We start from the raw sequence: 56,004 nt of genomic DNA on the forward strand, positions 1-56,004 counted from the left end.
CATTGATAAAAATCCTATAACCAATAATTTTGCAGTTGCTTATTATAAGAATACAAATGCCTCTACACAAAGGTGGACGTATCATAATGAGACTCCTACCTTAGAGAACCAAGAAACGTTAACTAATTTTGAAAATGGATTGGGGTATTCAATGAAAAGAAAATCTGCAGGTTTTTATGTTTTTAAAGGAGCTGTTGCGACAGCAAACCAAGCCGTTTTAATGAATTTAATAACAGGTTCAGGCACTCATTTTGTAGCTTCTTTAGGAAACCCATATCCCTCTTTTCTTTCAGCGAATAACCAGACTAGAAGCATACTAAAGCAAAATGAAGCCATTTTAGATGATGATTTTATTGCGCTTTATACTTGGAATAAGGTCAGTAAAGAGTACGACGTATTAAATTACACTACAGGAGATGTATATTTATCACCAAATCAAGGTTTTATAGTCATTTCAAAAACGGCCAATCAAAATTTTATCTTTTCAAAGAATCTACAAAGCACTCAAGGTAATGCGGGTATTTTTAGAAAACAAGCTATAGCCCCAAATATTATTTTAAGTTTAAGTAAAGGTGTTGAAACAAAAACAACTACTTTAAAGTTTTTATCTACAGCAACTGAAGGTTTAGATAAGGGTTATGATGCAGCTGCTTATCAAGATGGCATGCCAAGTTTTTCAATTAATTCACATTTAATAGCAGATAGTAAGGGCGTAGATTTTACGCTACAATGCCTACCAAATTCAGATTATGAAAGTTATTACATTCCTCTATCTGTGCATGCAAATGCAAATGAAACACTTCGTTTTAGTGCAGAAACATTCAATTTACCAGAGGGGCTTAGCATTTACTTAGAAGATACCTTAAAGAATACGCTAGAGAAAATTAACCAAAAACCTTACAAAGTAATTTTAGAAACTAACACGAAAGGTGTTGGTCGTTTTTATCTGCGTACATCTTCAACGGTATTAAGTGTTAAAAATAATAACGTATCTAAAACTCTAGATGTATATAAAACAGCTAATAACACACTTCGAGTGATCGGTTTTCAAGAGGTAGAAGAAGCATCTTTAAAAATCTTTTCTATAACGGGAAAAGAGGTGTTTGTTAAAAGTTTTTCTACTGAAAGCGAAAATAATATTGATATACCAAGACTTTCTGTAGGTGTCTATTTGGTTCAAGTTCTTTCAGAAAAAAACAACTTCACTAAAAAAATTGTGATAGAGTAAGTACCTACTTAATTTTTTAAATGTATACAAGCGCATCAAATTTTTGATGCGTTTTTTAATACTATTTTGCAAAAGAATGGATTAATTTTAGGATTTTTAAAATTTCTTAAAGATTGTAATTGTTTATCTTTTATAATACCTTTACAAAAAAAATAAAACATGAAAAAATTTTTACTTTGTACTGTATTAATGGCAACCAGCTTTTTAAGTTTTGCACAAGCGACAATTAAAGGAGTTTATTTTGCACAAACGCACGTTGTTGCACCAGACTATAAAATACCAGGTGTAAACGAAAGTTTAAAATTAATTAGCAATAGAGAAGCACTTGTAAAAGTGAACATAATATCTGCAAGCGGTGAAGTTTCACCTGTGGTAAAAGCAAATTTAGACTTAAATGGCACTTTGTTATCTGTTATCTTAACAGGTCCTGCTAATTTGCCAACTTCTTTCAATGATCAAATAGGACAAGTTGTTCATAGTTTTGATGATAGTTTTACGGGTGTTATTCCTAAAGAATGGCTTCAACCTAACTTAAAGGTTTCTATTGAAACACCTACAGAAACAAAAAACTATAATGACTTATTGATTAGCGCACCTAATAAAATGTTGATGACCAATTTTGAAGTAAATGTATTTACAGAGCAAAATAGCGAATATCCTTCAGGTTGGGAAGAAGAGTTTGCGGAAAAGTTGCCAGCATCAGAACTTAACGTACAAAATGTACGTGTTTTATTTAAAGAAACGTCTGTACTTCCAACAGGAGGAAGAATCGCGGCTAGGATTACAAATGCTGCAGACTACCAAACACTTACTGGTTTTTCTGGATTTGGCGGAAATGGTGGTCCTCAAAACTTAATAGCAACAGAGTGGAAAGCTGCGCTTAGAAATGCTGCAGGTAAATTTTATGGGAATATGAAGTACACACATGTTTCATGGAAATTTGAAAACAGAGCAAATAAAGGTGTTGGTGGTGGTTATTCTTCAGTAGGTAGAAGAGGTCCAAATAGTCTTGGTATACTGCTACATGAAATGGGTCATGCACTATCGCTTCCTCACTGGGACGGTCCTGCGTACCCTTACAAAGGTGATATGAATGGAATTGTAGCGTCAACAGTTGCAGGAGGAATACATTCTGGTCCTACATGGATGTATGATGTAAGAAGTGAAAAATTTATTCCACCATTTCAAGATGATGTTACTCCTTTAACTTATAAAAATGATCCAATGAGTGGTGGAGGTAATAATAGAAAAGAACCAGGTTTTTTAACAAATCATTTTTCTGATTATTCTGTAAATCAAATGAGAAATATGTTAGAAGGACATCTTGTAGTTTATAATGAGGCTCTTGGAAAATATGCAAAATGGAATACTACAGATATGGAGTATACAAGAGTTCAAACAAATACAAATAGTTTGAATTATCCAATACAGAGAGATGTAGATGTAATAAGCATAATGGCAGCTGTTAGTAGTAAAACACCGCAAGCAAATATTGTATATGAACCCGTTGGTCCTTATAAAAGTGGTTTGATTAGAGTTTTTGATCCAAGAGAAGCAACAGATCGAACAGATGCGGTTTCTAATTCTTTTTGCCCATCCAATGGTTGTGATACTACGTTAAAAATTGTTCAAGGAAGTACAACTAAATACATTATGCTTTCAATGGGGTTAGATGCAACTCTAGAAGCTACAGATGCAGCAAGTTTTATAACTAGAGCAGTAAACCTACCTGCAAGTGACGGTCAAATTGTTTCTGTTGAATTATTATCTACGCCCAATGTTGAAGTAGATGGTTTACCTAGTTCTCCAACTGTTATAGAATCTTGGACAAACCCAAGTTTATCAAATGGAGTAACTATTGATGCGTTAAAAGAGATACATATATACCAAACAAGCAAAAATGAACTTAGAGTTACTGGTTTTCAAAATATAGAAAAAGCATCTTTAAAAATTGTTTCAATAACAGGAAAAGAAGTCTTTATTAAAAGTTTTGTTGCTCAAAATACAAACGATATTGTAATACCAAATATTTCAAGAGGTATTTATGTTGTTCAAGTTGTTTCAGATAAAAAGAACTATACAAAGAAAATAATTATAGAATAGTTTAAACCTATTTTTAAAATTAAAAAACGCATCATTTTTTTTGATGCGTTTTTTTGTACAACTTATTTTAAAAAGTAATCTTTGCAGAAAGTGTGTGTTTTTTATGATTTTGATTTCTCTTTTTTTCTTCGGATTTTTTGCTGCTTTCATAGGCTCAATAACACCAAGCATGTTAAATATGACAGCGCTTAAAATTAGCCTAGAAAAAGGAAGAACAGCTTCTAATAAGTATGCGTTAGGTGTTTCTTTGGTGGTGATTTTACAAGTGATTATTGCCGTTATCTTAACAAAATACGTAGCTGAAAATCCAGCAATTTTAGAAACTTTAGAAAAAGCAGGAATCGTAATATTTATTTTTTTATCCTACTTTTTTTATAGCAAATCTAAGAAAGAGAAATCAAAGATAGAAACAAGTAAAATCAAGAAAGAAAATCTTTTTTTAAAAGGAGTAACGCTATCACTTTTAAACATGTTTGGCATTCCTTTTTTTTGTGGAGTGGCAACAACTTTAGATTATTTCAACCTTTTTAGTTTTGATATTATTTCTATTGTATTTTTCACTTTAAGTGCAGGGATAGGTACATTTTTTATTCTTTCTTTGTACGGTAAATTTGCCAAAATAATTCAGAAAAAAACAGGAAAACTTACAAAGGATATCAATTTAATACTTGCTATTTTAACAGGATTAGTTGCTGTGCTTTCAATCTTAAAATTGCTTTTTTAAATTACAAAAAAGATAAAGTAAAAATTTTTGAGAGAACTTTTTTGTATCTTTTTATTGATTCTTACACTTTAATAACTAAATGCGTTAACACTTAACCTTCTTTTATCGTTTATTTGTTGCTTAAAAGTAAATATGAATTTTATAATTTACATACTTTTTGGTTTTGGAATTGCTGTTGCGGGCAGTATAACACCTAGTTTTTTAAATTTAACGGTCGTAAAGTTTAGTTTAAAAAATGGTAAAAAGTCGGCATTTTACTTAATTGGCGGTTATGCTACCGTACTTTTTTTTCAGGCAAATATTGGAGCATATTTATCTAGTATTCTCATGGAAAATTCAGAATATATTACATTAATTCAAAAGATAGGAACAGGAATTCTTTTTTTGTTGGCGATTAACTTTTTTAGGCTGTATTTTACATCTAAAGAAAAGCCTAAAAAAGAAGAAATACCAAAATCTAAAGCTTATTTATACGGAATTGGCATGTCTCTTTTAAACACCATTGCGATTCCTTTTTATTTTACTTCAATTTCAGTTTTAATAAGTATAGAATATTTTGAATATTCTTTTTTAAATGCTTTTTATTTCTCAATTGGTTCAACGTTAGGTTCTTTTTCCTTATATTCAGTGTATGCAATTGTTGCAAAAAAAATAGAACACAAGTTAACCTATATAGCAACTAAAATAGATCTTATTTTAGCATGTTTAACAGGAGTTGTAGCCATCGGAAATTTAATTTATTTGCTATAAACTGTACCTTAATATAAAAGAATGAATATCATAAAGAATTTAACTGTAGAAGGAAAACATCAAAAACCAATTGTAACAGATGTTTTTTACAACGAAACACAGCAACCCAAAAAAGTAGTTATTTTTTGCCATGGTTACAAAGGTTTTAAAGATTGGGGCGCATGGAATTTAATGGCACAACAGTTTGCAAAAGCAGGTTTTTTCTTTATAAAATTCAATTTTTCTCATAATGGAGGAACTGCAGAAAATCCAATTGATTTTCCAGATTTAGAGGCGTTCGGGAATAACAATTATACCAAAGAATTAGACGATTTAGAAAGCATTTTAGATTGGATTTCATCCGAAGAAAAATTTAAAAATGAAGTACATATTGCTGATATTTCTGTCATAGGACACAGCAGAGGTGGCGGAATTGTATTGCTAAAAGCCAACGAAGATGCAAGAATAAAAAAGGTGATTTCTCTAGCGGCAGTGGCTGATATTGGGTCAAGAAGTTCTACTACTGGCGATTTAGAAAACTGGAAAAAAGACGGTGTTAAGTATGTTATAAACGGAAGAACAAAACAGCAAATGCCGCACTTTTATCAGTTTTATGAAGACTTTAAAACAAATGAAGAACGTTTAAATATTCAGAAAGCAGTAGAAAAAATCGGGATTCCGCAGTTAGTAATTCACGGAGATAAAGACACTTCGGTTTCAGTTGATGAAGCGCATAAAATTCATTCTTGGAATTCCAACAGTATTCTAAAGATCATCGAAAATGCTGATCATGTTTTTAATGTTTCGCATCCGTGGGAAAAAGAAAAGGTATCAAAAGAGCTAGAAGAGGTTACAACGATTTGTATTGAATTTTTAAAGTAAGTTTTTTTTGATGATTAATTTTATTGCTGTCCGATAAAAGAGACAAGACCGCTACGCTTTTAGAACCATGAACCAAGACTAAAATGTAACTAATTGATAAATAGAGGTAAACCAAAGGGACAAAATTTTTGTTTATCATCTTAAAATTAATTCTAAAAAATAAGGTGTCTTTTGAAAAGGATTAGAAAACTCTTTATTTATAAAGGGTTCACGATATTAAACTATTTTTAATCGGACACTAATGAATTAATTTATAAAAATTGAATTCCAGAAATTAGTAAAATTCGGGTCGCTCTTCGTAAATTAGTGGTGTGGAATTACAACCTCCTTTCAGAAAAATTATTCATGTAGATATGGATGCATATTATGCATCTGTAGCGGAATTAGACAACCCCGAATTAAGAGGAAAAGCAATTGCCGTTGGCGGTGGTGGAGATAGAGGTGTGGTGTCTGCAGCGAGTTATGAAGCTCGCAAGTTTGGTGTAAAATCTGCAATGAGCGGAGTTTTGGCCAAACAAAAATGTCCGCATTTAATTTTTGTAAAAACAGATTTTGAGCGCTACAAAGAAATATCAACCAAAATAAGAGCAATTTTTTATGAATATACAGATTTGGTGGAGCCACTTTCTTTAGATGAGGCTTATTTAGATGTTACCGAAAATAAAAAAGGAAATCCTTCTGCAAACGCAATTGCTAGAGAAATTAGAGAACGTATTTATCAAGAAACAGGTTTGCGGGCTTCGGCAGGAATTTCTATCAATAAATTCATTGCAAAAGTTGCTTCAGATATTAACAAACCAAACGGACAAAAAACAGTGCACCCAAATGAGGTGATTCCTTTTTTAGAAGAATTGGCAGTCAATAAATTTTATGGAGTTGGTAAGGTTACTGCCGCTAAAATGTATAATTTAGGTATTTTTATTGGGAACGATTTAAAGAAAAAATCACTTGAAGAATTAGTTCAGCTTTTTGGTAAAGCAGGAGCTCATTATTACAATATTGTTCGCGGAATTCATAACAGCGCCGTAAAACCCAATAGAATCAGAAAATCTGTTGGCGCAGAAACCACCTTTAACGAAAATATTTCTTCAGAAATTTATATGCTTGAGCGTTTAGAAGATATTGCTGATGAGATAGAAAAACGGATGAAAAAGGCAAATACCAAAGGAAAAACGATTACCTTAAAAATTAAATATTCAGATTTTACACAACAAACAAGAAGTAAAACGAAAGCATCTTTTATGCAGACTAAAAAAGAGTTTTTTCCGACGATTAAAGAATTGTTATACCAAGATAAATTAGTAAATTCTGTTCGGTTATTAGGAATTTCTTTCGGGAATTTAAACACCGAAATAAAGGAACCTGTTTGGGTACAGTTACGGTTTGAATTCTGATGCGCGCTAATAATAATAATAATGAATGTAATAAAGACCTCACAGGTTTTAAAAACCTGTGAGGTCTGAAACACGAAAAATGAACATAATCAGAACAAATTCTAAAAATAAAGACTTCATCAAATTAGTAAAACAATTAGATGCATATTTAAAGATTACGGATGGAGATGAACATGAGTTTTACAATCAGTTTAATACTATTGCTATTTTAAAAGAGGTGGTTGTTTTGTACGAAGGTGAAAATGCAGTTGGTTGTGGAGCGATTAAAAAGTTTGATGCTGACTTACTGAAAATAAAATCAGCACACGCAAGTTCAGTAAAAGTTAAAAACGCAGCAGAGATTAAACGAATGTTTGTTTTATCAGAAAAAAGAGGTGTAGGAATCGCACAGAAAATTCTGATTGAATTAGAAGTTTGGGCAAAAGAATTAGGATATAAAAAATGTGTTTTAGAAACAGGAATAAGACAAGTTGAAGCCGTAAAATTTTACAAAAAATGTGATTATAAAATAATTCCGAATTATGGTCAGTACAAGAACATGGAAAACAGTATTTGCTTTGAAAAACAACTATAAATGAATTACAGTTATTGGGAATTAAAAGAGTGGTTTACAAACATCGATTTTACAATTGTGGGCAGTGGAATAGTGGGTTTAAACTGCGCTTTAGAATTGAAGAAAAAACATCCAAAAGCGAAGATTTTAGTCCTTGAAAAAGGGATGTTGCCGCAAGGAGCGAGTACAAAAAATGCAGGTTTTGCTTGTTTTGGAAGCTTGTCAGAAATTATCGACGATTTAAATACGCACACAGAAGAAGAGGTTTTTAATTTGGTTGATAATCGTTGGAAAGGCTTACAATTATTACGTAAAAATTTAGGAGATAAAAATATCGATTTTCAACATCATAAAGGCTTTGAATTGTGCGATTCTGAAGACTTTTTTGAAGAGTGTTTGGCAAGAAAACAAGAAATAAATAACTTGTTAACACCTATTTTTAAAGAAGATGTTTTTTCTGTTTCTGATAATATGTTCAACTTTAAAAAAGTACATCATTCATACATTGTGAATAATTTTGAAGGTCAGATTGACACCGGAAAAATGGCAACGAAATTGCTTGTGAAAGCTCAAAAAAACGGAATTAAGATATTGAATAATATTTTCGTAGAAAGCTTTGTTGAAAACGAAGATAATATAAACATAAAAACCAATAGACTAGATTTTTATACTAAAAAATTATGTATAGCAACCAATGGTTTTGCAAATAAATTACTCAATGAAAATGTGCAACCTGCAAGAGCGCAAGTGTTAATTACAAAGCCAATTAAAAATTTAAAAATTAAAGGTACTTTTCATTTAGATAAGGGGTATTATTATTTTAGAAACATAGACAATAGAATTTTATTTGGAGGTGGTAGAAACCTCGATTTTAAAACTGAAGAAACTGCCGAATTTGGTGAAACGACCATCATACAAAATGAACTGGAAAAAATTTTAAAAGAAACTATTTTACCAAACACAAATTTCGAAGTGGAGCATCGTTGGAGTGGGATTATGGGTGTGGGAAATCAGAAAAATGCCATTGTAAAACAACTCTCTAATCATGTTTTTTGCGGAGTTCGGTTAGGAGGAATGGGTATTGCTATTGGCAGCTTGGTAGGTAAAGAATTGGCAGAATTAATAGATTAGAAGAATAAACCTCTCGACTGGGTCCGAGTAGACATTAACATACATGAAAAACGAATTCGAAATTATAATTATTGGTGGCGGTTTAGCAGGATTGTGCAACGCAATTCATTTATCAAAATTTGGTAAAAATGTGATACTGATTGAGAAGAATTCATACCCAAAACACAAAGTTTGTGGCGAGTATATTTCTAACGAAGTGTTGCCTTATTTACAATTTTTAGATATGAATCCGTTCGATTTTGGTGCGGTAAAAATTGATCAATTTAAATTATCAACCACAAATAATAAACTCATTTCAGCAAAATTACCTTTGGGTGGTTTCGGGATTTCGCGGTATACGCTAGATTTGGAACTCGCAAAAAAAGCAACAGAAAACGGTGTTACCATATTGCAAGATGAAGTTATAAACGTTGATTTTAAGAACGATATTTTTTATGTTGAAACCAAAGAAAATAATGGTTTTTCCTCAAAATTTGCGATTGGTTCTTTTGGCAAACGTTCTTTGCTAGATGTAAAAATGGAGCGTGAGTTTATCCAAAAAAAATCGCCTTATTTAGGCGTTAAAATTCATGTAAAAGGAGATTTTCCAGAAAATTTGGTAGCACTTCATAATTTTAAAGGGGGGTATTGTGGTGTTTCTAAAGTAGAAAATGATGCCATTAATTTATGTTATATCACGAGTTTTTCAGCATTTAAAAAGTATAAAAATATTGATGATTTTCAAGAAAACGTTGTTTTTAAAAATGATTTTTTAAAGAAAATTTATCAAGAAACAAAACCTGTTTTTGACAAACCGTTATCGATTAGTCAGATTTCTTTTGAAACCAAAAAACCAATTGAAAATCATTTGATGATGTGTGGCGATTCTGCCGGAATGATTCATCCGTTATGCGGAAACGGAATGAGTATGGCAATGCAGTCTGCACAAATTGCATCTAAACTGATTCTAAATTATTATGATGGTAAAATAGCATCTAGAAGTGAGTTGGAAAAGCAGTACCTTAGATTGTGGAACAAACAGTTTAAATGGCGTTTAAAATCAGGACATTTTATAGCAATGTTGTTCAGAAATGATCAAATAGCAAATGTTTTATTACAAATTTTAAGAAGAATGCCTTTTTTATTACCCGTAATTATTAAGCAAACGCATGGTAAATCAATAAAATTATAATGGATTTTTTCATCAGTACAAAACAAAGAACAGACAAAGAAGAATTGATGGATGATTTTTCTATCGGCGGTGATTTTTTAAGAGATACGTTAGATAAATTAGAAAATATAAACCGTTGGTTAGGAGGGAATAAAGTAACCGTAAATGGCTTAAAAGTCATTTTAGAAAATCACCCAAAAGACAAAGAAATTACGATTGTAGATGTGGGTTGTGGTCATGGAGATATTTTGCGAGATGTGGCTAAATTCGGAAGAAAAAATAACTATAAATTCAAATTGATTGGGATTGATGCAAATCCTACAGCAATTGAATATGCAGATGAATTATCAACAGATTTTCCGGAATTGAGTTTTGAAACCCAAGATATTTTTTCAGAAGAATTTAAAAATAGAAAGTTTGATGTAGTTTTAGCGACTTTATTTTTACATCATTTTAAAGAGCCAGAACTAGTTTCTTATTTGAAGAATACCCTAAAACAAACTAAAATAGGAATCGTTGTAAACGACTTGCACAGAAATAAAGTAGCCTATTATTTGTTCATGTTGTTGTCAATATTTATAAGTAATAAAATGATTATTGAAGACGGATTAACATCTGTTTTAAGAGGATTTAAAAGAACCGATTTACAAGAAATGTCGGCGAAAATAAAAGTTAAATCCGAGATTTCATGGAAATGGGCATTCCGTTTTTTGTGGATTTTAAAGAATTAAAAAGTTGAAAGTTTTTAAAGTTGAAAAGTAGATACATTGTCGTCACAATTATCAGTAAAAATCTGTGAAATGCGTGTCAAATAAATATAGATAAAATACTCCGTGAATCTCCGAGAAACCCCCGTGAATCGCTGTGTAACCAAAAAATATGAAAGTAAAAATAACCTCAGTTGCAAAACAACTCCCCAAATATTACAGAGAAACAAAAGATATTATTCCGTTTGTACAACTTTGGATGCAAGATCAAGATACTCGCTTTCAAAGAAAAGTAATCAAGCTTTTTGAAGGTGCAGGTGTTGATAAACGCTATTCAATTATGGATCCTGAAGAAGTTTTTATAGCTACCTCTTTTGAAGAAAAAAATAATATTTATGCAAGAGAAGTAGTCATATTAGCAGAACAATCTCTTAAAAAATCTTTAGATAAAGCCAATTTAAAAGCAACAGATTTAGACTATATTATAACGGTAAGTTGTACCGGAATTATGATTCCTTCTATGGACGCGTATTTGATAAATTCTCTGGGAATGAAGCAAGATATCGTACGTTTACCCGTTACAGAAATGGGCTGTGCAGCCGGAGTTTCTGGCATTATTTATGCAAAGAATTTTTTAAAATCGAATCCTAATAAAAGGGCTGCCGTGGTTGCGGTAGAAGCACCAACAGCTACTTTTCAATTAGAAGATTATTCGATGACAAACATTGTAAGTGCCGCTATTTTTGGTGATGGCGCATCGGCCGTTATTTTGTCTTCTTATGAAGAAGATAAAGGTCCAGAAATTATAGACGAAGCGATGTATCATTTTTATGATGCAACACATATGATGGGATTTAATTTGGTAAATTCTGGTTTACAAATGATTTTAGACAAAGAGGTTCCGCAAAAAATATCCGATCATTTTCCTGCGATTATTCATCCATTTTTAGAGAAAAATAATTTGACAATTGAGGATATTAATCATTTGATTTTTCATCCTGGAGGAAAGAAAATTGTACAAACGGTAGAAGATTTATTCGGCGTTTTAGGTAAAAATATCGATGATACCAAAGAGGTTTTACGTTTGTATGGCAACATGTCTAGCGCAACTGTTTTGTATGTTTTAGAACGATTTATGGATAGAAATCCTGCCAAAGGAGAACGTGGAATTATGTTGAGTTTTGGTCCTGGGTTTTCTGCGCAGCGGATTTTGTTAGAGTGGTAAAAGAATTCAAGACCTCACAGGTTTTTATACTGAATCAAGTTCAGCACAAGAACCTGTGAGGTCTGATAGAAATAACAAATTAGTATGAAATATGAAGTTTTAATAGAAGATTCTTTTTATCATCTTTATAACTGTGGAAACAATAAAGAGAACATTTTTATTGAAGAACAGAATTATATGTATTTTCTAAAGTTATCAAAAAAGCATCTTTCTAAAACTTTGGATATTTTAGCGTATTGTTTATTAAAAAACCACTTTCACCTTTTGATCAAAACGAAAGAAAATAGTACTACCAAAGAACTATCTCAATCATTTTCAAATCTATTTAACGCATATTCAAAAAGTATTAATAAAAAATATGGAAGGAGTGGAAGTTTATTCAAAGACAGGTTTTCACGAATAAAGTTAGATAATGAAGCGTATCTAAAAAATTTAATTTTATATATTCATTTGAATCCAACGCATCATGAATTTGTTAATGACTTTAGACTTTATAAACATTCTTCCTTTAATTCAATAGTATCTAATAAGCCAACAAGTTTGTTAAGGGAGTATGTTTTAAGTATTTTTGAAAACAGACAAAATTTTATTGACGCTCATCAAATAAGGGAAGTACATATTTTAGAATCTATAACTTTAGAGTAATAAATAAAGACCTCACAGGTTTTTAAAACCTGTGAGGTCTGTTAAACATAACAAATGAATCAAACAGAAATCATAAAAAACCTTCCTTACCAAAAGCCATTTTTGTTTGTTGATGAACTCACAGAAATTTCGGAAAACGGAATTACAGGAACTTATACATTTCAAAAAGAAGAGTTTTTTTATGAAGGTCATTTTAAAGATAATCCGATTACGCCAGGGGTTATTTTAACCGAAACCATGGCGCAAATAGGGGTTGTTTGTTTAGGGATTTATTTATTAAAAGATAAAATATCAGCAGCAATAAAACCACAAATTGCACTCACATCAAACCAAATTGATTTTTTTTTACCTGTTTTACCCAACGAAAAAGTAACAGTAATTTCAGAAACAGTGTATTTTAGATTTAACAAATTAAAGTGTAAAGTGAAGATGTTAAATGCCAAAAATGAACTGGTTTGTAGAGGTACAATTTCTGGAATGATCGTAATTTAGTAAGCAGGCCTCACAGGTTTTTAAAACCTGTGAGGTCTATGAAAATAACTAGATGTATATCAGTGAAAATCCGTGTCAAAAATTTAGCATAAATGAAAAACAGAGTCGTAATTACAGGGTTAGGTGTCGTTGCTCCAAACGGAGTAGGATTAGATGCGTTTACAAAAGCAATTAAGTTGGGCACATCAGGAATTACATTTCATCAAGAATTAAAAGACAAAGGCTTTTCTTGCTGTATTGGCGGAATTCCAGAAATATCCGAAGAAAAAAAAGCAGAATATCTAACCCCTTTGCAACTGCGAGGATTTAATAGTACAAGTATTTTATATGGTTGTATGGCAGGAATTGATGCTTGGAAAGATGCTGGTTTTTCTGTGGATGAAAACTCAAAGTTGGATTATGATTCGGGACTAATTTTTGGAACAGGAACATCAGGAATTGAAAAATTTAGAGAAGCGATTTATAAGATTGACGACCAAAATGTGAGACGTTTAGGAAGTACATCTGTAGTACAAACCATGGCAAGTGGTATTTCTGCATATTTAGGTGGCATTTTAGGATTAGGTAATCAAGTAACCACAAATTCGTCTGCTTGCACAACAGGAACTGAAGCTTTGTTGTTGGGTTTTGAAAGAATCAAAAACTGCAAAGCAAAACGAATGTTAGTAGGCAGCTCTAGCGATAGTAGCTTATATACTTGGGGCGGTTTTGATGCCATGCGTGTGATGTCTTATAAACACAATGAAACTCCAGAAAAAGGTTCTAGACCTATGAGCGAAACGGCATCAGGATTTGTTCCAGGAAGTGGATCAGGAGCACTCGTTTTAGAATCTTTAGAAAGTGCTTTAGAACGAAAAGCTACGATTTATGCGGAGATTTTAGGAGGGAATATTAATTCTGGCGGACAAAGAAATGGCGGAACATTAACGGCACCAAATGCAGAGGCGGTTCAGAAATGTATTACGGACGCCATTTTAGATGCAGGAATAACATCCACAGAAATTGATGCGATTAATGGGCATTTAACAGCGACATCAAAAGATAGTTTAGAGATCGAAAATTGGACGAAAGCGTTACAAAGAAAAGGTGCAGATTTTCCTTATATCAATTCATTAAAATCTCAAGTTGGGCATTGTTTGGCTGCTGCTGGTGCCATTGAATCTGTGGCTTCTGTGTTGCAAATTAAAGATCAATTTGTGTTTCCGAATATCAATTGCGAAGATGTGCATCCAGAAATTTCTGATTTGATTTCTTTAGCTAAAATTCCGACTCAAATGATTGAAAAACCTATTAATATTGTAATCAAAGCGAGTTTTGGTTTTGGAGATGTAAATGGGTGTGTTATCTTTAAGAAATATAATTAATACAAAGACCTCACAGGTTTTTAAAACCTGTGAGGTCTGAAAACTTTAATATTAAAATGACAAAAGAAGAAATAATAAATAAATTAACAACGATTGTAAAACCTTATGTGCAAAATGAAGAAGGGTTTAAAAACATATCTGAAGACACAGACTTTATCAAAGATTTAGAGATAAACTCTGCAAATTTGGTAGATATTATTCTAGATGTAGAAGACGAATTTAAGATAGAAATAGACAATGATTCTATGGAAAAAATGTTGTCTGTAAAAGCTACTGTAGAAGTTATTCAGGATAAAATGAACGCATAATGGTTGGCAATGATATTGTTGATTTAAATTTAGCAAAAATTCAAAGCAATTGGCAGCGTAAAGGTTTTTTAGAAAAACTATTTACGGATGCGGAGCAAAATGAAATTGTAAATTCAGAGAATCCTTTTTTACAAGTTTGGTTGTTTTGGTCTATGAAAGAAGCTGCTTATAAATGCTATACTCAAGAATGGCAGCGCAGATTTTTTGGGCCGAAAAAATTTGTTTGTGAAACAATAACAAAGTCAGAAGGTGTTGTAGAATTTGATCATCAAAAATATAGTGTAAATTATCAAATATCAGATAATTATGTTCATTCTATAGCTTTTAAAAAGGAATCAAAAGAAATGGTTTCTGAATTATTTTTGATTGATAAAAATGATTGTAAAACTAAAATAACCAATCAAAATTTATTGGCTTATTTCGGTTTTAAAACTGAACTATATAAAAATGAATTTGGAATTCCTTATTTGTATCAAAATAACCAAAAACTACCGGTTTCTATTTCTACTTCTCATCATGGAAATTACGGCGGATTTGCATTTACTTTAAAAAATGAATAGACTTATAACATTAAATAGTACGCTTTTTGTATTGCTTTTTTTTACGTTGACAGGTTTTTCGCAAGAGTCAACTAAAAATAAGAATAAATCAGCAATTACTTTTATAATAAAGAACTTTGGTTTTAATGTAGATGGCAATTTTAAAACGTTTAGCGTTTCAAGTAATTTTGACGCACAACGGTTAAAAGAGTCTTTTTTTAATGCGGAAATTCAGGTAAATTCAATTTTTACAGACAGTAAAAGTAGAGATGCACATTTATTAGAGGAGGATTATTTTGATGTTAAAAAATACCCGAAAATGATATTTCAATCTACAGCAATTGAAGAAATAGCAAATTTTAAATATATTCTAAAAGGTTTTATCACCATTAAGGGAATTAAAAAACGTGTAGAAACACCGTTAGCAATTACAACGTTAAAAGAAAGCACAGTTTTTAAAGCTAATTTTGAGCTAGATAGAAAAGATTTTAATGTTGGAGGCAGCAGTTTAGTTCTTTCTAATACAGTGGATATTAAGATGATTTATGTTGCAGATAGAAATTAAAGAAGCCCTTTTTAAACAATGTGAATTGTTTGTGAATAAACGTGCAGAAACAGTTCACGAAATAATTTCATCGAACCAAAAAGCGTTGCAATCAGAAACCAAAAGTTCTGCTGGTGACAAGCATGAAACAGGACGTGCAATGTTGCAGTTAGAAATGGAAAAAGCAAGTCAGCAATTAGAGGGAGTTGCTATTATGAATCAGATTTTATCAAAAATAGATAGTACTGATACTACTTCTGAAGCTGCGCATTTAGGAAGCATTATCATCACCGACAAAACAACTTATTTTTTAAGTATTTCTGCAGGACAACTTATAGTGGATCATAAAAATTATTTTGCTATTTCTGTTTCTTCGCCAATAGGAAAATTGTTGTTAGGAAAGAAACAAAAGGAGGAGGTTTTCTTTAATGGAACTCAAATAAAAATCAATCAGATCTTATAATTGAAATAGAAGTTGTTGTTAATTTTTCTACATCACAAAAATGATTTAAAAATAGAGTTTGCTCTTCGAATTCTACCTCAATTAACCAATAATAACCCTTAAAATAAGAATTTAAAACAGTTGCCGTTATAGTAACAAAGTCTCTGATAACTTTAGAGTTCTCTACAATTTTGAGTTGATGAGGGTACAGTAAATACTCTTTATTGTTGATGGTAATTTCATTTACATCATCAAACAAAGCAGCAACATATTTTTTAGTAGGATTTTGGTATATTTTCTTCGGATTATCATTTGCTAAAATTTTATGATCTTTGATGATAAGTAAGGAGTCAGCAAAAGAGAGTGCATCATTTTTATCGTGCGTAGCAACAACACAAGCAATGTTTTTTTCTTTTAAGTAACGGAATAGATTTCTACGAAGCGCATTCTTTTTAAAGTTATCTATTTGTCCGAAGGGTTCATCAAGTAAAATTAACTCTGGCTCATTTGCCAAAGCTCTGGCAATGGCAACACGTTGTTTTTGACCACCACTTAAATTTTTTACTTTAGTGTTTGCAAAAGCGCTCATTTCTATAACCTGAAGCAATTCTTGTGTGCGTTTTTCACTTTCTTCAGGATAGAAGCGAGACAGAAATTTTTTAATATTTTCTGCCACAGAAATGTAGGGCATCAAATCAAAATCTTGCGCAACATATTTAAAGAAATCCATGCCAGGAACTAGATGATTTTTAGGACCTAAAACTGGGTGTTCGTTCCAGAAAATAGTGCCTTTTTTCATGTCTAACAGACCGTAGATAGCTTTTAAAAGGGTCGATTTTCCACAACCACTTTCGCCCATAACGCACAAATGTTCTCCTTTTTGTAACGTAAAATTGAAATTTTTTAAAACAATTTTCTTTTTAGAATATCCAAAAGTGATGTTGTTTACTTGCAGCATATAAATTTATAAAAAACGGTTGTACCAGCTTTCTTCAATGGGTACTTCCCAATTATGTTTAAAATCGTTGTTATTTGTAATTAGGTTGTCAAAAACAATGGTTTTAGCCGTAACAGCTCTCTTTTTGACCAATTTCTTAAAATCTTTAAGTTCTTTGTATTGCACAAATTCACCTTGTTTAAAACAAACATTCATTTTATCTAACAACTCAACTTTATAGGTTTCTTGAAGTTCTAAAATAAAAGATACAGAAGTATCAATATCTGTATTTGTAATGCTTGTTTCTCCGGCATCCGCAATTAAGACAATAAAACGATTGTACAAAAATTGATACGAGACTTTAAAGTTTTCGTCCTCTTTTTTCCAACTTTCAACAAATACTTTTACTTTTTGCTCAATTTCAGGGATTTCAGTAGCGTAAAATTTTCTACTAGAAGGATATACCCAAACTTTAGCATCATCAGAAATCTCATTATAGTCAACAAACATTTTTATATATTTTAGATTGCAAAGATACCAAAAGAAAAACCGCAAACTTACTTTCAAATTTGCGGTTTTTAATAAGTTATGAAAGGATTAGACTTCTTTAGTCGCAGTTGAAGATACCAATTTTATAAAATCGTCTTGGGTACTTTTTCCTTTGTCTTTATTATACCAAACCTGTAAATCTTCTTTCAATTGCGCATCTAAAACTCCATGTTTTGCTTTGTAAGCGTGTACTAGTTTTGAAGCTTCTGCTGGTCTTGGTCCCCATGTATTTGATACGTTATGTTCTTTATCTAATACAAGTAATTTCGGAATAGATCTACCTCCATTGGTCAAAAATAAATCCATTAATTCTAGGTTTTCATCACGCAAAATCAATTTTAACTCAATATTTTCATTAAGTTCTGCCATTTTATGGATTACGGGCAAATTCTGTGCGGCATCTCCACACCAACCTTCGGTAAGCACCAACCAAGTTTGAGGCTCTTTTAAATTCTGAATTTCAGAGACGGTTTCGGCAGTTATCTTAATGGTTTTATCTAAACGCTTCATTCTTTTATCGTTCAACATACTATAATTCGTGATGTCTTCTGATTGATTTGGACCTGTAGATTTACCTTCTGCTAATAATTCTCTAACTAAATCTTTATATTCTTGGTACGTGTACGTGTTTTCTAAACTTTTTTTGATACGATCTTTCATAATGTTTTATGCTGGATTTAAAAATTTAGACGTTAATTAATCAAAAAACTTACAGTAATTATACTGGTAACTCTTTTAAGCTTTTAAGAATGTCTGCGGTCATTGCTTTTAAATCGAATTTATGTTGCCAATTCCAATCTTTTCTAGCTTGAGAATCATCAATAGAATTTGGCCAACTGTCAGCAATTTGTTCTCTAAAATCTGGTTTATAGGTAATTTTAAAATCAGGAATATGTTTTTTAATTTCTGATGCCATTTCTTTAGGCGTAAAACTCATTGCCGCTAAATTATAGCCATTTCTAATTTTTACGTCTTTAGCATCTGCTTGCATTAATTGAATCGTTGCGTTTAGAGCATCCTCCATATACATCATTGGTAAAGAGGTGTTTTCAGCGATATAGCATTCGTATTTTTTATCTTCTAGTGCTTTAAAATAAATATCAACAGCGTAATCTGTAGTGCCGCCCCCTGGTTTTGTTTTCCAAGAAATAATACCAGGAAATCGTAAGCTTCTCACATCAACACCAAATTTTTCGTAGTAATAATTACACCAAAATTCACCAGAAACTTTGCTAATTCCGTAAACTGTAGAAGGTTCCATTACTGTTTTTTGAGGCGTATTTTCTTTAGGAGTTGTTGGTCCAAAAACAGCTATAGAACTTGGCCAATACACTTTTTCTATATGTTTATCTTTGGCTAAATCTAATACAGCAAGTAAAGAATTCATATTTAAATTCCATGCTTTTTGAGGCATTTGTTCTGCCGTTGCAGACAACATTGCCGCAAGTAAGTATACTTGGGTAACCTTATATTTTTTGATGATTTTTAAAATGGTTGCTTTGTCAGTAGCATCAATAATTTCAAAAGATCCAGAAGACATTAATTCGGCACCTCCTTTTCTAATATCTGAAGCAATAACATTGTCATTACCATATATAAGGCGAAGTTTTTGGGTAAGTTCTGTACCTATTTGTCCGCTTGCACCTAAAACTAAAATAACTGTATTCATGTAGTAAAATTGTAATATTAACAAGAACAAAGGTACTTCTTTTTAGTATCCGTAAATAAGTTTCTTTAGAACAATTGTTTATTATTGAATTCAAAATTTATTCTCCTATATTTTTTATGCATCTCTAAAATAGTTCCCCTGTAAAAATTCCGTATTTTTACAATCTAAATGCAAAATTTTTGAAACACATACTTACTTTTTTAACGATTTTTTTGCTGTTTTCTTGTGATAAAAAGCAAGAAAAAGACGAACAAGCACAAGACGACTTCAAGCCTTTATTAAGTATTGTTAACGAATATTCGGCAATAAAAGAGATTGATACTGTTTTTAATAAAGATGTAGAAAACTGGGAAGAATTGCGAACAGTAGACGATTTTTTATCGAGATTTAAAAAAGTTTCTCCGAATGAAATTTTGAGTAATGCCATAGAGCTAAAAGATTTGGTAAAATCTTTAACAGATAGTTTACATCCTCAATTATTTAATACAGCGTCATTTAATGCCCGAATTAATATTCTTTATAACGAAACATTAAGGTTGGCAGATATGACCACAATTCCGTTAATAAATGCGGACGAGGTAAATGAGCAAGCCGAAAAAATTATTGATGCTTTTTCTGCGGTAAACTCTAAAGTAAACTCAATTTTAGCTAAAAAGAGATTTGAAGAAGCCATAGAAGTAGATGTTAAATTTATTGGTTTAGATTCTACGAAATTAGATAGTGTCTCAAAAAAATCAGTTAAAAGGGAATTGTTACAAAGACCATCAAATTAAAAATAAGTCTGAAAACAGGTGTTTGCTTTTGAAGCCTTTTTTTGGTCGATTTATCTTGGTAGACCAACTTAAATAAAATTACATGTTTATTTAAGTGCCCCTAAAATTACTTAAAAAATTAGTTGATTTTAAGTTTTACAAAAAATTAAATCAGGGCGAAAATGGTTTGCTCGAAATGTAGCTATAACACGTTTATCTTTTCTGCAAATTCGGATAATCTTTCTGTTAAAAGATCCCTTCTATGAACATCTTCTTAAATCACTAATAATTTACGATACAACTTCATTTACAACTTTGTAAACCAGTTCATTTTCGAAACCTTTTCGCATTAAAAAGTCAATGAGTTTTTTCTTTCTTTTGTAAATGTTAGGTTCAGAAATAACGGCATTCCTGTTTTCTGTAATTCTGTAAATAGTTTTTATATATTCTTCTTCATCAATTTCTTTTAAAGCAGTTTTTATATTGTAGGCAGAAATATCTCTAAATTTTAATTCTCTTACAATACGTGGTTTACCCCAGCTTTTAATTCTGAACTTTCCGCGTGCATAACTTTTAGAAAATCGTTCTTCATTCAAAAAATTATCTTTCATCAAACTTAAAAGAATCAATTCTCTGGCTTCAGGAATTAATTGATACTCCCACATTTTTTGTTCTACTTCTTTATGGCATCGATCTTGATACACACAATAGTTTTCTATTTTGGTCTTTATTTGATCTACGGTATACGATTTTTTCTTTTTTTCGAACATGATATCGAAAATACAAAAAGGGTTGAAAACATCACAGTTCTCAACCCTTTTTCTATAAAAATATTCTTAAATATTAAATCTGATTCTTCTCATCTATTCTTATGTCTTCACTAAAAGTAAGTTCGGTTTTCTCTAGTTGATGCGGTAACTGCCCTTTAATTCTCATTTTAAGCTTTGTAATTAAAAAGAATAAAATAGGAACAACAATTAAGGTTAAAAAAGTTGCGATTAAAAGGCCGTAGATGACTGTTTTAGCCAAAGGTCCCCAGAATATAACATTATCTCCACCCATATAAATATTAGCATCAAATTCGCTAAAAAGTGTAAAGAAGTTAATATTTAAACCAATTGCTAATGGAATCAATCCTAGAATGGTGGTAATTGCCGTTAATAATACAGGACGTAAACGTGCTTTTCCTGCTTTTACAATGGTTTCATATAAACTTGCTAGTGGTAAAAATTCTTCTTCAGCAATACCGTCTTGCAGTTTTCTTCTATCGATTAATAGTTGTGCATAATCTAGCAGAACAACACCGTTGTTTACTACAATTCCTGCAAGAGAAATAATACCAACCATCGTCATCATAATTACAAATGGAGCGCCTGTAATGACCAAGCCGCCAAAGACACCAATAAAACTTAAAAAGATGGCCAACATAATGATTCCTGGTTTAGAGATCGAGTTAAATTGGAAAATCAAAATAAAGAAAATTAATAGTAAACCTGTAATAAATGCGCCTACTAAAAACGTCATTTGCTTATCTTGTTCTTCAATTTGACCTGTATAATCTATTTTAATTCCGTTTGGTAAATTATTAAAACTCTTCATAGAGTTCTGAATTCTAGCAACAACTGCACCAGCATCTGTTTCTCCAGGAGAAAGTGCAGAATACACGGTTACTACTCTTTTTACATCTTTATGCTTAATGGCACTAAAACCAGAACTGTTGGTTTGAGAGGCTACGGCAGAAACCGGAATTTCTTTAATCTTACCAGATGCTTGATCTCTAAATGTTATTTTCTGATTAAAAACAGCACTTTTATCGTATCTATCTTCTTTGTTAAAACGAACATAAATATCATAATCTTCGCCGTCTTTTTTGTAAACTCCAGCTTTATTTCCAAAAATAGCAGACCTTAATTGTTGTCCAACTTGCCCTGTGCTAACCCCTAGTTCTCCTGCTTTTTTACGATCAACCAAAACTTGCATTCCTGGTTTCGATTTGTTTACATCAATCTTTAGCTCATCTACACCAGAAATACTTTGCGTGTTTAAATAATCGCGCATTCTTTCGGCAGTAAAAATTAATTCTTCGTAGTCTTCACCATTTAATTCGATGCTGATTGGGGATCCGGACGGCGGGCCAGCAGCATCTTTTTCTACGGATATTAGAACTCCCGGATAAATACCTACTAAAGCAGCCTGTACTTTTTGACGCAAAATCTCACTGTCTTCTCCACGTCTGTATTTATACTCACGCATAGAGGCTGTTATTTTTCCTTTGTGCGGCATTTCTGCGGCAGAACCTCCATCTGTTTGCGGATTTCCAGCGCCTTCACCAACTTGAGAAACCGTACTTTCTACCATAAAATTATAATCGCCATCTGTGTATTGGTCTTGATTTAAAACACCATATACTTTTTGCTCAATCTCTTTGGTAATTTGATTTGTTTTCTCAATATCGGTTCCTTCAGGGTATTCTATGTAAACTATAATTTGATTGGGTTTGTTGTCTGGAAAAAACTCAATTTTTGTTCTTTGTTCACCAACAGACCAGCCAAAACCTGCAAAAGCAATAAATAATAAAATAAAAGTACCAACAACTAAAAGATAAGGCGTCCAGCCAGAAAGAGAATTTTTTAAACGTCTTCCGTACCAGTTTTCTAAACTAACTAAAGTGTTTTTTTGAAAATAATTAGCAGCTCTTCTCAAGACAAGTCGATAAACCCACAACATAATTGCCGTGAATACTATTAAAGTTCCTAAAGCATTGTATGGACCTCCAAAAAAGAAAATTAGCAAGCCAATAGCTACCATAATACTAGTTAATTTTACGATGCTTTTTATGGGCATATCTTTATCTTCTGTGCTCATAAATTGAGAAACTAATACCGAGTTAAAGAAAATTGCTACAAATAAAGAAGAACCTAAAACAATGGATAGCGTAATTGGTAAAATAACCATGAACTGCCCCATAATTCCTGGCCAAAGCCCTAAAGGAATAAAAGCTGCAACGGTTGTTGCGGTAGAAATGATAATAGGAAAAGCAATTTCTCCAATTCCTTTTTTGGCAGCTTCTGTTCTTGTCATTCCTTCTTCGTCCATTAAACGATACACGTTTTCAACAACTACAATTCCGTTATCTACCAACATTCCTAGTCCCATAATTAGACCAAAAAGCACCATTGTGTTTAAGGTATATCCCATGGCACCTAAAATCATTAAAGACATAAACATAGACATCGGAATTGCAAAACCAACAAAAAGAGCATTTTTAAATCCTAGGAAAAACATTAAAACGATGACCACTAAAATAACACCGAAAATAATATTGTTCACCAAATCATCTACCTGACCAATTGTTTTTGGAGACTGATCATTAGCGATAGTGACTTTTAAATCTGGAGGAAAATGATTTTTTTTAGCATCTTCTACCATTTTGCCAATTTTATCTGCGGCAGCAACCATGTTTTCGCCAGACCTTTTCTTTACATCTAACATGACAACAGCTTCGCCATTTTCTCTTGCGTAGGTTGTTTCATCTTTATCTTTAAAGTTAATTTCTGCTACATTTTTTAAATAAATAGGATTTCCGTTTTCAGCCTTGATCACAAAATCGCCTAAATCAGAAGGGGTGTCAATTTCACCTATAATTCTAATGGTTCTTCTTTGTTGGCTCGTAATAAAATTACCCGCAGACATGGTTACATTTCCGCGATTAATAGCATTTGTAATATCGTCAAAACTAACTTTTGCCGCCATCATTTTGTAAATATCTACCGCCACTTCTACTTCTTTTTCTTGCGCTCCACGAATATCTACTTTTTTAATCTCTGTTAAATCTTCAATTTCATCCTGCAAATATTCTCCGTACTCTTTTAGTTTTGCAACCGGATAGTTTCCAGAAATATTGATGTTTAAAATAGGTATTTCTTCAGACATACTTAACTCAAAAACATTCGGTTTAACTTTTGCACCGTTAAAAGTTGGCCAATCTTCACCAGCAGTTTCTTGATCTATTTCATCTTTAACTTTTTGTTTTGCTTTATCTACGTCAATAGTTTCATCAAACTCTACGGTAATGATAGAATAATCTTCTTGTGATGTTGATGTAATTTCGACAACATTACTAATCGATTTTAACTTGTCTTCTAAGGGATCGGTAATTAGTTTTTCGATATCTTCTGCAGTGTTACCAGGGTATACCGAGCTAATATAAATTTTTGTTTCATTTATTTCAGGAAAATTTTCTCGGGGCATTGTAAAGTATGCCGAAATTCCTAAATAAAGAATTAGAAACATCAGTACATAAATAGTAGTCTTATTTTGTATTGCCCAAGAAGAAAGTTTAAATTCCTTATCTACTTGTTTATTTTTTTTTGCCATTTTCTTACTATTTGTTAATCACTTTTACAACCTGCCCGTTCGTTACGCTTCTTGCGCCTTCCATAATAATTTCTGCATTTGCAGCAAGATATTTGGTAACTTCAATAAAATCTCCTTGGGTTTTGCCAGTTTCTATAATTAATCTTTCTGCAATAGCTTCGTTGTTTTCTTTTTTATCTTTTATGATATAAATAAACTGCTCTCCTTTTGCATTTTCAGAAATAATACTTTGCGGAATTAAAACGGCATTTTCACTGGTATAATCGTTTAATTTTAATCTTGCTGTTAAATTTGGTTTTACGTTTCCTTTTAAATTAGGAACATCAATTTCAATTTTAAAAGAACGATTGCTTGGGTTGATAAAATTACCAACTTGTCTTACTTTAGAGGTAAGTGTTTCGCCAAGAACAGGGAAATTTACTTCTACCGTTTTGTTTTTTGTGATATCGCCAATATACGTTTCAGGTACTTCTGTTTCGATATACATGTTGTTTAGATTTACAATTCTAAAGATTTCTGCCCCAGCACCTGGAGCAACAACCGTACCTCGTTCTTGAAAAATAGCATCTATAATTCCAGAAAAAGGCGCTCTAATAGTAGCCTTTGTTAACTGACTTTTTAGCTGTGCTACCGCACTTTGTTGCGCTTCAAAAGAGGTCTTTGTTTGTAAAAACTGAATTTCTGATCCAATTTTTTGGTCCCATAATCTTTTTTGACGCTCGTAGGTTGTTTTTGCTAATTGCGCATTTGCTTCTAATTGTGCTATTTGTTGCGACATACCACCATCGTCAATTTTTGCTAAAACTTGTCCTTTAGAAACATTTTGACCTTCTGTTACAAATACACTTTGTAAAATTCCGGGCATTTCTGGGTATATTAAAATATTTTGCTTGGTTTGTACATTTCCTTGCAACTCGATAAAGTGCGTAAAAACTTCTTCTTTTACCAAGTAAGTAGTAATTAAAGGCATATTTTTATTAACATCTAAGGCGTCAATTTTATCGTTTAACTTTTTTAATTGAGCAGATAATGCTTGCTGTTTTGTGTTAATTTCTGTTTTTTTAGATTTTATTTGTACAAGGTCGTTTGTTGCCAAAATAGCTTCTACAGAAACTTCTTTTTTATTGCCGCAAGAAGTTAGTAAAAGCGTTATAAAGATTGATAAATATATGTTTTTCATGATAATTTTGTTATTTGATTGGTAAGTTTAGTGCGTTTTCTAGGCTAGCTTTATTTGAAATAACATCTAACATAGCTTGTATGTAATTTTGTTGTTGTGCGTATAATTGATTTTGAGCCTGTAACAAATCGAAACTAGAAGAGATGCCTTCAAAAAATTTAATTCGTTGTTTCTTTTCTATTCTTTCTGATAAACCAACATTCTTTTTTGAAGTTTGGTAATTTTCGATACTTAATTGATAATCGTTTTTTGCTTTTTCCGCTTGTAAGCTTAAACGTTGTCTAGTTTCCTCTAAACGTAAATCTGCAGTTTCTAAAGCTATTTTTGCTTGCGCAGTTTTAGATCTTCTACCAAAACTGCTAAAGATGGGTACATTTAAACTGATGCCTAAAAGAGAAGAATCAAACCAACGTTGGGTGTTCTCTAAAAATGTAAAGGAATCTGAAAAAGCTTGACTGCCATAATTTATAAAAGTACTTAAAGTTGGTAAGGCTTTACTTTGCTCTAACTTTACCATTAAACGATTGCCTTCTCTATTATTTTCTGCAATTTTAAAATCGATATGATTATCGACATTAAATTCTTCAGAAATTAAGTTAAGATTCATGTTTTGTATTGCTAAAGAATCTAAAGAATCTGTTAAAATCAATGCTGTATTTATAGGGTTGCCTAAAGAAAGATTTAGCATTTGATAAGCAATACCTTTCATTCTTGTTACGCTATTTAATTGATTTTTTAAGCTACCTAGTGTAATTTCTAATTGCTCAACATCTTCCTCTTCATTCAAACCATTTTCATAAATTTTCTTGGCATCATTATAATTTTTTTGAAGTATTTTAATATTTCTTTCTAAAACAGCAATGCTACTTTCTGCAACAAGTACATTTCCGTAAGCATTAATAACGGCCTCTCTAGTTAGGAGTTCTGTTTTTTCTTCGGCTTGTTCAGAAATTTTTAAAAATGTTTTAGCAGACTGCAATCCAACAAGGTAAGAGCCATCAAAAAGTAACTGTCTTAAAGTAACAGAGGCATTTACGTTTTGTTTGGTACCAAAAACAAATTCTTCATCAATACCATCACCATTGATATCGGCCACAGAAATAGGTTGTTTTAAAAACTTTTGATAGTCTACTTTTGCATCAATCTGGGGCAAACCAATAGTGGTTGTTTCCCAAACTTTTTCATTTGCAGACGCAATGTCATTTTTAGCTGCTTTTGTATTATAACTATTTTCTAGAGCAAAATTAATAGCTTCTTCTAAAGATAGTTGCATTGTTTTCTCTTGCGCTTTTAAAGAAATTGTAAAAGCGAAAAAAGAAAGTACATAAAGATATTTTTTCATTTATAATTGATTGTTTTCTAGTTGATGTTCTAATTGTTCTAAACCTTTTGTGGTGCTAATAGCTCTTAAATGATATTCTAAATAATAATTCATTAAAGTGTTCATAGAGTATTTTTTTAACGGAAATAATTGTTGGTCTTTTATACCAATCATGCCGTTAAAGTAAATTCTGCTTGTAAAATCGACATTCATACTAGCTCTAAATAGGCCAGAAGTAACACCTCGTTGCAAATTATCTTGAATAGTTTCTTGCATTACATGAAACTGTTTCTTTTTTAAAGAGACATATATTGCCGGGTAATATTTTTGAAGTTGATATAAAGGAGATGATTTTTCGTCTTTTAAATGCTCCATAACCACTCTTTTAATGTGAAACATTTCATCAATAGGATTCATTTTTTGCGCGCAAACGTTGTCTATACGGCAACAAATACTGTTAAACATATAATGTGTAACGGCATCAATTAAAGCGGTTTTATTACTAAAATGTTTATAAAGTGTTTTTTTAGAAATGCCTAAAGAGTTGGCTATTTCATCCATGGTAACACTCTTAAAACCTAGGTTTAAGAATAACTCATTCGATTTTTCTATAATCTTATCTTTCATAATACGGGTGCAAAAGTACAACAGGAAACTTTAGAAACAGTAAAAGTTTCCAAAGTTTTAATTATTTTTTAACATTTCATTTAGAAAGAAACATTTCTTTACATTATTTTTACAAAAAAATATAGATTTGGATATTTTACACTATCAAAAAGCATTTTTATCGTATTTAGAATCTAAAGATTGGGTACGTGAACCTAAAAATTTATACGAGCCAATAGATTATATTCTACAATTAGGAGGTAAAAGAATTCGTCCCGTATTAACATTAATGGCAGCACATATTTTTTCTAAAGATTTTGAAAAAGCGTTACCAGCAGCTTTGGCTGTTGAGGTTTTTCATAATTTTACTTTGGTGCATGATGACATTATGGATGATGCCCCTTTGCGAAGAGGAAAAGCAACCGTTCATGAAAAATGGGATATCAATACAGGAATACTTTCTGGAGATGCCATGTTAATTTTAGCCTATAAATATTTTGAAAATTATGATGCAGTTACTTTTCAAAAATTAGCAAAATTGTTTAGTAAAACTGCGTTAGAAGTTTGTGACGGTCAGCAATTAGACGTCGATTTTGAAACTAGAAGTGATGTAACGATTAGCGAATATATAAATATGATTCGTTTAAAAACATCAGTACTAGTGGCTGCAGCCTTAAAAATGGGGGCAATTGTTGCTGAAACCAATGATGAAAATGCGGATTTAATTTATGATTTTGGATTAAATTTAGGATTAGCCTTTCAGTTACAGGATGATTATTTAGACACCTTTGGAGATCCAGAAACCTTTGGAAAACAAATTGGTGGAGATATTATTGAAAATAAAAAAACGTTTTTATATTTAAAAACGCTAGAGGTTTCAGACATAGAAACAGGAAAGAAGCTAAAATATTATTACAGAAAAAAATTAAAAGACAATACAATTAAAATTACTGAAGTAACGAGAATCTATCAAATTAACAACATTCCGTTTTTAATTAAGGAAGAAATTGAAATGTATACCGAAAAGGCATTTGATACTTTAACTAAAATGAGTATTGATAAAGATAGCAAGCAGAATTTAAAAGATTTCGGATTGTGGCTCATGAAAAGAACAGTTTAATTATTATTCAATTTTATTTGGAAATAATTTAAAATTAATAGTACATTTGCACCCTTTATTATAGGTCTTATAGCTCAGTTGGTTAGAGCACCTGACTCATAATCAGGTGGTCCTTGGTTCGAGTCCAAGTGGGACCACGTAAAAAAACAAGCCTTGCAGAGATGTAAGGCTTTTTTATTTGCAGAAAATTATAGTTTTTGCTTCCTTTCTTCTCTAATAAACTTTATTATTTATCAGTAATGAGTAAAAATCTAATTTCCGTTTGATTAACAAAACTGTTTTTTTTAATTCCTCTATTCTAGGGTTAAAACTGAATTAACTTGTTCTTATCTTGTTCACGATACCATATTTTTTAGTTTTATATTTACTGATTGAACGCTTTTTTTGTTCTAAAGTATTTATGGAAAAACATTATATTGCTTTCAAAACTAAATTGATGATACAAACATTACTGGAATTTATGTACTTACAGACCAGACACTAGGTAGCTTTTTTTTTGGATTGAATTATTTAGAATCATAATACTTAAAATCAGTTGATTGATTTTTTATTTTCTGTTACGAACTTGATAAATAAAAATCATTATCAAATTGATTTGGCACGTCATGATCATAAGTTGTTAGGTTCAAATACATTTTACCATTTTAAGTGTTTTAAAATCACTCCCCCTTTTGGTGGATTTTTAATGGAAAATTAAGAGCGTTTTACATGCACTTATCTTTTTAATTCTTTTCCTTTTCCAACAGCTTCGGAAGCTCAACAAACCCCATATTAAACAAAGTAAATCCAAAAATATCTGCATATTGCTCAATTGTTTTTGCAATAGGTGTTCCTGCGCCATGACCTGCATTGGTTTCTATTCTTATTAAAACAGGATTTTCTCCTGATTGTTTTTCTTGCAACGCTGCGGCAAATTTAAAACTATGCGCTGGTACCACTCTATCATCATGATCTCCGGTAGTGATTAAAGTTGCTGGGTATTTTACTCCTTGTTTTATGGTATGCACAGGGCTGTATCCTTTTAAATAATCGAACATTTCTTTGCTATCATCGGCTGTGCCATAATCATGGGCCCATCCTGCGCCAGCAGTAAAAGTATGATAGCGCAGCATGTCTAAAACACCAACTGCAGGCAAAACAACTTTCATCAATTCAGGTCTTTGTGTCATGGTTGCGCCGACTAAAAGTCCGCCATTTGAGCCTCCACGAATTGCCAAATACGCTGAAGATGTATACTTATTTTCGATTAAATATTCTGCAGCAGCAATAAAGTCATCAAACACATTTTGCTTTTTTAGTTGCGTACCGGCATCGTGCCATTTTTTTCCATACTCGCCACCGCCTCTTAAATTGGGCACTGCGTAAATGCCTCCTTGTTCCATCCAAACTGCATTGGCGATGCTAAAACTAGGTGTTAAACTTACATTAAATCCGCCGTAACCATATAAAATAGTTGGGTTCTTGCTATTCAATTCAATTCCTTTTTTATGCGTAATCATCATTGGTATTTTCGTACCATCTTTTGAAGCGTAAAAAACTTGTTTGCTTTTATAGTTATCCGAATTAAAGTCTATTCTAGGTTGCCAGTAAACGCTATACGTTCCATCCGCAGGATTTAATTTATAAGAACAGCCCGGTGTGTTATAATTGGTAAAGGAAAAATAGATTTCTTTAGCCGCTTTTTTTCCACTAAAACCCTCGGCAGCACCTAGTCCTGGTAGCTCTATTTCTCGAATTTTATTTCCATTAAAATCATATTGTACAACTTTAGAAATAGCATTTACCATATAATTGGCAAATAAATAGCCAGCTCCTGTAGACGGACTTAAAACATGCTCTGTTTCTGGAATATAATCTACCCAATTTTTTGGACTTGGATTTGAAGCATCTACAGTCACAATTTTTTTGTTTGGGGCGTTTAAATTGGTGACTAAATAAATTTTACTTTCAATATTTTTAATAGGATAAGTGTCGCTTTCTGCGTGTTCTAAAATAGGTAGCAAAGAACTATTTGATTTAGAAAGATCTTTTAAAAACAGTTTATTTCCAGAAGTTGATATACTCGCTGTAATAAAAAGATAGTTGCCATCTTCAGATACAGAACCACCAACATAGCGATGCTTTTCTGAAGTATTCTTTCCAAAAACTACGATATCATCTTTTTGTGATGTTCCTAATGTATGATAATACAAGATGTGCTGATCTGTTTTTGCAGACAATTCACTTCCTTTAGGTTTGGGATAACTCGAATAATAGAAACCTTCGTTTTTGTACCAAGAAATGCCAGAGAATTTTATATCAATTAAAGCATCTTCTTTTATGGTTGTGGTTTCTACATCGATAATGATTACTTTTCTCCAATCAGAACCTCCTTCAGAAATTGAATAAGCAGCAGTATTACCGTCTTTAGAAAAACTTAAAGCACCGAGCGATGTACTGCCATCTTCAGAAAATGTATTTGGATTCAAAAAAATTTCTTCTTTACCTTTTTCGCCTTTTTTTCGATATACAATAGATTGATTTTGCAAACCGTTATTTTTTAAAAAATAAATATAAGCTCCTTCTAAATAAGGTGTACCAATTTTTTCATAATTCCATAAATCAGATAACCTATCTTTTAGCGCTTCTCTATAAGGTATTTTGCGCAAATAATTAAAAGTAACCTCGTTTTCTGCTTTTACCCAAGCTTCTGTTTCTTTACTCCTGTCGTCTTCTAGCCACCTATAATTATCGATCACAGTTGTTTTAAAAAATGTTTCTTTTACTGGTATTTTAGTAGTTTTAGGATATTTCAAAGTTCTATTTATTTTAAACTGTGGTCAAATTTAATACATTAATGGGGTGTTACGTTTCTTACAACAGATCATTTAACAATTTTATGGGTAAAACTCAATTTTGAAAATAGTGAAGCTATGAACTCTAAATTATAAGAAAAATTAATTCCACTTTGTATGTTAATTTTATTTCCGGGTCTGTTAGAATTTTGGGTTTAATTCGCATCTGTAAGGACATTCTTATTAAATCGACTAAATTTACAGCATTCAAAAACAATACAAAGATTTCTTTTTAGCTGCAAAAAACAGATTGATAAGAAAAACGAATTAAGAAAGTCTCAAGGAAAATGAGAAAAAACAAATTTATATGACAGAAAATTTAACAAAAGAAGCATTTTTAAAAAAAGTATTTAATTTTGAAGAAAATAAAGATTGGAAATTTGAGGGTGATAAACCGGTTTTAATCGATTTTTATGCAGATTGGTGCGGACCCTGTAAAGCATTAGCGCCAGTTTTAGAGCAACTTTCAGAAGAGTATGATGGCAAAATTGATGTGTATAAAATAGATACAGAAGCAGAACAAGAATTAGCGGCGGCTTTTGGTATTAGAAGTATTCCTTCTATGTTATTTTGCCCGGCAGAAGGACAACCACAAATGGCAAACGGAGCATTGCCAAAAGCAGAATTAGAGCGCATTATTGCAGATGTTTTAAAGGTAGAGAAGTAATTTACAATAAAATAAGTGCAATTATGTAAATATATAATTGCACTTATTTTACATTTTCTACTTTGTGAAATAAATTCAGAAATTCAGAAGAAGTATTAATCGATAGAATTCCCCGACGCTCTGCGTCTGTGGTCAAGAGGAAAGTTTGAAAACCTGAGTTTTCATCAAACTAAAAATAAGGTTTTTTTCCGCTTGATACCTCGATGGCTCTGCCTCGAGGTTGTTCATTTCTCTTATTATTTTTGTTTACCAGCATGAAAAAAAATCTTTGAGCACTCAATAAATTGTAGTAACTTTGTAATTACAAAATATAAGATTATGGAAACAGCAATTATAAAAATAGGAAATTCAAAAGGTTTACGTTTGAGCAAAACTATTTTAGAAAAATATAACATCAAAGATAAAGTCGAGATGATTTTAGAAAAAGGTCAAATAGTACTAAAACCGATCGATAGTCCGAGAAAAAATTGGGATAAAGCTTTTGAAAAGATGCGTGAAAATAACGACGATAGGTTATTATTTAATGATGTTTTTGAGGGCGAAAACTTTGAAGAATGGAATTAAAACAATATTCGATAGTACTAATTAACCTTGACCCGACTATTGGAAGTGAAATCAAGAAAACTCGTCCTTGTGTAATTGTTTCTCCGAATGAAATAAATAAGTTTTTAAACACAATAGTTGTTGCACCAATGACAACGAATTTAAAAAAATACCCGACAAGACTTCAAGTTGAGCATAATAATAAAAAAGGAATGATTGCAATTGACCAAATTCGGACAATTGACAAATCTCGAATTGTAAAAAAATTTGATAGACTATCGAAATCAGAAATACAAAAATGTAAAGATATTATCCGAGAAACATTCGTCGATTAAAGTTATAATTGGAGAACATTAAACAAGTACTAATGGCAAAACCATTTAAGAAGAATGACAACCCATTTTTCAAATCGTCTTTAATTTTCCTAAACATCAGACTTTCGTTATAATTTCTTCTATTTTTTTCAAACAAATCAGATAAAAATAACTTGGATTGTTTTAATAGTTCTTTCGCTATTAAATATAAAGTTATGAATAGATCGTTAATTGTTTTATTTCTATCTAAAAAAGTATGAATCGTTTCAAATTGATAATGTATCAAAGCTATTTTTATTAGTGAAACTCAATTTTGAAAAATAGCGAAGCTATGATTTCAAAATTGTAAGCTGAACTTACCTGTTGGGCAGGCAGGCCTGTCTCAGTATGGGTGGTCTTCCTTGCAATACCCCGACGTTCTGCGTCCAAATTATTAAAAGTATATTCCTTTTTGATACCTCGATAGGGCTGTTTCGAGGTTATACATTTGTAATCATATTTATCTGAAACTTAAGTTTTCGGGTTTTTTTATATTAAAAAAATAATACATAAGATTTAGATGCATCAAAAAATTATGTATATTTGATGTATAAGTTTTAAAGATAAATTTAGATTGTCAGTTCGAGTGGTTTTAAAATGAAGTGAAAACGAAATTTTAAAACGGTATCGAGAACAGAATGATTTTATATAACAAAACTTCTCGATACAATTTCGATTGAAAAAATCGAAATCACTCGAAGTGACATTGATCAAATAAATATTTAGAAAACTTAAGGCAACAGTAGTATATTTAAAATAATTACAACACTCCACATATATAACATGGGAAATCAAAAATTATACAAAGGTTCTTTACAAACCATCATTTTAAAATTATTAGCAAGTAATGATAAAATGTATGGGTACGAAATTACCCAAAAAGTAAAAGAGCTTACAAAAGGTGAATTACAAATTACAGAAGGTGCTTTGTACCCAGCATTGCACAAATTAGAAGCCGATGGTTTGTTAGATGTAGAGGTTGCAAAAGTTGGAAACCGTTTACGTAAATACTACAAGTTAACAGAAAACGGCACCAAAGAAACCGCTAGTAAATTAGCCGAAATGCAAGAGTTTTTAAAAACGATGCAACATTTGGTAAACCCCAAATTTAGTTTAGATTAAATTTTTAATGATGGAATTAACAACAACACAAATACAAAAAGTAGAAAAATATTTACAAATTAAAAACTTCGATTTTATAGATTTAAGAATTGAAATTTTAGATCATATTATTTCTGATATTGAAGGTTTGATGTTTAAAAATATATCTTTTGAAAACTCTTTTAAAATGACTACGTTAAAATGGGACAAACATTTTAAAGAAACTTCTAGTTTCTTTTTTGGAATGATGTATTCAGAATCTAAAATTGTCGTTAAAAAAGCAGTTAAAATGTTTAAGCCATTTTACTTTATCTATTTGGCAGCTTATATTTTACCAGTAGCTTTTTTAAAATTAGTTCCGTTGCAGTTTGATAAAAGCTTTGTTAATTTCATAAACGGATTTTTACTGACAATTGCTTTTTCAGCCATAATATATGTGTTATTTGTCATGATTAAAACAAAAATTGCTAAAGTAAAAACTACCTATTGGTTTATTTTAAAAACGCAATATTTTGGACTTATTTTATTAATTATGGGTATCGCAGTTGGGGTTTTTAATGAAAATGGCGAAATGAATCCTGTGTTTACTGGTTTTGTTTGCGGAGGTTTTGCAGTGGTTTTTATTTGTCATCATTTTTATAAAAAACATAACGAAGCAATTCAACAGTATAAAATTTCATAATTATGGAGTTATCAAAAGAAGAAATACAAAAAGTAGAACACTTTCTAAATGTAAAAGATATTGTTTATGTAGATATTCGTTTAGAGGTTTTAGATCATATTGTATCCGAAGTTGAAGAAAAAATGGATTCTCAAAATAAAAGTTTTCAAGAAGTTTTTGCATCGGTAAAACAAAAATGGAATTCGCAATTAAAAGAAACGTCAAGCTTACTTTTTGGAGTGGGTTTTTCCGCGCCAAAAATTGTGATTCAAAAAGCAAGAAAAGTATACTGGAAACATTATTTACTTTTATTGGCTTCATACTTTATTCCTTTCGTGCTATTCACTCATTATAATTTAAAAATTCAAAACCCTTCTAATTTTGATGTTTTTATAATCCTAAAAGGTATATTGATTGTAAGTTTTATTTCATTTTTTTATATGCTACTTGCTAAAAACAATAAAATTGAAACTACCTATAGTTTTATTCTAAAAGCGCAAAGTTTAAGTTTATTCATGGGTTTAATAGCCGTTCTAATAGTTTTTTCGGAGCTAAAAGAATTAAACGGAATTAATGTAGGTCTTTTCTGTGCTTTCATTTTCTCGACTGTTAATTATTTTCATTTTTACAAGAAACATAAAGTAGCAATTAAACAATATAAAATTTCATAAGCTATGGAGTTATCAAAAGAGCAACTTTTACAAATAGACAATTACGTTGTTGTCTGCGGCATAAAATATTATGATGTTAGAACAGAAATTGTAGATCACTTTGCTACTATTTTAGAAAAAAGGTTAGATGAAAATCCTGATTTAAGTTTTAAAACGGAAATTTTAAACATTCATAAAGATTTTAGTGATCGAGGTTTTAGTAAATTATTAGAGGAGAAAACGAAAGCTGTAAAAAAAAGATTTTACAAACAATCTTTGCAACATTTAACTACTTTTTTTAAACTTCCTAAAATAATTATTACTGGTATTTTTATTGTCTCATTATTTTTTGCCATGAATTATGTTGATGATAAAGATACGTTATTCGCTATTTTAGGTTTCGTTTTAATCTTTTTAGTATTTAGATTATTGTTTAATGTAAATATTAGAGACACAAAAAAAGAGTCTTTCTTGGTTTTAAATATGACAATGCATTTTTTTAATGTCTTTTATTTATTTGTGGCGACTTTTAACTTCTTTTCGGGCATAAGAGGTAGTGAGAGTTTGTTAAACGGAACGCATAATAGTATTCAATTAGGTGTTTTTGCGTTGTTATTATTATTTTACTGGTCTGGAGAATATGTGTACTATCAAAATAAAAAATTAGTAAAAGAACAATACTCAAACATACTTGTGTAATTATGGAACTCACCAAAGAGCAAATACAACACATAGACGATAGCTTTGTTAAAAACGGTATTAAATACTGGGATTTAAGGATAGAAATGATAGACCACATTGTTTCTGATTTAGAAAAAAATGCAGAGACGAATGATTTTGAAAAGGAATTTAAAAACTCATTAAAAAGAGTAGATTGGTTTGGTAATTTAAGGCATATAAATACAGCAGGTTGGCAGAACACAAATAAAAAATATAGAAAAGAATATCATAAAGGGTTTGTTAATTTTTTTAAACACCCAAAGAACCTTCTAGTTTTGCTGATTTTTGTAGGCTTTTCTTACGGGGCTTCAGAATACTTAACATTCAAATTATTTGAACGATTAAACTTTATTTTAGTAGCTATTTCTGTGGTTCCTTTCTTTTTTATAACCACCAAACAATGGTTTAAGAAATACGGTAAATCTGTAAATCTAGATTATGGAATCTTTTATTTTTCCCTTGCAATGTTGATGATAAATTTTCCTTTACAGCTTGTGAAAAACACATCCGAAGCAAATCAAAAAATACTATTGCTATGCATTATTCCCATTTATTTTATTGCAACATATTCTGGATACAAAGTGTATAACAAGGCAATGTTAAGGGTCGAAAAAATGAGAAAAGAATTATTGTCATAAAGAATTGTATGAATATGGAACTTACAAAAGAACAAGTACAATATATAGACCGCCGTTTAGAGAATGATGGCGTTATATATTGGGATGTTAGAATAGAACTATTAGATCATGTAGTTTCTGATATTGAAAAAAAATTAACGCTAAAAAGTTCTGAAAATGAGTTTGAAGAATTTGTGCAAGCATCTTTTGTTGCTATCGGTTGGAAAGAGAATTTTAACGGAGGTAATTTTGAGAGAATTTTAAAAGAAACTTTAAAAAACCTCGTAAAAAAGTACAGGAAACAACACAGAGAAACAGTACTTTCTTGTTTTAGAAATACAAGGTTTATGATAAAAGCGTTGTTATTAACGCTGTTATATTTTACACTTTCAAGCTTTACGAGTTCAAAACAATTTTTATTATTGAGTATTATATTATTTTGGAGTCCGATTTTGTTGGTGTTATATGAATCGTTAAAATTGTATGGAAAAAAAACAGGAAAATCTTTTAATAAAGAACAAGCATTCTCTTTTACAACAGTATCCTTTATGATGTTTCATGGTTTTTTGTATTTGATGCTTGATAGGTTTGGAGAATTTTCAATTCCAATTCAATATCACAAATCAATTCTTTTTATGATTATTCCGGTTCATTTATTCTTTTTTTACACAGCATATAAAAGTTATAAAAAGACGATTGTAGAAGTTGAAAGTGTCAGAAAGCAAATATTTGATTCGTAAATTGTATGAATATGGAACTTACAAAAGAACAAATACTACATATAGAAAATCGTCTTGAAAAAAACGGTATAAAATATTGGGATATTAAAATTGAAATTCTAGATCATATTGTCTCTGACATAGAAAAAAGACTTACTATTGGAGAACTTTATAAAAGTGCTTTAGAAAATTCATTTTATGCTTTGGGGTTTCATGGAGATTTAACAGGTTTAAATAAACGACGTTTATTAGGGATTAATAAAATTGTAAGAAAGCAGTATTTTACAAACATCAAAAGTCTCCTTACGAATTCTTTATCAGCAGTAACAATATTTTCTTTTATTGTTATTTATTATCTGTTCTTTTCCCTAGTATCGGTAACGGTTTTTAAAATAAGTGCGTTAATTTTATTGATTACACCAATTACTGTCGGAGCAATTTTACATTTTTCAGAATTTTTGAAAAAACGAAAATCGGGTTATTTAACTTACAGTAGTTTTTATATTTTCTTTGCATTTTTACTTTTAAATATGTTTATTCAGTTTGTAAAACCAGGCGGAATTATACCAGTATCTAAAGAGGTACAATTATGGGTTTGGTTTTTAGTTACTGCTGCAAATAGTGTTTTTTCTTATGCAGGTATTCAAGTTTATTTAAAAACGAAACGAAAAATTAAGAATTCTGCATTTAAACTAAAAAATTTATGAGGCTAACTCAAAATCACATAGAACAACTTTTTAAATTTACAAGAAAACATTACGTATATCATTATGATGTTCAAAGTGAACTTGTAGATCATTTAGCCAATGATATTGAAGACATTTGGGTAGAGAAGCCACTTTTATCATTTGAAGAAGCAAGAGATGCATCATTCAAGAAATTTGGTATTTTTGGTTTTATGGATGTTATTGAAGCCAAACAAAAACAGATGAATAAACGTTACAGCAAAATCTTATGGCGTTTTTTTAAAGAGTGGTTTACAGTTCCTAAATTGGTCACTACAATTACTATCTTTTTGGCTCTTTTCTTTATTTTAAAAATTCAATATGTTGAATATGTATTGCTAGGAGCTCTTTTTATTTTGTTTGTTGTTGATTTAATCAAACAATCGAAAGCTAAAAAACTACAGAAAGAAAAAGAAGTTAAAAAGGATAAAATATTTCTTTTAGAGGCTATGATTGGCGACACAAGACAGGGCTTTTCTGGTTTAGCACTCATTAATATATTTAATTCTATAAACTTTGTAAAAGTCCCTTTTAGTTCTCTAGAAAACCATTGGTTATTACTTATTTCATTTTCTGCAACTTTGCTACTTATTTTGTTTTACGTAACGGCTTATTTAATTCCTGAAAAAGCAGAAGAATTATTGCAAGAAAGCTACCCAGAATATAAAATTGTTAAAAATTTGTAACAAAATCTACCAATCAACTACTTATATAGCAACTAATCTACCAAACCTATGATTACAAATTTTTTAAATTTAGAATGGAAACAATATTTTAGATCTGCAAATTGGCAGAAAAGTGTTTTTCTAAATATTTTTTTAGTGCTCTTTGGGCTGTATTTTGCTGTTTGTTTTCTATTAATTGGTATCGGAGGATATTTTATTTTAAAGGAACAATTTCCCGAGCAAGATCCATTAGTTTTGGCAAACTCATTTTTATTATACGCTATTTTGGGCGATTTAATTTTTAGATATCTCATGCAGAAATTACCTGTTATGAATATAAAACCTTTGCTAACTTTATCGATCAAAAAAAGCAAAATCGTTCATTTTATATTGATAAAATCTTCTTTCTCATTTTTTAATATCATGGGGCTGTTTTTTTATATTCCTTTTGCAGTCGTTTTAATGGTAGAAGGTTATGAGGTTTCAGGAGTTTTGGGTTGGTTATTCACCATGATTTTTTTAATACAATCTGCAAATTTTCTGAATTTTTTAATCAATAAAAATACGATTGCTTTCGGAACTTTAATTGCCATTCTTTTAGGAGGTTATTTAGTACAATATTTTGAGTTTTTCGATTTACCCGGTTTTATTGGCACAGGATTCGATTTTGTGTATCAAAACCCAACAACAGTGGTCGTTTTTGCAGGTTTTTTAGCGATTCTATATATCGTTAATTATAAACAGTTGCGCAACGAGGTGTATTTAGATGCGCTGATATCAGAAAAAACAAAAGAGGTAACTGCTTCAGACTTATCGTTCACAGAGAAATTAGGTGATTTAGCACCGTTTATAAAAAACGATTTACGTTTAATGTGGCGAAATAAACGAACTAAATCAGGTATTTGGATGTTGGCTCTTGGTTTGGGATATGGTTTAATTTTTTACACAAACCCGATGTATGCAGAAATCGATGTCCTGATGGTTTTAGTTGGAATTTTTTCTACAGGAACTTTTCTAATCAATTTTGGTCAGTTTATTCCGGCCTGGGACAGTAGTTATTATAAAATGTTGATGAGTCAGAATTTTAAATACGAACGGTATTTAAAGTCAAAATTTACAATCATGTCTATTAGTGTTGTGTTGCTTTTCCTTCTAGGAATTCCGTATGTATACTTCGGATGGGAAATTTTAGCAGTTCATTTTGCTGCGATGATTTATAATATTGGTGTAAACACACATGTAATTTTATATGGAGGAACTTTTAATAGAAAAAAAATAAATTTAGATGAAAAAGCCGCTTTTAACTTTCAAGGAACAGGAGCCGTGCAGTGGTTAATTGGTTTTCCTTTAATGTTTTTACCAATGGGAATTTTTGGGTTGATCAACTGGTTAGTAAGTTTTGAAATCGCAACAATAACGATCGCTGTTTTAGGCTTTATTGGTGTTGCGCTGCATAAAAAATTAATGGCATCGATCACAAAAAAATATATTAAAAATAAGTACGTAATGATTCACGCATTTAATCAAGAAAACTAAAAAATAATGATACAAACTACGCAACTTTCAAAAAAATACGGAAAAGCAGAAGTATTACATATAGCATCGTTAGAAATCCCTACAGGTCAAAGTTTTGGATTGGTTGGTAATAACGGAGCAGGAAAAACAACCTACTTTAATATTTTACTAGATTTAATAAGACCCACTACAGGCGCAATTGTAAATCACGATATTCAGGTAAATGAAAGTGAAGAATGGAAATCTTTCACCGGTTCTTTTATTGATGAATCTTTTTTAATTGGCTATTTAACGCCAGAAGAATATTTCGAGTTTATTGGCGATTTAAGAGGCATGAACAAGGCAGATGTTAAAAATTTTTTAAGTCAGTTTGATGAGTTTTTTAATGGAGAAATTATTGGTAAGAAAAAATATTTAAGAGATTTAAGTAAAGGAAATCAGAAAAAAGCAGGAATTGTTGCCGCAATGATGGGCAATCCTCAAGTAGTTATTCTAGATGAACCTTTTGCAAACCTAGATCCTACAACCCAAATAAGATTAAAAACAATCATTAAAGAACTTACAGAGAACAGAAAAGTTACGGTGTTAATTTCGAGTCACGATTTAACGCATGTTACAGAAGTTTGCGAGCGAATTGTGGTTCTAGATAATGGAAATGTTGTAAAAGATATTGTAACATCTGCAGAAACTTTAAAAGAATTAGAAAGTTATTTTGCGGTATAATTATTGATTTTAATCTGATATAAAAAAATTATATGAAAAAGAACTGCTATGTATTACTTGTTTTATTATTTACATGTAGCTTAATTCAAGCGCAAGAGAACGATAAAGAAGAGAAAAATGAAAAAGAGAAAAAATCTAAATTTCAGCTTATTGGGACAGGAAATATTGGTTTTGCCATTGTTAAAAGTAATCATGAACCTACCTATAATTTGAATAGTAATGGTGGTGAAATTCTTTTAAATTATAAATTCTCTGACAAAAATGGAGTAGCTATTGGTTTTGGACACACAGAATTAACTGGAAACGGATTTAATACAGTTGGTGATTTTTATCACCAACGCTCATTTATAAAGATTCCATTACTGTATACAATGGAATATCAAATAGCAGAAAAAATTAAATACTTATCAAATTTTGGTCTTTACGCACAAACAATTGTTAGAGACGAATATCAATTTTTAAATAATACTCAAAATAATATTTATGGCGGTTGGAATTTCGGGTTAGAGGCTTCAATAGGCATTGTTTTTGAAGTTTCAGAAAAATTTAGCGCAGGTATAAATTTTAGCGGACAATTTGACTTTACAAAACTAAAAACAAATAAGAATCAAATAATAAACGATCAACAAAGAATTGAAAATCAAAATTCTCTTGGTTTGCTTTTATTGTTTGAATTGTAATTCATAAAATCAAAAATCTAATTTTAAACTCAAAAGAAAGCTTATCGCGAACTTTCTTTTTTTTATTACTATTTTTACGCTCTTATGTATACTATTTTCAAAAGAAATTAGTTGTGAACATAAGAGCATTTAGTTTTTAAAGAACCACTATTTAATTTAGATATATGCGTGTGAAAAACACTCAAAGAATATTTTTAATCCTTATTTTTTTTGGCACCATTTTTTCGTGTAGCACAAAAAAAGATACTGTAATCAGTAGAAATTTTCATGCACTTACCACAAAATTCAACGTTTTATTTAATGGTAAAGAAGCCTTTCAGCAAGGAATAGAAGAGATAAATAATAATTATAAAGACGATTGGTTTGGGCGTTTGCCCATAGAACCGATAGAATTTGAAGAAGACAAAATAATAGTACCAACTTTTAATAACGGTCCAGGAGCAGGCTTTGGTGGCGGAAATGAGAGTGAGGAAAAAAAAGAATTAACGACGTTTGAAAGAGCAGAAGAAAAAGCGGTAAAAGCGATTCAGAAGCATGGAATGAACATTAACGGCGAAGAGCGCAACAGGCAAATAGATGATGCTTATTTTTTATTAGGCAAATCGCGGTACTATTCGCAACGATTTGTACCCGCTGTAGAAGCGTTTAATTATGTAATTGCCAAGTATCCAGACGCAAGCTTAATTGCAGAAACTAAAATTTGGAGAGCCAAAACCAATATTAGAATGGATAATGAAGAAATGGCCATCGAAACCATGAAACTTCTATTGGTTGTTAAAGATACTTTAGAAGCAGATTTACCCGACGAAATTAAAGAACTTGGGCATACAGCTTTGGCCATGGCGTATGTGAAAAGCGATAGTTTACAGATGGTAAAAAAACATTTACAACTAGCCACAAGAACTTTAAAAAATAGAGCGCAATCTGCACGTAATTTATTTATTTTGGGTCAGATTTATAGCAACGAGGACAAAAAAGATTCTGCAAATCAGGTTTACAAGAGATTAATCAATTTTAAAAAAGCACCTTATAAATATAGAATTCACGCAAATATAGAATTGGCAAGAAATTCTACCAACGATTCTTCTTCAGTTGCTGTATTAGAAAGTTTGCAAAAGTTGATAAAGAATAGAGATAACAGACCGTATTTAGACGAATTATATTATCAAACAGGGGTTTTACATCAAGCGAATGACAGTACTCAATTGGCTAAAGTATACTATAATAATTCTTTAAGAGCCAAAGACGGTGGCGATAAGCAGAAAACATTTACCTATGAAAAATTAGGCAATTTGTATTTTAAAGAGTCAGAATATCAAAGCGCAAGTGCATATTATGATAGTGTTTTGCAGGTTTCTATAGACAGTTCAGATCTTCGAATACGAAGAATTAAAAGAAAATATAAAAATTTAGCTTCTTTAATTAAATTTGAAGAGGTAGTTGCTACCAATGATAGTATTGTTAAAATTGCAGAACTATCAAAAGAAGATCAAAAACTTTATTTTGAAGAGTATATCATAAAATTAAAAAAGGCAGATGAAGATGCGGCGCAGTTAAGATTAAATCAAATGGCTTTTGGTAATATGGGCGGCGGTTTAAAATCTGCGGATAAAGGAAAATGGTATTTTTATAACAATCAATCTTTAAGTTACGGAAAAACAGCATTTCAAAAAAATTGGGGGTCAAGAAAACTAGAAGATGATTGGAGATGGGCAGACAAAGCAACGATTGGTAGTGCAATAAAAGATTCAGCCCAAGTAACCAAAGTAAATGTAAAGTACGATTTAGATGCTTATTTAAGTTTAATTCCGACAGCAAAAGAAGCTATTGATACTTTAAAAATCAATCGAAATCAGGCCTTATACGAATTAGGCTTAATTTATAAAGAGCAATTCAAAAATCAAAAATTAGCAAAAGAAAGACTAGAACGGGTGGCTTCTTTAAAACCAGAGAAACCGTTAATTTTACCAATCAATTGGCATTTGTATCAAATTTATACCGCTTTAGGCAATGCTGTAGAAGCAGAAAAGTATAAGAATGTGATTCTTACAGACTATCCGAAGACAAAATTTGCGCAAATAATTCTAAACCCAAATACAGCATTTGAAGAAGAAATTGCAGTAAATGAAGTGGAAGAAGTTTATAAAGAAATGTATTACGATTACAAAGATTTTAAGTTTGAAGAAGTAATTACAAAAATTAATGATTTTGTGATAACGATTCCTAGTTCTGATTTAATTCCTAAGTTCGAGCTTTTAAAAGCTTTTGCAATTGGTAAGTTTAAAGATAAAGAAGCATATAAAATTGCTTTAGAATTTGTTGCTGTTAGTTACGGTAATACAGACGAAGGTAAAAAAGCAAAAGCAATTATAGCGCAATTAAACAAGTAAAAATGTTTAGTAAAGATAAAAACGAAACTCCTAAAACAACGAAGTTAAAGACAATGGAAAGAAACGTAATTGCAAAAAACACCACAATTAAAGGAGAAATAATTTCAGACGGAGATTTTAGAATCGATGGTATTTTAGAAGGAGAACTAAAAACCCAAGGAAGAGTTATTATTGGTGCTGGTGGTTTTGTTCAAGGTACAATACAAGCGCTAAATGCAGATGTAGAGGGTAGGTTTTCTGGAGAATTAAACGTAGAGAAAACGTTAACTGTAAAGGCTATTGCAAATATTTCTGGAGATGTTATTGTTGGTAAACTATCTATCGAGCCAGGCGCTACGTTTAATGCATCTTGTGTAATGAAAGTAGTGCCAAAGGAAGTAAAAAAAGAGGATGGAAAAAAAACAAAACAAGAACAGTAGCAACAAAAAGGAAACTAAAAAACCGCTACATAAAGTCATTCAACTTTCAGGCGCAGGTTTGCAAATGGGGCTTATTATTTATCTTGGTTTTTTAGCAGGCACTTGGTTAGATAGCGTGTTTAAAACTAATTTTTTGACAGAAACAATTACGTTAATTGCTATTTTTTTAGCCATGTACTCCTTAATAAAACAAGCCAATAAAATTAATGATTAAAGATCTTCTTTTTTACTTTTTAATATTTTTAGGTATCTTTTTAGTAAGTTTTTCTTTTCATGAAAATTATATCAATGAACAAGGGGTAATTTTACCGTTTTCTTTAAAGAAAGTATACCTGTTTCAAATGGGTTTTTCGCTACTAATTTGTGTAAATTTCAAGCTATTTTCAAATGTTGATAAGATTTTTTCTCAACTTGGTTTTATCTATTTAGGAACGCTTCTTCTTAAAATATTGCTTTTCTGCGCAGTCTTTTATCATCCTATCTTTAACGAAGAAAATTTATCTCAAACAGCAGGGGTATCGCTACTTATACCTACGCTACTTTTTTTATTAACAGAGGCTTTTTTTGTGGCTAAAATTCTGAACAAATAAGAATAAAAAAAAATCAATAAATAAATGTTTTATACTTTTGAATTATTACATACCTTTGCGCCGAATTTAGAAAGCGTATTTTAACAATGAAGGTTGCACAAAAAACAGTCAAATTTCTTACAACGGTAGTAATTGCCCTATTTACAACGATAGGCTTTGCTTTAGATTCTGACACAAAATACGATAGCTCAAACGATGGTGGGCGAGTAAACACAAAAACGGAAGTTGAAGAATATATTCTTCATCACTTAAAAGATTCTCATGATTTTTCTTTGTGGTCTTACACCAATGACGACGGAGAAAGAAAACATGTTGGTTTTCCGTTGCCCGTAATTTTATGGACGTCAGAAGGACTTGTAACTTTTATGTCTTCAGAATTTCATCATAATGATGATGGTCATGTAATTGTAGAAAAAAAAGGATTGAAATTTGCTAAAATTCATTCTAAAATTTATGAATTAGACAAAGACGCAACCGTTGCAGTTTTCGACAAGGAGCACCATGCAACCAATGCACAAAAAACTTTTGATTTATCAATTACTAAAAGTGTTTTTGGTTTATTGCTTATCGGCGTTTTAATGCTTCTATGGTTTTCTAAACTAGCAAGACAATACAAAACGAAGAAAATACCAACAGGTTTTGGTAGAGTTTTAGAACCTTTGGTTTTATATGTTCGTGATGAAATTGCAAGACCAAATATTGGTGAGAAGCATTACAGAAGATTTACAGGCTATTTACTAACCGTGTTTTTCTTTATTTGGATTTTAAATTTAGCAGGCTTAACACCATTAGGTTTTAATGTTACAGGTCAAATAGCCGTAACTGCATGTTTAGCTGCCTTTACATTGGTAATTTATACATTTAGCGGAAATAAAGAGTATTGGATGCACATGATTTGGATGCCGGGAGTGCCTGTTTTATTTAGGCCAATTTTAGCGGTAATAGAATTAATAGGCGCTTTAATTATTAAACCTTTTTCGTTATTAGTTCGTTTGTTCGCAAACATATCAGCAGGTCATATTGTGATAATGAGTCTAATTGCCATTATGTTCACCCTAAAAGAATCACTTGGTGTGGTCGGTGCAACAGGATTGTCTTTAGTATTATCATTTTTTATATTATTAATTGAGATTTTAGTTGCTTTTCTACAAGCGTATATCTTTACAATGCTTTCAGCATTGTTTATAGGTATGGCGGTAGCAGAACATTCAGAAGCTCATTAATGCAAATTTGTTTAATTTATTTTTAAATCATTTAACATGGTAACTTACAATTTAATTGGTGCAGGATTAATCGTAATCGGTGCAGGAATTGGACTAGGTCAAATTGGTGGAAAAGCAATGGAAGGTATTGCTAGACAGCCAGAAGCGGCAGGGAAAATTCAAACAGCAATGATTATTATTGCTGCATTATTAGAAGGTTTAGCATTTGGAGCATTATTTTTAGGAAAATAATCCAAACAAAAACAAAAGATAGCGTTCTGTAACGGTTGGTTACAGAACCTATTTTTAAGTACTCATTTTAATGAGCATTAAAAATTTAAAGGAAGTTTTAATAAGATTCTTTTAAATAAAACAATAAAATAAGAAATTAATTAGTTTATTTATAGAATGGAAACTTTATTAAACGACTTTTCACCAGGATTATTTGTAGTGTCTACAATATTATTGTTAGCATTAATTGCGTTGATGGTAAAATTTGCTTGGAAACCAATTTTAAATTCTTTAGAAGAAAGAGAATCAGGAATTAAAGACGCTTTAGCAGCAGCAGATAATGCACGTAAAGAAATGCAAAATTTACAAGCAGACAATGCAAAGCTGGTAAAAGAAGCAAGAGCAGAGAGAGAAGAAATGATGAAAGAAGCAAGAGAAATTAGAGAGAAGATGATTGCTGAAGCAAAAGAAGATGCTACAGAGGTTACCACAAAACTAATAGAAACGGCACAAGCATCTATAAAACAAGAGAAACAAGCAGCTTTAGCAGAAATAAAAAAGAGTGTAGCAGATTTATCGATTAGTATTGCAGAGTCTGTAATTAAAAGAGAATTATCGTCTAAAGAAGATCAACTAGAATTGGTTGAGGGAATCTTAAAAGATATTACTTTAAACTAAAAGAGAATGAAAAACGCAAGAGCAGCAATACGTTATGCAAAAGCCATTTTAAATCTTGCTAAAGATTCTAAAGAAGAAACTGCTGTAAATGACGATATGTTATTGATAGCCGCTACAATTTTAGAAAATGACGATTTTGAAGTAATGTTAAGAAGTCCTATTGTAAAGGCTTCGGATAAAATAAACGTTTTAGACGCTTTATTTAAATCTAAAGTAAACAATATTACGCTTGGCTTATTTCATTTACTACAAGATAATAAGAGAATAGCAATGCTACAGGCTATTGCGAAACAATACGGCGTTATTTATGCTTTTGATAAGCATATGCAGGTTGCTAAAGTTACAACGGCTGTACCTTTAACAAAAGCACTAGAAATTAAAGTTTTAGAGAAAATAGTTGCTTTAACTGGCGGTAATGCAAATTTAGAAAATGAAATCAATCCAGCTATTTTGGGAGGATTTATATTACGTGTAGGAGATATGCAATACGATGCAAGTATCTCTAACTATTTAAACGAATTGAGGAAAGAATTTGACAACAGTCATTATATTTCAAAAATTTAATTATACATCAAATTATAAAAGATGGCAAGTATTAAACCAGCTGAAGTATCAGCAATTTTAAAGCAACAGTTAACAAATTTTGAAGCAAAAGCTACTTTAAACGAAGTAGGTACTGTGCTACAGGTAGGAGATGGTATTGCACGTGTTTACGGATTATCGAACGTACAATATGGTGAGCTAGTAGCATTTGATGACGGCTTAGAGGGAATCGTTTTAAACTTAGAAGAAGATAATGTAGGTGTTGTTTTATTAGGTGCTTCTACTTCAATTAGAGAAGGTTCTACTGTAAAACGTACAGAACGTATTGCTTCTTTAAAAACAGGAGAAGGAATTGTAGGACGTGTTGTAAATACTTTAGGAATTCCTATTGATGGTAAAGGACCTATAACTGGTAAAACCTACGAAATGCCTTTAGAGCGCAGGGCGCCTGGAGTTATTTTTAGAGAACCAGTAACAGAGCCATTACAAACAGGTATTAAATCTATTGATGCCATGATTCCGGTTGGTAGAGGTCAGCGTGAGTTGATTATTGGTGACCGTCAAACAGGGAAATCTACCGTTGCGTTAGATACTATTTTAAATCAAAAAGAATTTTACGATGCTGGGAAACCAGTATATTGTATCTATGTTGCTATTGGTCAAAAAGCATCTACAGTTGCAGCAATTGCAAACATGTTAGAAGAAAAAGGCGCTTTAGCATATACTACTATTGTTGCAGCAAATGCTTCAGATCCCGCAGCAATGCAAGTGTATGCACCCTTTGCAGGAGCAGCAATTGGAGAATTTTTTAGAGATACAGGTAGACCTGCTTTAATTGTTTTTGATGATTTATCAAAACAAGCAGTTGCGTACCGTGAAATTTCTTTATTGTTAAGAAGACCTCCAGGTCGTGAAGCGTATCCTGGTGATGTATTTTATTTACACTCAAGATTATTAGAACGTGCGGCAAAAGTTATCAACGATGATAAAATTGCAAGTGAAATGAACGATTTACCAGATTCTTTAAAACCAATCGTAAAAGGTGGAGGTTCTTTAACTGCATTGCCAATCATTGAAACACAAGCAGGAGATGTATCAGCATATATTCCAACCAATGTAATTTCTATTACGGATGGACAAATTTTCTTAGATGGAGATTTATTTAATTCGGGTGTAAGACCAGCAATTAACGTAGGTATTTCGGTTTCTCGTGTTGGGGGTAATGCACAAATTAAATCTATGAAAAAAGTATCAGGTACTTTAAAATTAGATCAAGCACAGTATAGAGAATTAGAAGCGTTTGCAAAGTTTGGATCTGATTTAGATGCAGCAACAATGAACGTGATTTCTAAAGGACAACGTAATGTTGAAATCTTGAAGCAAGCACAAAATGATCCTTTTACAGTAGAAGATCAAATCGCAATTATCTATGCAGGTTCTAAAAACTTGTTAAGAGATGTTCCTGTAAATCAAGTAAAGAAATTCGAGAAAAATTATATCGATTATTTAAATGCAAAGCATAGAGATATTTTAGACGTTTTAAAATCTGGTAAATTAACAGAGGAAGCAACTTCTGTATTGGAAGCAGCAGCGAAAGAAATATCAGCACAATTTTAAATTAGAAGTTAGTGTTTAGTAGTTAGGTTTTAAGCTAACTACTAATAACTAATTGCTAACAACTAATTCCTAAAATATGGCAAATTTAAAAGAAATACGTAATAGAATTACTTCTATTAAATCTACAATGCAGATTACATCTGCCATGAAAATGGTATCTGCTGCAAAGTTAAAAAAGGCCCAAGATGCTATAATAGCAATGAGACCATATTCATCTAAATTAACTGAATTATTGCAAACTTTAAGTGCAACTTTAGACAGTGATTCTGGTGGTGTATATTCTGAACAAAGAGAAGTTTCAAAGGTTTTAATCGTTGTGATAACATCTAACAGAGGTTTATGTGGTGGTTTTAACTCATCGATTACTAAAACTGTTATTAGAACAATTGCAGAAAAGTATGCTGATAAACAAGTAGATTTATTTGCGATAGGGAAAAAAGGAGAAGCTACTTTGGCTAAAAAGCACACTATTTTTGCAAATAGAAATGATATTTATGACGATTTAACGTTCGATAATGTTGCTGTAATTGCAGAAAGATTAATGGATCTTTATGTAGATGGTAGCTATGATAAAATTGAATTGGTTTACAATCAATTCAAAAATGCAGCTACTCAATTGCCACAAGTAGAGCAGTTTTTACCAATTGAACCGATAGAGCTTGATGATTCTTTAACCGTTAATTCTGATTATATTTTTGAACCATCTAAAGAAGAAATTGTTTTAGCGTTAATTCCTAAATCTTTAAAAACCCAATTGTATAAAGCACTTAGAGATAGTTTTGCTTCAGAACATGGTGCACGTATGACAGCAATGCATAAGGCAACAGACAATGCTACCGATTTAAGAGACGATTTACTATTAACATACAACAAAGCACGTCAGGCAGCAATTACCAACGAAATTTTAGAAATTGTTGGTGGAGCGGAAGCTCTGAAAAATTAGACGAAGCTTTTGCGGAGTCAAATTTTACAACTGCGGAAGCTCTGAAAAATTAGACGAAGCTTTTGCGGAGTCAAATTTTACAACTGCGGAAGCTCTGAAAAATTAGACGAAGCTTTTGCGGAGTCAAATTTTACAACTGCGGAAGCTCTGAAAAATTAGACGAAGCTTTTGCGGAGTCAAATTTTACAACTGCGGAAGCTCTGAAAAATTAGACGAAGCTTTTGCGGAGTCAAATTTTACAACTGTGGAAGCTCTGAAAAATTAGACGAAGCTTTTGCGGAGTCAAATTTCTTAAAAAATTACATACATGTTGAATTATCAAAAAGATAGACAACTTACTATAAAAAAAGCGAATCAACAGGATTCGCTTTTTTTTTGTATCCTGGAACACATAAAAATACCAAATGCATTTTTTTATATCTTGGCATAACAATTGAATTTGAGTAAAAAACCACGCTATATGAAAAAAATAAAAATGGGATTCATAGTATTGATGTTTGTATTATTTTTCCAATGTAGAAGTTTACAATTCGATCAAAATCCTCCATTTAAAATTACATCGGCTGTACATCAGTATTGGGTTGGTGGTCAACCCGGAATAAAAGGTGTGAATATTATAATTGGTTATTCATCAAAGAAAAAGATTGAATTTGATAGTATTTTTTTTGATAAGAGAGTCGCGAACTTACAATCTAAAAATTCAGAAACAGAAACAGAGACATTGGTCGTTGGTTATTTTATAGTAAATGAAAGAAAAGAGATGATTCTTGATGAAAATCCGGTGAAAGAATTTCAGAATCCTATTCCAATTATAAAAAAATTTCCTTTTCAATTAAAAGAAGATGAAGCCGTTATTAGCTATAAAATTCAAGGAAAAATTAAATATTTTAAGATCGTATCTGTAAAAAAGGAAAAGGAGCTAAATTTTCCTTCATTACCCAAATAATTTAAAACCATATAGTTAAGCTGGTTTTTTAAGTAGGCTTATTTTTTTGGCATACATTTTGAACATATATGTATGTAACCATTAAACGTAAAGCTTATGAAAACGCTAAAACTACTTTTAATTATAGCCATTACAGGAACACTATTTAGTTCGTGCTCATCGGTTTACAATGACTCTTTGGATACGTACCAGCCTACTTTAGAAAACGTGGTTTCTGGTTATGATATTTGGTATGTAGATTACCACAGAACTGTTGGAGATGGAGATATTCCGTACGTTTCAAGAGCCTTTACCTTATCTTTTATTAATGGAATTTTATATGCAAATAATAACATTGTAGACATTGGTAGAACAGGAAATGGTTTGGGCATCGATGTAGGAACTTACAACGCGTTTAATGGCTTGTTAGAAACGAACCATGATAGAGATGGTGCTCATGATTTTGAAGTGACTGTTTTATCTGAAAACGAAATAAGGCTATATAATTTTAGACAGAATGTAAGTTATTATCTAATAGGCTACAACACTAATAATTTTGATTATGATCAACTGTTTTATGAAAACATAGAATATTTTTTACAAGAATATAGAGCTTGGGGGAAAATAGAAACAGTAGGTGGCACTCCAAATGCTTTTGATGAGGAAAATTACTTACAGTTTACACTAGATAATATAACAACGTTTTATAGTTCTCAAGATAACTTTGGCACACAAGTTGATTCTATACAATGGGATTATGAAGGGGCTTATGAAATCTTCGATGTTGCAGGTTATGAAGATCTAAAAATATTAACATTGAATTATGATAACGGAGATAATGAAGAGTTTGAATTGAGCGTTATAAATGACGGAAGGGTTCGCTTATATCATATTAAGTCAGACACAACCTATGATTTTTCTGGAAAGATATTTATACAGCTATTAAAAAGTGAAAAAACTGTTAAAAGTGCGAAAGACCTTGTAAGAAATAATAACAGAAAACGTACTAAAATAGAACGTAAAACAAAGATTAGAAGAAATTTAAAATAAAGTTTGGTTAGTTGATTTTTGATTGGTTATTTTTTAAAAGTAATCAATTGAAAGGGGAACCGTCTTGAAGAGGACGGTTTTTTCTTTGTGTAAAACCTTCTAAAATCCTAGATTTTAAAAAAGAAAAAATAACACTAGTTTTTATAGTTTTATATTTGTGAAGTTGGTTCTGTAGTAAGTTTGATGTTTCAGACAAACGATCATAGAATCGGTATTAAAACTAAGAAAAAATTAAATGGTAAAAACAGCATTCATAACAGGAGCAACGTCAGGAATCGGAAAGGCAACAGCAGAAATTTTTGCTAAAAATAACATCAGATTAATTCTTTGCGGACGCAGAAAGGATCGTTTAGAAAATATTCAAAAAGAACTTTCAAAATTAACAGAGGTAACTACATTACAGTTTGATGTTTCTAAAAGAGATGAAGTTGCAAAGGCTATAAAATCGCTTCCAGAAAATTTTAAACAAATAGATATTTTAATCAATAATGCGGGTAATGCTCACGGTTTGTCTAGCATACAGGACGGAGATATTGATGATTGGGATGCGATGTTAGACATTAACGTAAAAGGATTGTTATATGTATCGAAAGCGATCATTCCTCAAATGATAGAAAATAATAGTGGTTTTATTATTAATATTGGTTCTATTGCAGGTAAGGAAGTATACCCTAACGGAAATGTGTATTGTGCATCAAAGTTTGCGGTGAACGCTTTAAACAAATCTATGAGATTAGATTTAAATCAATATAACATTCGTGTTGCTGCCATTCATCCTGGTTTGGTTGAAACCGAGTTTTCTGAAGTACGTTTTAAAGGCGATACAGAAAGAGCAAAAACGGTTTACAAAGATTTTAAAGCTTTGCAAGCAGAAGACATTGCAGATATTATTCATTTTGTAATTACAAGACCGTATTATGTAAATATAGAAGATTTAGTGGTGTACCCAACAGCCCAGGCAAGTGCTACGATTTTGAATAAAAATAAATAGTTTTACTTTAAGTGAATATTAATCCTTTGCAAAAGAGTGATATCAAATTAAAATAAATAGTAAAATAGCGCACTCAACTTATAACTTTAGAAGAAATTACAATGACAAAACTATATCTCCTTAAAGGAAAAATTCAAAATTATGCATGGGGCGGCTCTGATTTTATTCCGAATCTATTAGGAGAAAAAGCCACGGAAGAAAAATGTGCTGAATATTGGTTGGGTGCGCATGATAACGCTCCGTCTGAAGTACTCATCGACCAAGAAACAAAACCTTTAAATAATTTTTTGAATACTGATTTAAAAGAGAAATTAGGGCAAAAAATAGCGAGTAAATTTGGACGATTATCCTTCTTATTTAAAGTTTTAGATGTAAAAGATGTGCTATCGATACAAGTACATCCCACTAAAATAGCGGCAGAAAAAGGTTTTAAGGTAGAGAATGAAATGGGCATTCCGTTAAAAGCGGCGCACAGAAATTATAAAGACGACAATCATAAACCAGAGATTATGGTTGCGTTAGGTGAATTTTGGTTACTTCACGGCTTTTTGCCAGAAGATAAATTAGTAGCCACATTAAAAAACATTAAAGAATTCACCCATTTACTGCCTGTTTTTAAAGAACAAGGTTATTACGGATTGTATAAAACAGTGATGGAGCAGTCTGACGAGGATAATAACCGCATCTTACAACCTTTAATAGACAAAATTTTACCCGCATACAAAGCAGGAAATTTAGAAAAGTCGAATCCGGCGTATTGGGCGGCCAAGGCTGTTGATTCTTCTACAAACACAAAAATTTTAGATAAAGGAATTTATTCAATTTACTTTTTTAACGTTGTAAAAGCGAATAAAGGAGAAGCTGTTTTTCAAGACGCGGGTATCCCTCATGCCTATTTAGAAGGTCAGAATATGGAGTTAATGGCAAATTCAGACAATGTTTTACGGGGTGGTTTAACGCCAAAACATGTAGACATACCAGAATTACTAAAACATGTAGAGTTTAAAGCAACGGTGCCTAATGTGATGCAAGGCGAATTACAGAAGGATGGCTTAGAACGTATTTATAAAAGTGCTGCGCCAGATTTTGAATTAAGTCAGATTACGTTAAATGCAAATCAAAACTATAAATCAGAAACAAAAACAGCTCAAATTTTAATCTTATTAGAGGGCGAAGCCACCATTAAAGAACAAAATACCAGGTTACATCTTAAAAAGGGAGCAGCGGTGCTAATTCTTGCAAATGCTTTTTATGAAATTTCGACTTCTAAAAATGCTATTTTATATAAAGCTACTGCGCCAGATTAACAATAATATTCAATTGAAAAGAACCTATTTTTAGAAACAACTTTATAGTGTTGTTGCGTATTGAAAGTTGTGGTTTTGTGAATGAGAAATTTTTAAAGAATTTAAAAAGTTTGCAAAACCATAACTAATTTTACAAGTATTAGAATGCTACAATTTTTAATATATGTTTCTTTGCGATGTGATTTTAGTTTAAAAAACCTTCTTTTTTCAATTCGTCTAATTCTTGATCGTTAAAATATTCTGAAATTAAATTCATTTTATCGGTGTTTGTTTTCTTACTATAGACCCAACCATATAGTTTTCCCATATTTTTTCTATAATCAAACCATTTGCCCGTAGGATTTACTTTTTCATCATATCTAAAATTTTTCCAGTTTTTAATTTTATCAAGAACTGTTTCAGGTTTTTCCCATTTCCGAATGTCACCAAATTTCATTTTCCAAATGCTATTTAGTTCTTTAATTTTTTGTTCTTCTAAGAATTCTTTTTTAGGTAAAAGATAAGAATTGAACCTCGTGATATAATGCTGTTTATTCGGTTTATTATCTGTGGAAAGTTGGAACGTAAATTTTTCTAAATAAGCTACAGGATTTTTACTATGCATTTTAAAATTGACCCCTAAATTTTCAATTTTTCTAATTAATTCTGTATTTTGTTTTCTTTTAGAGGATACTAAAAAAGTTCCTAAATTTTTACCCTTGTATTTAAATAGATGGCTTACTCTAATTTGAACACTTTCTTTAATTGCATTTTCTAATAATGCAAGCCATTCATTTTCATTTTGTTTTCTTTTAGATTCCATTTGAGAAAGGTAAAGATAATTTTATTAATAAATTCTGGTTTTTTTGAGATATTTCTGGCGCATGACGCACAACGTTTTTTACAAAGAGTTCTAGTTTGTTTAATTTTGTAGCTATTAAAAACGAATAAAAATTGGCACTTATATATTGCATGTAAGGATTTAGTTTGAGTCAAGCAGCGAGCCAAATTAATCTGAATATTTTGTTAAATTCTGAAAAAAAAGTTTTATTATACTCAATACATTTAGGTTTTCGGGAACATAAAATTTCATGGTGTAATTATTGATATTAAATTACTGTTTTTCAGTTATTTAAGCACTATATTTTTGTTATTTTGAGTAATATTTAGTATCTTTATATTGTTGATATTCAGATGTATGACTATAAAATTATCACAAGAAGAGAAAATTACAATTAAACAATTACACCGTAATTGTAAACAAAGAAAACATGCCGATAAACTAAAAGCTATTC

The 56,004-nt window shown here is 31.1% G+C and carries 59 protein-coding genes and 1 tRNA gene (1 of these 60 cut by a window edge); 49 read left to right on the top strand and 11 right to left on the bottom strand.

The features are described 5' to 3' along the window. From ES044_RS04110 to ES044_RS04200, 18 genes are all read left to right on the top strand, one after another. Positions 1-1,228: the 3' portion of a M66 family metalloprotease gene (locus ES044_RS04110; protein WP_190311490.1), read on the top strand. 2,588 nt of this gene lie to the left of the window's left edge; 1,228 of the gene's 3,816 nt are visible here — the last part of the coding sequence; the start codon falls outside the window, past its left edge; its stop codon occupies positions 1,226-1,228. A gap of 159 nt (positions 1,229-1,387) precedes the next feature. Beyond that, positions 1,388-3,331, top strand: a complete 1,944-nt coding sequence (locus ES044_RS04115; RefSeq protein WP_147118640.1) for a M66 family metalloprotease — start codon at positions 1,388-1,390, stop codon at positions 3,329-3,331. Between the two features lie 103 nt (positions 3,332-3,434). Beyond that, a complete protein-coding gene (locus ES044_RS04120; protein ID WP_147118641.1) occupies positions 3,435-4,055 on the top strand; it encodes a LysE family transporter in 621 nt (206 codons plus the stop codon). 132 nt (positions 4,056-4,187) lie between these two features. Next, positions 4,188-4,805 carry a LysE family translocator gene (locus ES044_RS04125; protein ID WP_147118642.1) on the top strand — a complete coding sequence of 206 codons (618 nt, stop codon included), beginning with the start codon at positions 4,188-4,190 and terminating at the stop codon, positions 4,803-4,805. A 21-nt stretch (positions 4,806-4,826) separates the two neighbouring features. Beyond that, a complete protein-coding gene (locus ES044_RS04130; protein ID WP_147118643.1) occupies positions 4,827-5,666 on the top strand; it encodes an alpha/beta hydrolase family protein in 840 nt (279 codons plus the stop codon). A 311-nt stretch (positions 5,667-5,977) separates the two neighbouring features. Next, positions 5,978-7,060 (top strand): DNA polymerase IV, encoded by a 1,083-nt coding sequence (gene dinB / locus ES044_RS04140; protein ID WP_147118644.1) that lies wholly within the window; start codon positions 5,978-5,980, stop codon positions 7,058-7,060. Positions 7,061-7,139: 79 nt separating this feature from the next. Next, complete coding sequence (locus tag ES044_RS04145; protein WP_147118645.1) at positions 7,140-7,634, top strand: GNAT family N-acetyltransferase; 495 nt, start codon at positions 7,140-7,142, stop codon at positions 7,632-7,634. Then, positions 7,635-8,744 carry an NAD(P)/FAD-dependent oxidoreductase gene (locus tag ES044_RS04150; protein ID WP_147118646.1) on the top strand — a complete coding sequence of 370 codons (1,110 nt, stop codon included), beginning with the start codon at positions 7,635-7,637 and terminating at the stop codon, positions 8,742-8,744. A gap of 43 nt (positions 8,745-8,787) precedes the next feature. Then, positions 8,788-9,915 (top strand): NAD(P)/FAD-dependent oxidoreductase, encoded by a 1,128-nt coding sequence (locus ES044_RS04155; protein ID WP_147118647.1) that lies wholly within the window; start codon positions 8,788-8,790, stop codon positions 9,913-9,915. Next, positions 9,915-10,625: a methyltransferase domain-containing protein gene (locus ES044_RS04160; RefSeq protein WP_147118648.1), complete on the top strand. Its 711-nt coding sequence runs from the start codon at positions 9,915-9,917 to the stop codon at positions 10,623-10,625. The genes ES044_RS04155 and ES044_RS04160 overlap by 1 nt, the downstream gene beginning before the upstream one ends. A 148-nt stretch (positions 10,626-10,773) precedes the next feature. After that, entirely contained in the window at positions 10,774-11,826 is a 1,053-nt protein-coding gene (locus ES044_RS04165; RefSeq protein WP_147118649.1) for a type III polyketide synthase, read from the top strand. Positions 11,827-11,910: 84 nt separating this feature from the next. Next, positions 11,911-12,471 (top strand): transposase, encoded by a 561-nt coding sequence (locus tag ES044_RS04170; protein ID WP_147118650.1) that lies wholly within the window; start codon positions 11,911-11,913, stop codon positions 12,469-12,471. A 54-nt stretch (positions 12,472-12,525) separates the two neighbouring features. Further along, positions 12,526-12,963, top strand: a complete 438-nt coding sequence (locus ES044_RS04175) for a 3-hydroxyacyl-ACP dehydratase FabZ family protein (protein WP_147118651.1) — start codon at positions 12,526-12,528, stop codon at positions 12,961-12,963. A gap of 92 nt (positions 12,964-13,055) precedes the next feature. Beyond that, complete coding sequence (locus tag ES044_RS04180; RefSeq protein ID WP_147118652.1) at positions 13,056-14,327, top strand: beta-ketoacyl-[acyl-carrier-protein] synthase family protein; 1,272 nt, start codon at positions 13,056-13,058, stop codon at positions 14,325-14,327. A gap of 56 nt (positions 14,328-14,383) precedes the next feature. Beyond that, a complete protein-coding gene (locus tag ES044_RS04185) occupies positions 14,384-14,635 on the top strand; it encodes an acyl carrier protein (protein WP_147118653.1) in 252 nt (83 codons plus the stop codon). After that, complete coding sequence (locus ES044_RS04190; protein WP_147118654.1) at positions 14,635-15,195, top strand: 4'-phosphopantetheinyl transferase superfamily protein; 561 nt, start codon at positions 14,635-14,637, stop codon at positions 15,193-15,195. Before ES044_RS04185 ends, ES044_RS04190 begins: the two co-directional genes overlap by 1 nt. Next, positions 15,188-15,739 carry a YceI family protein gene (locus ES044_RS04195; protein ID WP_147118655.1) on the top strand — a complete coding sequence of 184 codons (552 nt, stop codon included), beginning with the start codon at positions 15,188-15,190 and terminating at the stop codon, positions 15,737-15,739. The genes ES044_RS04190 and ES044_RS04195 overlap by 8 nt, the downstream gene beginning before the upstream one ends. After that, entirely contained in the window at positions 15,720-16,181 is a 462-nt protein-coding gene (locus ES044_RS04200; RefSeq protein ID WP_147118656.1) for a GreA/GreB family elongation factor, read from the top strand. Before ES044_RS04195 ends, ES044_RS04200 begins: the two co-directional genes overlap by 20 nt. On the opposite strand, the gene ES044_RS04205 is transcribed toward ES044_RS04200, so the two are convergent. The 4 genes from ES044_RS04205 to ES044_RS04220 form a co-directional block, all read right to left on the bottom strand. Further along, a complete protein-coding gene (locus ES044_RS04205) occupies positions 16,165-17,118 on the bottom strand; it encodes an ABC transporter ATP-binding protein (RefSeq protein WP_147118657.1) in 954 nt (317 codons plus the stop codon). The genes ES044_RS04200 and ES044_RS04205 overlap by 17 nt on opposite strands. A 6-nt stretch (positions 17,119-17,124) precedes the next feature. After that, positions 17,125-17,607: an ABC transporter ATPase gene (locus ES044_RS04210; RefSeq protein WP_147118658.1), complete on the bottom strand. Its 483-nt coding sequence runs from the start codon at positions 17,605-17,607 to the stop codon at positions 17,125-17,127. 87 nt (positions 17,608-17,694) lie between these two features. Next, positions 17,695-18,306 (bottom strand): thioredoxin family protein, encoded by a 612-nt coding sequence (locus tag ES044_RS04215; RefSeq protein WP_147118659.1) that lies wholly within the window; start codon positions 18,304-18,306, stop codon positions 17,695-17,697. A 58-nt stretch (positions 18,307-18,364) separates the two neighbouring features. Then, positions 18,365-19,315: an NAD-dependent epimerase/dehydratase family protein gene (locus ES044_RS04220; RefSeq protein WP_147118660.1), complete on the bottom strand. Its 951-nt coding sequence runs from the start codon at positions 19,313-19,315 to the stop codon at positions 18,365-18,367. 179 nt (positions 19,316-19,494) lie between these two features. Between ES044_RS04220 and ES044_RS04225 the strand changes: the two genes are divergently transcribed. Further along, positions 19,495-20,088 carry a hypothetical protein gene (locus tag ES044_RS04225; protein WP_147118661.1) on the top strand — a complete coding sequence of 198 codons (594 nt, stop codon included), beginning with the start codon at positions 19,495-19,497 and terminating at the stop codon, positions 20,086-20,088. Between the two features lie 269 nt (positions 20,089-20,357). Here ES044_RS04225 and ES044_RS04230 read toward each other — a convergent pair whose 3' ends face one another. From ES044_RS04230 to ES044_RS04250, 5 genes are all read right to left on the bottom strand, one after another. Next, positions 20,358-20,837, bottom strand: coding sequence for a regulatory protein RecX (locus ES044_RS04230; RefSeq protein WP_147118662.1), 480 nt, complete (start codon positions 20,835-20,837; stop codon positions 20,358-20,360). A 73-nt stretch (positions 20,838-20,910) separates the two neighbouring features. After that, positions 20,911-24,444, bottom strand: a complete 3,534-nt coding sequence (locus tag ES044_RS04235; RefSeq protein ID WP_147118663.1) for an efflux RND transporter permease subunit — start codon at positions 24,442-24,444, stop codon at positions 20,911-20,913. Positions 24,445-24,451: 7 nt separating this feature from the next. Further along, a complete protein-coding gene (locus ES044_RS04240) occupies positions 24,452-25,624 on the bottom strand; it encodes an efflux RND transporter periplasmic adaptor subunit (RefSeq protein WP_147118664.1) in 1,173 nt (390 codons plus the stop codon). 10 nt (positions 25,625-25,634) lie between these two features. Then, complete coding sequence (locus ES044_RS04245) at positions 25,635-26,966, bottom strand: TolC family protein (RefSeq protein ID WP_147118665.1); 1,332 nt, start codon at positions 26,964-26,966, stop codon at positions 25,635-25,637. Further along, entirely contained in the window at positions 26,967-27,572 is a 606-nt protein-coding gene (locus tag ES044_RS04250; RefSeq protein ID WP_147118666.1) for a TetR/AcrR family transcriptional regulator, read from the bottom strand. Between the two features lie 127 nt (positions 27,573-27,699). Here ES044_RS04250 and ES044_RS04255 point away from each other — a divergent pair, with 127 nt between their 5' ends. Next, positions 27,700-28,671: a polyprenyl synthetase family protein gene (locus ES044_RS04255; RefSeq protein ID WP_147118667.1), complete on the top strand. Its 972-nt coding sequence runs from the start codon at positions 27,700-27,702 to the stop codon at positions 28,669-28,671. A 63-nt stretch (positions 28,672-28,734) separates the two neighbouring features. Beyond that, positions 28,735-28,808 (top strand) — tRNA-Ile (locus ES044_RS04260). Positions 28,809-29,393: 585 nt separating this feature from the next. Here the strand turns inward: ES044_RS04260 and ES044_RS04265 are convergent. Continuing rightward, complete coding sequence (locus ES044_RS04265) at positions 29,394-31,466, bottom strand: prolyl oligopeptidase family serine peptidase (RefSeq protein WP_223813540.1); 2,073 nt, start codon at positions 31,464-31,466, stop codon at positions 29,394-29,396. A gap of 346 nt (positions 31,467-31,812) precedes the next feature. On the opposite strand from ES044_RS04265, the gene trxA reads away from it, so the two are divergent. The 28 genes from trxA to manA all read left to right on the top strand — a co-directional run bounded on the left by trxA (position 31,813) and on the right by manA (position 54,730). Further along, a complete protein-coding gene (gene trxA, locus ES044_RS04270; protein WP_147186911.1) occupies positions 31,813-32,172 on the top strand; it encodes a thioredoxin in 360 nt (119 codons plus the stop codon). Between the two features lie 318 nt (positions 32,173-32,490). Beyond that, positions 32,491-32,736 (top strand): AbrB/MazE/SpoVT family DNA-binding domain-containing protein, encoded by a 246-nt coding sequence (locus tag ES044_RS04275; RefSeq protein ID WP_147120263.1) that lies wholly within the window; start codon positions 32,491-32,493, stop codon positions 32,734-32,736. Further along, positions 32,727-33,050 (top strand): type II toxin-antitoxin system PemK/MazF family toxin, encoded by a 324-nt coding sequence (locus ES044_RS04280; protein WP_147120262.1) that lies wholly within the window; start codon positions 32,727-32,729, stop codon positions 33,048-33,050. Before ES044_RS04275 ends, ES044_RS04280 begins: the two co-directional genes overlap by 10 nt. Positions 33,051-33,851: 801 nt before the next feature. Continuing rightward, complete coding sequence (locus ES044_RS04290; RefSeq protein ID WP_018943968.1) at positions 33,852-34,190, top strand: PadR family transcriptional regulator; 339 nt, start codon at positions 33,852-33,854, stop codon at positions 34,188-34,190. Between the two features lie 10 nt (positions 34,191-34,200). Beyond that, the gene (locus ES044_RS04295; protein ID WP_147120261.1) at positions 34,201-34,851 is read left to right on the top strand and encodes a hypothetical protein; all 651 of its coding nucleotides are present in this window, start codon (positions 34,201-34,203) and stop codon (positions 34,849-34,851) included. Between the two features lie 2 nt (positions 34,852-34,853). Then, positions 34,854-35,501 carry a hypothetical protein gene (locus tag ES044_RS04300; RefSeq protein WP_147120260.1) on the top strand — a complete coding sequence of 216 codons (648 nt, stop codon included), beginning with the start codon at positions 34,854-34,856 and terminating at the stop codon, positions 35,499-35,501. Between the two features lie 3 nt (positions 35,502-35,504). Further along, on the top strand, positions 35,505-36,179 hold the full coding sequence (locus tag ES044_RS04305) for a hypothetical protein (protein ID WP_147120259.1): 675 nt from the start codon (positions 35,505-35,507) through the stop codon (positions 36,177-36,179). 2 nt (positions 36,180-36,181) lie between these two features. Beyond that, entirely contained in the window at positions 36,182-36,838 is a 657-nt protein-coding gene (locus tag ES044_RS04310) for a hypothetical protein (protein ID WP_147120258.1), read from the top strand. A gap of 14 nt (positions 36,839-36,852) precedes the next feature. Continuing rightward, complete coding sequence (locus ES044_RS04315) at positions 36,853-37,557, top strand: hypothetical protein (protein ID WP_147120257.1); 705 nt, start codon at positions 36,853-36,855, stop codon at positions 37,555-37,557. A gap of 11 nt (positions 37,558-37,568) precedes the next feature. Further along, the gene (locus tag ES044_RS04320) at positions 37,569-38,243 is read left to right on the top strand and encodes a hypothetical protein (RefSeq protein WP_147120256.1); all 675 of its coding nucleotides are present in this window, start codon (positions 37,569-37,571) and stop codon (positions 38,241-38,243) included. After that, on the top strand, positions 38,240-38,947 hold the full coding sequence (locus ES044_RS04325; RefSeq protein WP_147120255.1) for a hypothetical protein: 708 nt from the start codon (positions 38,240-38,242) through the stop codon (positions 38,945-38,947). The genes ES044_RS04320 and ES044_RS04325 overlap by 4 nt, the downstream gene beginning before the upstream one ends. Positions 38,948-38,995: 48 nt before the next feature. Beyond that, a complete protein-coding gene (locus tag ES044_RS04330; RefSeq protein WP_147120254.1) occupies positions 38,996-40,462 on the top strand; it encodes a DUF5687 family protein in 1,467 nt (488 codons plus the stop codon). A 6-nt stretch (positions 40,463-40,468) separates the two neighbouring features. After that, complete coding sequence (locus ES044_RS04335; RefSeq protein WP_147120253.1) at positions 40,469-41,164, top strand: ABC transporter ATP-binding protein; 696 nt, start codon at positions 40,469-40,471, stop codon at positions 41,162-41,164. A gap of 32 nt (positions 41,165-41,196) precedes the next feature. Next, positions 41,197-41,844, top strand: a complete 648-nt coding sequence (locus ES044_RS04340) for a hypothetical protein (protein WP_223269238.1) — start codon at positions 41,197-41,199, stop codon at positions 41,842-41,844. A gap of 164 nt (positions 41,845-42,008) precedes the next feature. Beyond that, the gene (locus tag ES044_RS04345) at positions 42,009-44,234 is read left to right on the top strand and encodes a tetratricopeptide repeat protein (RefSeq protein ID WP_189663315.1); all 2,226 of its coding nucleotides are present in this window, start codon (positions 42,009-42,011) and stop codon (positions 44,232-44,234) included. A gap of 2 nt (positions 44,235-44,236) precedes the next feature. Beyond that, positions 44,237-44,653: a polymer-forming cytoskeletal protein gene (locus ES044_RS04350; protein WP_147120251.1), complete on the top strand. Its 417-nt coding sequence runs from the start codon at positions 44,237-44,239 to the stop codon at positions 44,651-44,653. After that, positions 44,625-44,867: an AtpZ/AtpI family protein gene (locus tag ES044_RS04355; RefSeq protein ID WP_147120250.1), complete on the top strand. Its 243-nt coding sequence runs from the start codon at positions 44,625-44,627 to the stop codon at positions 44,865-44,867. Before ES044_RS04350 ends, ES044_RS04355 begins: the two co-directional genes overlap by 29 nt. Then, the gene (locus ES044_RS18785) at positions 44,860-45,243 is read left to right on the top strand and encodes a DUF6168 family protein (protein WP_147120249.1); all 384 of its coding nucleotides are present in this window, start codon (positions 44,860-44,862) and stop codon (positions 45,241-45,243) included. Before ES044_RS04355 ends, ES044_RS18785 begins: the two co-directional genes overlap by 8 nt. An 86-nt stretch (positions 45,244-45,329) precedes the next feature. After that, the gene (gene atpB, locus ES044_RS04365) at positions 45,330-46,466 is read left to right on the top strand and encodes a F0F1 ATP synthase subunit A (protein ID WP_147120248.1); all 1,137 of its coding nucleotides are present in this window, start codon (positions 45,330-45,332) and stop codon (positions 46,464-46,466) included. A 36-nt stretch (positions 46,467-46,502) separates the two neighbouring features. After that, positions 46,503-46,697, top strand: a complete 195-nt coding sequence (atpE, locus tag ES044_RS04370; RefSeq protein ID WP_105022182.1) for an ATP synthase F0 subunit C — start codon at positions 46,503-46,505, stop codon at positions 46,695-46,697. 156 nt (positions 46,698-46,853) lie between these two features. Beyond that, on the top strand, positions 46,854-47,354 hold the full coding sequence (locus tag ES044_RS04375) for a F0F1 ATP synthase subunit B (protein WP_147120247.1): 501 nt from the start codon (positions 46,854-46,856) through the stop codon (positions 47,352-47,354). A gap of 6 nt (positions 47,355-47,360) precedes the next feature. Next, a complete protein-coding gene (atpH, locus tag ES044_RS04380) occupies positions 47,361-47,918 on the top strand; it encodes an ATP synthase F1 subunit delta (RefSeq protein WP_147120246.1) in 558 nt (185 codons plus the stop codon). 21 nt (positions 47,919-47,939) lie between these two features. Continuing rightward, positions 47,940-49,514, top strand: coding sequence for a F0F1 ATP synthase subunit alpha (gene atpA, locus ES044_RS04385; RefSeq protein ID WP_147120245.1), 1,575 nt, complete (start codon positions 47,940-47,942; stop codon positions 49,512-49,514). Positions 49,515-49,590: 76 nt separating this feature from the next. Continuing rightward, entirely contained in the window at positions 49,591-50,457 is an 867-nt protein-coding gene (gene atpG / locus ES044_RS04390; RefSeq protein WP_147120244.1) for an ATP synthase F1 subunit gamma, read from the top strand. Between the two features lie 460 nt (positions 50,458-50,917). Next, positions 50,918-51,403, top strand: a complete 486-nt coding sequence (locus ES044_RS04395) for a hypothetical protein (protein ID WP_147120243.1) — start codon at positions 50,918-50,920, stop codon at positions 51,401-51,403. A 96-nt stretch (positions 51,404-51,499) separates the two neighbouring features. Next, entirely contained in the window at positions 51,500-52,432 is a 933-nt protein-coding gene (locus ES044_RS04400; RefSeq protein ID WP_147120242.1) for a hypothetical protein, read from the top strand. A 235-nt stretch (positions 52,433-52,667) separates the two neighbouring features. Then, positions 52,668-53,423: an SDR family NAD(P)-dependent oxidoreductase gene (locus tag ES044_RS04405; RefSeq protein ID WP_147120241.1), complete on the top strand. Its 756-nt coding sequence runs from the start codon at positions 52,668-52,670 to the stop codon at positions 53,421-53,423. Positions 53,424-53,524: 101 nt separating this feature from the next. Beyond that, positions 53,525-54,730, top strand: a complete 1,206-nt coding sequence (gene manA, locus ES044_RS04410; RefSeq protein ID WP_147120240.1) for a mannose-6-phosphate isomerase, class I — start codon at positions 53,525-53,527, stop codon at positions 54,728-54,730. Between the two features lie 184 nt (positions 54,731-54,914). Here the strand turns inward: manA and ES044_RS04415 are convergent, their stop codons facing one another. After that, positions 54,915-55,532 carry a hypothetical protein gene (locus tag ES044_RS04415; RefSeq protein ID WP_147120239.1) on the bottom strand — a complete coding sequence of 206 codons (618 nt, stop codon included), beginning with the start codon at positions 55,530-55,532 and terminating at the stop codon, positions 54,915-54,917. Positions 55,533-56,004: the final 472 nt, after the last annotated feature.

Source organism: Polaribacter sp. IC066 (assembly GCF_007997085.1).
Lineage (GTDB): Bacteria > Bacteroidota > Bacteroidia > Flavobacteriales > Flavobacteriaceae > Polaribacter.

Excerpts from the sequence above, each read along its gene's own strand:
- ES044_RS04275 (WP_147120263.1), top strand. The coding sequence starts at position 32,491 with ATGGAAACAGCAATTATAAAAATAGGAAATTCAAAAGGTTTACGTTTG.
- ES044_RS04340 (WP_223269238.1), top strand. The coding sequence starts at position 41,197 with ATGAAAAAGAACTGCTATGTATTACTTGTTTTATTATTTACATGTAGC.
- ES044_RS04125 (WP_147118642.1), top strand. The coding sequence starts at position 4,188 with ATGAATTTTATAATTTACATACTTTTTGGTTTTGGAATTGCTGTTGCG.
- ES044_RS04170 (WP_147118650.1), top strand. The coding sequence starts at position 11,911 with ATGAAATATGAAGTTTTAATAGAAGATTCTTTTTATCATCTTTATAAC.
- atpA (WP_147120245.1), top strand. The coding sequence starts at position 47,940 with ATGGCAAGTATTAAACCAGCTGAAGTATCAGCAATTTTAAAGCAACAG.
- ES044_RS04190 (WP_147118654.1), top strand. The coding sequence starts at position 14,635 with ATGGTTGGCAATGATATTGTTGATTTAAATTTAGCAAAAATTCAAAGC.
- ES044_RS04220 (WP_147118660.1), bottom strand. The coding sequence starts at position 19,315 with ATGAATACAGTTATTTTAGTTTTAGGTGCAAGCGGACAAATAGGTACA.
- atpE (WP_105022182.1), top strand. The coding sequence starts at position 46,503 with ATGGTAACTTACAATTTAATTGGTGCAGGATTAATCGTAATCGGTGCA.
- ES044_RS04290 (WP_018943968.1), top strand. The coding sequence starts at position 33,852 with ATGGGAAATCAAAAATTATACAAAGGTTCTTTACAAACCATCATTTTA.
- ES044_RS04175 (WP_147118651.1), top strand. The coding sequence starts at position 12,526 with ATGAATCAAACAGAAATCATAAAAAACCTTCCTTACCAAAAGCCATTT.
- ES044_RS04130 (WP_147118643.1), top strand. The coding sequence starts at position 4,827 with ATGAATATCATAAAGAATTTAACTGTAGAAGGAAAACATCAAAAACCA.
- ES044_RS04355 (WP_147120250.1), top strand. The coding sequence starts at position 44,625 with ATGGAAAAAAAACAAAACAAGAACAGTAGCAACAAAAAGGAAACTAAA.
- ES044_RS04345 (WP_189663315.1), top strand. The coding sequence starts at position 42,009 with ATGCGTGTGAAAAACACTCAAAGAATATTTTTAATCCTTATTTTTTTT.
- ES044_RS04240 (WP_147118664.1), bottom strand. The coding sequence starts at position 25,624 with ATGAAAAACATATATTTATCAATCTTTATAACGCTTTTACTAACTTCT.
- ES044_RS04350 (WP_147120251.1), top strand. The coding sequence starts at position 44,237 with ATGTTTAGTAAAGATAAAAACGAAACTCCTAAAACAACGAAGTTAAAG.
- ES044_RS04320 (WP_147120256.1), top strand. The coding sequence starts at position 37,569 with ATGGAACTTACAAAAGAACAAATACTACATATAGAAAATCGTCTTGAA.
- ES044_RS04155 (WP_147118647.1), top strand. The coding sequence starts at position 8,788 with ATGAAAAACGAATTCGAAATTATAATTATTGGTGGCGGTTTAGCAGGA.
- ES044_RS04395 (WP_147120243.1), top strand. The coding sequence starts at position 50,918 with ATGAAAAAAATAAAAATGGGATTCATAGTATTGATGTTTGTATTATTT.
- ES044_RS04215 (WP_147118659.1), bottom strand. The coding sequence starts at position 18,306 with ATGAAAGATCGTATCAAAAAAAGTTTAGAAAACACGTACACGTACCAA.
- ES044_RS04305 (WP_147120259.1), top strand. The coding sequence starts at position 35,505 with ATGGAGTTATCAAAAGAGCAACTTTTACAAATAGACAATTACGTTGTT.
- ES044_RS04145 (WP_147118645.1), top strand. The coding sequence starts at position 7,140 with ATGAACATAATCAGAACAAATTCTAAAAATAAAGACTTCATCAAATTA.
- ES044_RS04325 (WP_147120255.1), top strand. The coding sequence starts at position 38,240 with ATGAGGCTAACTCAAAATCACATAGAACAACTTTTTAAATTTACAAGA.
- ES044_RS04310 (WP_147120258.1), top strand. The coding sequence starts at position 36,182 with ATGGAACTCACCAAAGAGCAAATACAACACATAGACGATAGCTTTGTT.
- ES044_RS04150 (WP_147118646.1), top strand. The coding sequence starts at position 7,635 with ATGAATTACAGTTATTGGGAATTAAAAGAGTGGTTTACAAACATCGAT.
- atpB (WP_147120248.1), top strand. The coding sequence starts at position 45,330 with ATGAAGGTTGCACAAAAAACAGTCAAATTTCTTACAACGGTAGTAATT.
- ES044_RS04165 (WP_147118649.1), top strand. The coding sequence starts at position 10,774 with ATGAAAGTAAAAATAACCTCAGTTGCAAAACAACTCCCCAAATATTAC.
- ES044_RS04245 (WP_147118665.1), bottom strand. The coding sequence starts at position 26,966 with ATGAAAAAATATCTTTATGTACTTTCTTTTTTCGCTTTTACAATTTCT.
- ES044_RS04330 (WP_147120254.1), top strand. The coding sequence starts at position 38,996 with ATGATTACAAATTTTTTAAATTTAGAATGGAAACAATATTTTAGATCT.
- ES044_RS04200 (WP_147118656.1), top strand. The coding sequence starts at position 15,720 with ATGTTGCAGATAGAAATTAAAGAAGCCCTTTTTAAACAATGTGAATTG.
- ES044_RS04400 (WP_147120242.1), top strand. The coding sequence starts at position 51,500 with ATGAAAACGCTAAAACTACTTTTAATTATAGCCATTACAGGAACACTA.
- ES044_RS04295 (WP_147120261.1), top strand. The coding sequence starts at position 34,201 with ATGGAATTAACAACAACACAAATACAAAAAGTAGAAAAATATTTACAA.
- ES044_RS04235 (WP_147118663.1), bottom strand. The coding sequence starts at position 24,444 with ATGGCAAAAAAAAATAAACAAGTAGATAAGGAATTTAAACTTTCTTCT.
- ES044_RS04185 (WP_147118653.1), top strand. The coding sequence starts at position 14,384 with ATGACAAAAGAAGAAATAATAAATAAATTAACAACGATTGTAAAACCT.
- ES044_RS18785 (WP_147120249.1), top strand. The coding sequence starts at position 44,860 with ATGATTAAAGATCTTCTTTTTTACTTTTTAATATTTTTAGGTATCTTT.
- ES044_RS04205 (WP_147118657.1), bottom strand. The coding sequence starts at position 17,118 with ATGCTGCAAGTAAACAACATCACTTTTGGATATTCTAAAAAGAAAATT.
- ES044_RS04250 (WP_147118666.1), bottom strand. The coding sequence starts at position 27,572 with ATGAAAGATAAGATTATAGAAAAATCGAATGAGTTATTCTTAAACCTA.
- ES044_RS04210 (WP_147118658.1), bottom strand. The coding sequence starts at position 17,607 with ATGTTTGTTGACTATAATGAGATTTCTGATGATGCTAAAGTTTGGGTA.
- ES044_RS04280 (WP_147120262.1), top strand. The coding sequence starts at position 32,727 with ATGGAATTAAAACAATATTCGATAGTACTAATTAACCTTGACCCGACT.
- ES044_RS04160 (WP_147118648.1), top strand. The coding sequence starts at position 9,915 with ATGGATTTTTTCATCAGTACAAAACAAAGAACAGACAAAGAAGAATTG.
- ES044_RS04315 (WP_147120257.1), top strand. The coding sequence starts at position 36,853 with ATGGAACTTACAAAAGAACAAGTACAATATATAGACCGCCGTTTAGAG.
- ES044_RS04195 (WP_147118655.1), top strand. The coding sequence starts at position 15,188 with ATGAATAGACTTATAACATTAAATAGTACGCTTTTTGTATTGCTTTTT.
- ES044_RS04180 (WP_147118652.1), top strand. The coding sequence starts at position 13,056 with ATGAAAAACAGAGTCGTAATTACAGGGTTAGGTGTCGTTGCTCCAAAC.
- trxA (WP_147186911.1), top strand. The coding sequence starts at position 31,813 with ATGACAGAAAATTTAACAAAAGAAGCATTTTTAAAAAAAGTATTTAAT.
- ES044_RS04335 (WP_147120253.1), top strand. The coding sequence starts at position 40,469 with ATGATACAAACTACGCAACTTTCAAAAAAATACGGAAAAGCAGAAGTA.
- manA (WP_147120240.1), top strand. The coding sequence starts at position 53,525 with ATGACAAAACTATATCTCCTTAAAGGAAAAATTCAAAATTATGCATGG.
- ES044_RS04230 (WP_147118662.1), bottom strand. The coding sequence starts at position 20,837 with ATGTTCGAAAAAAAGAAAAAATCGTATACCGTAGATCAAATAAAGACC.
- ES044_RS04405 (WP_147120241.1), top strand. The coding sequence starts at position 52,668 with ATGGTAAAAACAGCATTCATAACAGGAGCAACGTCAGGAATCGGAAAG.
- atpG (WP_147120244.1), top strand. The coding sequence starts at position 49,591 with ATGGCAAATTTAAAAGAAATACGTAATAGAATTACTTCTATTAAATCT.
- ES044_RS04300 (WP_147120260.1), top strand. The coding sequence starts at position 34,854 with ATGGAGTTATCAAAAGAAGAAATACAAAAAGTAGAACACTTTCTAAAT.
- ES044_RS04375 (WP_147120247.1), top strand. The coding sequence starts at position 46,854 with ATGGAAACTTTATTAAACGACTTTTCACCAGGATTATTTGTAGTGTCT.
- atpH (WP_147120246.1), top strand. The coding sequence starts at position 47,361 with ATGAAAAACGCAAGAGCAGCAATACGTTATGCAAAAGCCATTTTAAAT.
- ES044_RS04115 (WP_147118640.1), top strand. The coding sequence starts at position 1,388 with ATGAAAAAATTTTTACTTTGTACTGTATTAATGGCAACCAGCTTTTTA.
- ES044_RS04120 (WP_147118641.1), top strand. The coding sequence starts at position 3,435 with ATGATTTTGATTTCTCTTTTTTTCTTCGGATTTTTTGCTGCTTTCATA.
- ES044_RS04415 (WP_147120239.1), bottom strand. The coding sequence starts at position 55,532 with ATGGAATCTAAAAGAAAACAAAATGAAAATGAATGGCTTGCATTATTA.